Source organism: Mycobacterium sp. 050272 (assembly GCF_039023525.1).
Classification (GTDB): Bacteria; Actinomycetota; Actinomycetes; order Mycobacteriales; family Mycobacteriaceae; genus Mycobacterium.
On sequence record NZ_JBCHKV010000010.1, the window covers coordinates 169824 to 211844 of the forward strand.

Consider the following 42021-nt stretch of genomic DNA (forward strand, 5'->3'; position numbering starts at 1 on the left):
TGGCGGTGACGTCGTTCTCGACTATCTGTGCCACGACCTCGTAACCGCGGGCCTGGGCCAACGCACGCATGTCATGAAGCTGGCGGTTGACGCCGATCTCCTCGCCGGTCTTGTCCACGCTGATCCGCGCGTACAGCACAGCTCGTTCCGCCACTCGAACCCCTCGGCCGAAAAGTAGTTCCTCCTAAGATGTTATCAGCTGCCTGGGCTGCGCCGATCTGCACCGCAGCGACCGGGACGCCGCGTGGCCGGCGGTCGCGGCCCAGCTACGCGAGACCGTTGGTGTGGCCGATCGGCCCACTCTGCTGGCGACCGCCGCGCTGGCGCTGAGCCAGGTACACCGCGTGATCGCGGCGGTGCGCGGTGACCATGCCCGGCAACCGCAGGCGTTGAACGCCACCCTGGAATTCGATCTGCACGCGGGAGCCATCGTCGCGCGGCAATGGACCAAGCATCCGTTGTGTTCGTGCTGATCGGGCCGCCGTCCGAGTGGCCGGGTAAGTACGGCCCGACGTCACCGCCGGTCGGCCTGACACCCCACTGTTGCCTAGATCAAGCCCGGGGCGGCCGCGTCGTCATGGATGATGGGTATGTGTCTGAGATTAAACGGGGTCGGGCGGCGCGCAACGCGAAGCTGGCCAGTATTCCGGTCGGCTTTGCTGCGCGGTCCGCACTGGGCTTCGGGAAGCGGCTGACCGGCAAGTCGAAAGACGACGTCCAGGCCGAATTGCTAGAAAAGGCTGCCAACCAGCTTTTCCAGGTGCTGGGCGAACTCAAGGGCGGGGCGATGAAGGTCGGGCAGGCCCTCTCCGTGATGGAAGCAGCCATTCCCGAGGAGTTCGGTGAGCCGTACCGCGAAGCGCTGACGAAGTTGCAGAAGGACGCTCCGCCGCTGCCCGCCGAGAAGGTGCACCGGGTGCTCGACGCGCAGTTGGGCACCAAGTGGCGGGACCGCTTCACTTCGTTCGACGACACCCCGGTGGCTTCGGCCAGCATCGGCCAGGTGCACAAGGCGCTGTGGTCCGATGGCCGCGAGGTGGCCGTCAAGATCCAGTACCCGGGCGCCGACGAGGCCCTGCGGGCCGACCTGAAGACGATGCAGCGAATGGTCGGGGTGGCCAAACAGCTCGCGCCCGGCGCCGATGTTCAGGGCGTGGTTGACGAGCTGATCGAACGCACCGAGATGGAACTCGACTACCGGCTGGAGGCCGACAACCAGCGCGCGTTCGCCAAGGCGTATCGCGATCATCCGCACTTCGCGGTGCCGCGCGTGGTGGCCAGCGCACCCAAGGTCGTGGTCCAGGAATGGATCCAGGGGGTGCCGATGGCCGAGATCATCCGCCACGGCACCGTCGAGCAGCGCGATCTGATCGGCACCCGGCTCCTCGAGCTCACCTTCGACGCCCCGCGCCGGTTGCAGATGCTGCACGGCGACGCGCACCCGGGAAACTTCATGCTGTTGGCCGACGGCCGGATGGCCGTCATCGACTTCGGCGCCGTCGCGCCCATGCCCGGTGGCTTTCCGATCGAACTCGGGATGACCATCCGGTTGGCCCGCGACAAGAACTACGACCTGCTGCTGCCGACGATGGAAAAGGCCGGCTTCATCCAGAAAGGACAGCAGGTGTCGGTGCGCGACATCGACGACATGCTGCGCCAGTACGTCGAACCGGTCGAGGTGGACGTTTTCCACTACACCCGCAAGTGGTTGCAGAAGATGTCGGCCGTCGAGATCGACCGATCGGTGTCGCAGATCCGCACGGCCCGGCAGATGGATCTACCACCCAAACTGGTGATCCCGATGCGGGTGATCATGTCGGTGGCCGCGATCCTGTGCCAGCTGGACGCTCACGTGCCGATCAAGGCGCTGACCGAGGAGCTGGTCCCCGGTTTCGCCGACCCCGACGTCGCGGCCGTTTAGGCGGCGACCGCGTCCTTGCGCGGGCGTCCGCGCGGACGTTTGTAGCTCACGACCGAGCCCCGATCGAATATCTCGCCGCCCCACACTCCCCACGGTTCGGCACGGTCCAGCGCCGCGGCCAGGCACTCTCGCCGGACCGGGCAGTCCGTGCAGAGCGTCTTGGCGCGCTCCAGGTCGGCCGGGGCGTCGGCAAACCATAGATCGGGATCGCCGGCGTGACATGGCAACGCCGGCGCGGGCTGTCTGGGGACTGTCTGTGCCGACATGTCCTGCTCACCTGCTTCCTGGTCGGGTGTCCTTCTTCGGTGATCCGGACCAGGTTGCGGGCTTCGAAAGATTTCAGCCCCAAAAACTATGGCCACGGATCCGTGTGACTTCGGGTCCGTGGCCATTTGAAAACCGGGTGGTTACGTACTTCCCCGATCCACGAACGCGTCAGTCGCGGCGGCGGCGCGATGCTTGGCACCGGCCGCCTTTACGGCGGCGTGGGCGGCGTGGGAGGTCCACGCGGACAGCACCGCGCCGGCCACGCCTACCTCGAACGTGTCGTTGATCATCGTGGCCACCTCCTCTCGCCTGGGCGCATGCCAGCGTCGCACCGGCAGCAGATTGCGCTTCCGAGAGTAGATGTTAGCCCACGGCGCTGACAACCGATTTTCTGAGCTGCGCGTTTGGCGTCGGGAGACGATCAGGCGCGGCCACGCACCAACTCCAGCACGTCGGCTCCGTACTGCTCGAGTTTGCGCGCCCCGATACCCGGGATCGCGATCAGCGCCGCTTCGTCGTCGGGCAATAGTTCGGCGATCGCGATCAGCGTGTTGTCGGTGAAGACGACATACGCGGGCACCTTCTGTTCCTTGGCGACGTCCAGTCGCCACTGTCTGAGCCGCAGCAACAACGCCTCGTCGATGTCGGCCGAGCATGTCTCGCAGCGGCGCAGCATGACGGCCGCCGGGGTGGTCAGGTTGTTGTTGCAGATCCGGCACCGCGACGCGCCTTGCTTGCGCCTGGATTTGCCCGGCGCCGGGTCGACGCGCGCCTGCGGTGCGATGCCGTTGAGAAACCGCGACGGCTTGCGGGTCTGCCGGCCGCCCGGGCTGCGCGACAGCGCCCAGGACAGCGCCAAATGCACTCGGGCCCTGGTGATTCCGACATACAGCAGACGACGCTCTTCCTCGACCGGTTCGCTCTCGGCGCCATGGGCCAACGCGTGCGAGATGGGCAGAGTGCCGTCGGCCAACCCGACCAGGAACACCGCATCCCATTCCAGGCCCTTGGCGGCGTGCAACGACGCGAGCGTGACGCCCTGCACCACCGGCGGATGGCGCGCGTCGGCCCGGACCCGCAGCTCAGCCACCAAGCCCGGCAACTCCAGCTGCGGGCGCTGCGCGACCTCGTCGTCGACCAGCTCGGCCAACGCGGACAGCGCCTCCCAGCGCTCCCGGGCCCGGGTGCCGTCGGGTTCGCCGGCGGTCAGCCCCAGGGGTTCCAGCACCGCGCGGACCACGTCGGGCAGTGGCTTGTCCAGGGGCCCTTCAGCGCCGCGCTCGGCCGCCCGGCGCAGGGCCACCATCGCCTGCTTGATCTCCTGGCGGTTGAAGAAGCCCTCGCCGCCGCGAACCTGGTAGGCGATGCCCGCCTCGGTCAGCGCTTCCTCGTAGATCTCCGACTGCGCATTGACGCGGTAGAGCACCGCGATTTCCGATGGCGCCGTGCCCGATTCGATCAGCCCGCCGATCGCCTTCGCGACCGCGGCCGCCTCGGCGGTTTCGTCGGGATGCTCGCGAAACGTCGGAGCCGGGCCCGGCGCCCGCTGCCCGGACAGCTGCAGCTTGCTGCCGGCCACCCGGCCGCGGGCCGCCGCGATCACCTGGTTGGCCAGCGAGACCACCTGCGGGGTGGAACGGTAATCGCGCTCCAGCCGCACCACCGTGGCGTCCGGGAACTGCCGCGAGAAGTCGAGCAGGAAACGGGGCGAAGCACCGGTGAACGAGTAGATGGTCTGGTTGGCGTCGCCGACGACCGTGAGGTCGTCTCGATCGCCCAGCCACGCCGACAGCACCCGCTGTTGCAGCGGGGTGACGTCCTGGTACTCGTCGACCACGAAGCAGCGGTAACGGTCACGGAACTCCTCAGCGACCGCGGCGTCGTTCTCGATCGCGGCCGCGGTGTGCAGCAGCAGGTCGTCGAAGTCGAGCAGCGTCACCGCTTCGTCGCGGACCTTGAGCGCCTCGTAGGCGGTGTAGACGTCGGCGACCTTCTTGGCGTCCAGCGGGATGTCGCGGCCCGCGGCGGCGACCTCGCTCGGATACGCCTCCGGGCTGATCAGCGAGGCCTTGGCCCATTCGATCTCGCCGGCCAGGTCGCGCACATCGTCGGTGCTGACATTGAGCCGTAACCGGTTGGCCGCGCGGGCCACGACGGCGAACTTGGTGTCCAGCAGCTGCCACCCGGTGTCGCCGACCACTCGCGGCCAGAAGTACCGCAGCTGGCGGTGTGCGGCCGAGTGAAAGGTCAGGGCCTGCACGGCGCCGACCCCCGATCCGGTCTGGTTATTGGCGTCCAGCGTGCGTAATCGCGAGCGCATCTCCCCCGCCGCGCGCTGGGTGAACGTGACCGCAAGCACCTGCCCGGCGGCGACATGGCCGCTCGCGACGAGCTGGGCGATGCGATGCGTGATGGTGCGGGTCTTGCCTGTTCCGGCACCCGCGAGCACACAAACCGGTCCGCGCGGCGCCAGCACGGCCTCGCGCTGCTCGTCGTCCAGCCCGGCGGTCAGTGGATCGGCGACCATGGGCATGCCGTCCATCTTGGCAGCGGTTGCCGACAAACCTGGTGTTTCGCCACGCCGTAGGCCGGGCGCCCGCTACACGGAACGCATCGTCGGCGGGCCCAACCCCACCGCCCGCCTCCTCAACGCCCGCTACACGGAACGCATCGTCGGCGGGCTCGGCCAAATTGCCCGCCTCCTCAACGCCCGCTACACGGAACGCATCGTCGGCGGGCTCGGCCAAATTGCCCGCCTCCTCAGCGCCCGCTACACGGAACGCATCGTCGGCGGGCTAAGTTATCGGGTTATGAGCAACGCTCCGATTACCGTTTACACCACGTCATGGTGTGGCTATTGCCACCGGCTCATGACCGTGCTCAAGTCCAACGGAATCCCCTACGAGACGGTCGACATCGAACACGACTCGGCGGCCGCAGAATTCGTCGGTTCGGTCAACGGCGGCAACCAGACCGTGCCGACGGTCAAGTTCGCCGACGGATCGACCCTGACCAACCCGAGTGCTGCCGAGGTGAAAGCGAAGCTGGCTCAGGTCGCCGGCTGAACCGCGGCAACCTGTTCGCCGCTGCCGACCTACGATACGAACCATGGCGTGGACGTTGCGATCGCGACCGATCGGCTCGATTCGCAACGTGCGCTTAGCCGCGATCGCGGGCTGTGCAGTGCTGCTGATGTCGGGATGCTCGCATCCGAGCACTCCGGCCAAGTCCCAGCAGCCGCACGTCACGCATGTCGACGACATGATCGTCGGACTGTCCGATGTCCGTCGCATTGCCAAAGCCGACGATCTCGACCGCGCCGAGGCGGACCTGAAGAAACCGGCCCCATCGGACGCCAACGCTCCGGAACCGTGCCGCGTGGTCGGCCACAACGAGCTCACCTTCGGTAACAACTGGACGGAGTTTCGCAGCGCGGGTTATCACGGGGTCACCGACGACATCGAACCGATGGGCCGGGCGATGGTCAATGGAGTCACCCAGGCGGCGGGGCGCTATGCGAATCCCGATGCAGCGCAAGGCGCGTTCCGTCAGCTGGAATCGTCGCTGCACGCGTGTATGGATCTGCACGATCCGAACTACAGCTTCGCCCTCGACAAGCCGGATCCGTCGACATTGCGGCTCAGCGCCCACCAGTGGAGCCATCTGTACCGCATCGAGTCCGCGGTGCTGGTGTCGGTCGGCGTGGTGGGTCTTGAAGCCTCGGATCAGATCGCGAACTCCGTCCTGCAGATCATCACCGATCGCATCAACTAGCGCGTCAATCGAGCTTTGCCCAGGATTCGATGATCACCCGGGCGATCGAAATCGAGCCTGGCAGAAGCAGTTTCGAGTCGGACGAACTGCTCCAGTCGCCGACGGCAAGTGCCGCGCGCACCTCGTCGCGGGTGAACCAGGCCGCCTCGGCGATTTCACCGTCGTTGAACGAGAACTCCTCGTCGGGGTCGCCCAACGCGTGAAAGCCGACCATAAGCGAACGGGGAAAGGGCCACGGCTGGCTGCCCAGGTAGCGAACATCGGTGACGGTGAGGCCGATTTCCTCGCGGATCTCCCGGACCACGCAGACCTCGAAAGACTCTCCTGCTTCGACGAATCCGGCCAGCAGAGAGAACATTCGCTCGGGCCACACCGCCTGGCGGGCCAGGACCGCGCGGTCACCACCGTCGTGCACCAGACAGATGACCGCCGGGTCGATCCGCGGGAACTCCTCGTGCCCGGTGACCGGGTTGACTCGCGACCAGCCCGCCCGGGCCGGTTTCGTCGGGGAGCCGTCCACCGCGCTAAACCGCGCCCTGTCATGCCAATTCAGCAACGCAACGGCCGATGCCACCAGTTGACTGCTGGTGTCGTCGAAGATCGGGCCGAGGCTGCGCAGGTTCACCACCTCGGTTTGGGCGTCCGGGTCCTCGGGTGCCTGCAGCGCTCCCCTGATGGCCCAGACGTGCTGGCCGTTCTCGATGCGGCCGAGGAAAACAGCGTCGTGTGGCGGCTTTTCGCCCAGTTCGGCCGCCGCGCCGAGCACCACCCGGCCGCCCGCGACCAGCACCTGGTTGCGCGAATCCACCCGCAGCACCGCTGCGTCCGCCCATCCGACGGTGGCCGCGTCGACATCGGTACGCAGTTGATCGGCCCGGTCGGCGCCGACGCGCGAGAGCAACGGCACACTGCTGAGCTGAAAGTCCACTAGTGCCCCGCGCTTTTGATGTAGAGCAGCCGGTCGGTGGCCTCGATGGCATCGACTTCGGGTGCGTCGATGCGCAGCAGACGTCCGTCGCGCACGACTCCCAGCACGATGTCGCGCAGGTGACGCGGCGACCCGCCGACCTCACTGGCCTCCACTTCGCGTTCGGCGATGGCCAGCCCGGCGTCCGGCGTGAGCAGATCCTCGATCATCTCCACCACGCTGGGCGTGGTGGTGGCCAGACCGAGCAGCCGGCCGGCGGTCTCCGAGGAGACGACAACCGAGTCCGCGCCCGATTGCTGCAGCAGGTGCGAATTCTCGGCTTCCCGGATGGCGGCCACGATTCTGGCCTTGGGCGCGATTTCGCGTGCCGTCAGGGTCACCAGCACGGCGGTGTCGTCACGGTTGGTGGCCACGATGATCGACGACGCGTGCTGCGCTCCGGCCAGCCGCAGTACGTCGGACTTGGTGCCGTCGCCGCGCACCGTGACCAGCCCGGCGGTGGTGGCGTGCTCGAGAGCGCTGCGATCGGTGTCGACGACGACGATTTCGCCCTGAGCGGCCTCGTCGCTGACCCGGGCGGCGACGGCACGTTTACCCTTGGTGCCGTAGCCGATCACGATGGTGTGGTTACGCACTCTGTTCCTCCAACGCTGGATTTTCCACCCCTGCCGGGACCGCTCGGAAAGCACCTCGAGCGTGGTTCCGACCAACACGACCAGGAACGCGATGCGCAGCGGGGTGAAGACAACGGTGTTGACCAGGCGCGCGGTTTCGGTAATCGGCGTGATGTCGCCATAACCGGTCGTTGACAGCGAGACCGCCGAGAAATACAGACAGTCCAGGAACGTCAGCCGCCCGCCGCGCACGTCGCGGTAGCCGTTGCGGTCGAGGTACACGACAAGGGCGGCACCGAACAAGACCACCAGCGCGATGATCAGCCGGCGGGTGATGACGCGAGCGGGGCTGCCGTGGTCTTCCGGGATACGCAGCACGCCGACCAGCAGATGACCGGGCTGGGTGGTCAGTCTCTCGTCGAGACCTCTCAGCCGTCGCAACCTACCCTTGGGCACAGCGGTCCATCATTGGCTGGACAACACCGCACGCCACACGCACGACTCACATGTAACCACGATCGCCGGTCGACAGACACTTGATCGCCTCAGACGGCGACATCACGCTCCCCGCGGGGGGCCAGCCGTGCCAGCTCGGTGAGATCGGGCAATTCGTCGGGGACCACGGTGGCGTCGGTGCGTACGTAATGGAACGCGGTGCGCACCGAGGACTCCGGGCATCCGGACAGCGCCGCCCACGCCAGGCGATAGACGGCGAGCTGGATGGCGGCCTGTCGCATCGCCTCGGCACCCCGCGGCGGTTCGCCGGTCTTCCAGTCCACGACCGTGACGCCGCCGTCGGGTTCGGCGAAGACGGCGTCGATGCGCCCGCGCACGACGGTGTCGCCGATCGGCATCTCGAACGGGACCTCGACGGCGATGGGTGTGCGGGCCGCCCACCGCGATCGGGTGAATGCCTCCTGCAGCGCGGCCAAGTCTTCGGTGTGGCCGACATCGGAATCCGCCGCACCCGGCAGGTCGCCGAGGTCGAAGAGCCATTCGGTTCCATAGAACTGTTGCACCCAGGAGTGAAAGGCATTGCCCAGCAATGCATGCGGATCCGGGCGAGTCGGCAGGCGGTGCACCAACCGCTGCACCGCGCCCTCGGGGTCGCGGGCCAGGTCCACCAGGCCACTGACCGACAACTGGCTGGGCAGGGCGCGTTGCACTCGTCGTTCACAGCCAGCACGCTCGGCCAGTAACGCATCGACGTCGGCAGCCCAGCCGTCGACGTCCACGCACTCTTTCGCCGGGGCCGCCATGGCCGCTTCCACCAGCGCCGCCCCACGTTCGACGTCGGTACGACGAGAGGCAAGTGGATCAGCTGGCCATACCGCTTCGATTACCTTGTCGCGCAAGGGGTTCCGATCACCGTCAGCGGGCGCCGGTGCCCACTGCTCTACCACGCCGCAGGGTTCGCCGGCCGCGGCCGACCGGTCGATGACGTCCTTGAGTTCGCACAGGAAGTCCGACGGCCCGCGCGGTTTGATCCCGGTGGGCCCCCAGTGATGACCCGAGACCAGCAGGGTGTCCTCGGCCCGGGTGATCCCGACGTACAGCAGTCGGCGCTCTTCGTCGACGCGCCGCTGCTCCAGCTGCCGCCGATGCTCGGCAATCTTGTCCGACAGCTGCTTTCGATTGGTGACGTCGGAGAGGTCCAAAAGCGGGATGCCCAGCGAGCCCGCCGAGGCCCGATCGCCGCGCAACAACGGCGGCAGCTCCGCCGCGTCCGTCAGCCAGCTGCTGCGCGACGCGGTCGACGGGAACGTTCCACCAGACAGGTGGGCCACCGCGACCACTTGCCACTCCAAGCCCTTCGCGGAATGCACGGTGAGCACCTGGACCCGATCCCTCGCGACCGTCAACGGCGCAGGCGCCAAACCGTTTTCGACGACTTCGGCGGCGTCCAGATAGGCCAGCAGCCCCAGCACCGACGCCGCGGCCGAAACATCGGTCGCGCAAGTGCGTTCCGCGTACGCGGCGACCACGTCGGCGAAGGCATCGAGGTGTTCGGCACCAGCCCAGCTGCCGGGGCCCGCGGCGGCACGGACCTCGCAGTCGACACCCAGCACCCGCCGCACCTCGGCGACCAGGTCGGGTAGCGAGTGACCCAGGTGGCCACGCAGGGTGCTCAGCTCGGCGCCCAGCGCGGTGATGCGCTGATACCCAGCAACCGAATACGCGGCGGCCGGGCCGGGATCATCGATCGCGTCGGCCAGGCACACGGTGTCGGCGTCGAGACCCGCGGCCATCGCGATTGACTCGGCCGAGGACGCGTCGGCGGGTCGTCCCGCGCCAAGCGACGCGGCACGCTGCCAGAGTGCGGCGACATCCCGGCCGCCCAGGCGCCAGCGCGGCCCGGTCAGTACCCGCATTGCCGCCGCACCGGCCGTGGGGTCGGCGACCAGGCGCAGCATCGCCACCAGTTCGGCCACCTCCGGGATGGACAGCAGGCCGGCCAGCCCGACGACCTCGACCGGGATCCCGCGCGCGCGAAGGGCATCGGCGATGGGTGCGGCATCTGCGTTGCGGCGCACCAGAACCGCGGCGGTCGGCGGGTTGACGCCGTCGGCACACGCTCGCTGGTAGTGCTCGTGCAGGTGGTCGGCGATCCACTCTCGTTCGGCCTGCGCGTCAGCAAGCAGCGCTGCGCGGACGGTGCCGGGCGGGGCGTCGGGCCGGGATCGCAGGGCGTGCACCGCCACCGACCGGCGTCGCGCCTCCGCTGAAATGGCATTGGCGATGTGCAGGGTGCTGGGCGGGTTACGCCAGCTGGTCCGCAGCTCCAGCACCGGCGCGGGAGTGTCGTCGGATTGCGGGAAGTCGGTGGTGAACCGGGGCAGGTTGGTTGCCGAAGCGCCGCGCCAGCCGTAGATCGACTGCACCGGATCGCCGACGGCCGTCAGCGCCAGCCCGTCGTCTTGAACATTGGAGCCACCGCCGAACAGGGCCGACAACGCGACGCGCTGGGCGTGGCCGGTGTCCTGGTACTCATCGAGCAGCACCACCCGGTAGCGGGTGCGCAGGTCCTCGCCGACTTGCGGGAAATTCGCGGCGAGCCTTGCCGCCGAGGCCATCTGCACACCGAAGTCCATGACCTTCGCGGTGCGCATCCGCTCCTGCAACGCGTCGAGCAGCGGTACCAGCTCGGTGCGTTCGGTTTGAGCGGACAGCAGCCGCAGCAGCCATTGACTCGGTCCGCGGTCGCGCTGGTAGGGACCGGCGGGCAGGGCGTGCACCAGTCGCTCCAGCTCGAGGTGGGTGTCACGGAGTTGGTCGGTGTCGACCAGGTGCTCGCTGAGCTGCCCCCAGAGTCGTAGCACCATCGAGGTGATCGCGGCCGGTGTCTTGTCGGTATGCAGCCGCCCGCCATAGCCGTTGACCACGTCAAAGGCCAGCTGCCACAGTTCGGTCTCGCTGAGCAACCGGGTGTCGGGCTCGATCGGCAGCAGCAGCCCATAGTCGCGCAGCAGCGAGCCCGCGAACGCGTGATAGGTGCTGACAGCCGGGGTGCCCGCCGATTCCAGGATCCCCGGGCCGGGAGCGCCCAACCCGATACCGGCCAACCGGGCCAACCGGGAACGGACCCGGCGCAGCAGCTGTCCGGCGGCCTTGCGGGTGAACGTCAATCCCAGCACCTGGCCGGGGTCGGCGTACCCGTTGGCGATCAGCCATACCACCCGCGCGGCCATCGTCTCGGTTTTGCCCGCGCCTGCCCCCGCGATCACGACCAGCGGCCCGGGCGGCGCGGCGATGACCGCGGCCTGCTCAGCGGTCGGCGGGAAAAGCCCTAGGGCACAAGCTAATTCGTCCGGGCTGTAGCGTGGGATCATGATGCCGCCCCATCGACGTGGGCGGGGCACGACGGCCGGACCGGACAATGCGAGCAACCGTCGTTGCGCCGGGCGACGAACTGCGGCCCGGCGGTCGCGTCGGCCGCGCGAGTGACGAGGTCGCGCCATTCGTCGCGGCCGTCCGGTGTCAGTGGATCCTGCTCCCGGACGGTGGCACCGGCCGCACCGCTCTTGCCGACATAGATCAGCCGGGCGCCGCCTGGCTCGTCGCCGCCGGGGATCAGGCCTTGGGCCACCGCCAGCTGATACATGGCCAGCTGGGCGTGCTGCTGGGCGTCGTCCTTGCTGACCGGGGTTTTGCCGGTCTTGATGTCGACGATCACCAGCCGTCCGGCCGCGTCGCGTTCCAGCCGATCGACCCGGCCGCGCAGGCGGGTTTCGCCCCCGTCGGCTCGCGGCGTGTCCAGGACCCCGTCGACGTCGACTTCGACGCCGACCTCCGTCAGCTCGCCTCGGGTGCGGGCTCGCCACTCGACGAACGCCTCGATCATGGCGCGATGCCGGGTCAGCTCGTTGGCCGAATGCCACCGCGCCGCGAAAGGCAAGTGCTCCCAGGCTCTTTCCAGCTCGGCCAGCAATTGCGTTTCGGTCTTGCCCGATTCGGCGAGCAACGCGTGCAGCACCGAGCCGATCGTGGACCGCAGCTCGCGCGGGTTCGTCCCGCCGTGCCGCTCGACCAGCCAGCGCAGCGGGCAGTCAGTCAGTGTCTGCAGCGTCGACGGCGTCAGCGTGACGGTATCACCGCCGTCGCACAGCGGGTCGCTGGTGCTGACCGTGGTCAGACCGTGCCAGCCCGACGGGTCGGCGCCCGGCACACCGGCGGCGGCCAGCCGGGCCAATTGCGTTGCCGCACAATGACGGGCTTCATCTTCGACGGCGCCGTCCGGCGCGCAAACGACACCGCGCAACCGGCCGACCAGCGCGGTGGTCGACAATACGCGCGGCGCCGAAACAGGCAGCGCTACAACATGATCAGCGTCTTCATCGGCCCACTGCGCGAGCTCGAAGAAGAACGGCGAAGGTAGCGCGGCTCCCCCGTCCGCCCCACCGGTGTCGCTGTCGACCGCGGTCACCAGCAGCCGGCGCCGGGCCCGGCCCATCGCGGCCACCAGCAGTCTGCGTTCCTCGGCCAGCAGCGGTGCCCGTACCGAGGCGTCCGGACAGACACCGTCGACGACGTCGAGCAGCCGCTGGGTCGCCAGCACGCCGCCGCGCGGAACGGTGTTGGGCCACAACCCATCCTGCAGGCCGGCGATGACCACCACGTCCCATTCGTGCCCAAGCGCTGCGTGGGCGCTGAGCACCTGGACCTGCTCGGCCTTCGACGCCGGCTCGGTCTTGACGCTCGGCAGCTGCAGCGCCGCGACGTGGTCGAGGAGACCGCGCAACGACGCCGCGGGGGTGCGCGACACGTATTGATCGGTGACGTCGAACAATGCGGTCACCGCGTCCAGATCCCTGGTGGCCTGGGCACCGGCGGTGCCGCCGCGCTCGCTGGCCGCCAACCAGCGCCGTTGGAGACCGGACCGCTGCCAGGCCGCCCAGAGCGTGTAGCGCGGGTCTTGGCCGTCGCGGTGGCAGCGCGCGGCGGCCTCCAGGACCGCGCGCACCCGGCGCAGCGGGCGAGACGTCGGCGGCGCGGTGCCCCCCATCGCGGTGACCAGCAGCTCACCGAAAGCGCCTGCCGCATCGGCGGGTTTGCCGCGCATCAGGGTTCGGCGCAGCTGCCGTAACGAGACCGGATCGACGCGACCGATGGGGCCGGTCAGCAATGCCAGTGCGTGGTCGCCGTCGAGCCCGTCAGCGGTCGCGGCCAGCACCGTGAGCATCGCCCGCACCGCGGGCTCCTCGCCCAGCGACCCGCTCACGGCGGATGCGGCAACCGGCACCCCGGCGGCCGCCAGCGCGCGCGGCAACCGGGTTCCGGCTCGTGGCACCGACCGCACGATCACCGCCATCTGCGACCACGGCACGTTGTCGACCAGGTGCGCACGCCGCAACGCGTCGGCGATCAGCGCAGCCTCCGCGTGCGCCGACGCCGCCAGCCGCACCTGGACCGATCCCTCCTCGGCGCCGGTGCCGTCGATTCGCCGTCCCTCGCTGCTGCCGGGCAACCGGCGCGCGATGCCGCTGACGGCGCGCGCGACCGCCGGTGCGCACCGATGCGACTGCGTCAGCGTCACCGCGGGGGTATCGCCGTCGAGTAGCCCGGCCGGCTCGCCGCCGCGGAAGCCGAACACCGCCTGATTTTGGTCTCCGGCGAGCAGCGCCAGTTCGCTTCCCGCCGCCAGCACCCGGACCAGCCGCGCTGCCTGCGGGTCGAGTTGCTGGGCGTCGTCGACCAACAGGACCCGGATGCGGGTGCGCTCGGCGGCCAGCAGCTCGGCGTCGACCGCGAACGCCTCCAGGGCGGCGCCCACGAGTTCGGCGGCACCCAGCGCCGGCGTCGTGGCTTGCGGCGCCGCGGTGCCCACCGCCGCGCGCAGCAGCATCACCTGCTCATACTGTTGGGCGAACCGGCCCGCCGCGGTCCAGTCCGGTCGACGGCGCAGCCGGCCGATGCGCTGTAGCTCCTGCGGGTCCACGCCGCGTTCCGCGCACCGCGCCAACAGGTTTCGCAGTTCGGTGGCGAATCCCGCGGTGCTCAGCGCGGGCCACAGGTGCGCCGGCCATCCGGAGGTGCCCGCGCCCTCGAGGTCGCCGGCCAGCAGGTCGCGGATGATGGCATCCTGCTCGGCGCTGGTGACCAGCCGCGGCGGGGCATCCCCGGCGCGCTCGGCCGCCCGCCGCAGGACGGCGTAGGCGTAGCTGTGCACGCTGCGCACAACCGGCTCACGGATCGCGGACCGACCCGGGCCGGTGGCACGCAGCAACGACATCGTCAAAGCACTGCGCTGGCGCATCCCGATCCGCCCCGAACCGGTAAGCAGCAGAACCGATTCCGGATCGGCACCGGCGTCGACCGCAGCGACGGCAGCATCGACCAGCAGGCTGCTCTTCCCGGTGCCCGGACCGCCCAGGATCCGGATCGCGCCGCGAGCGCCCGGAGCCAGCACGGCGCTCGCCTCGGCACCCCATGTCAACGACATACCGGCATGACATCACGAGGGTCTGACAAGTCGGTCCGGCCAGACCGGCGGTGTCCCCCGAGCCTGGCATCATCAACGCGTGACCACCGACCTTCACGTACACCGCATCGGTCCGGCCGGCCCGGTGCAGATGCTCGCCCTGCACGGACTGACCGGGCACGGCCAGCGGTGGCAGCAGTTGGGCGATCATCTGCCCGAAATCACCATTGCCGCTCCCGATCTGATCGGCCACGGCAGGTCGTCGTGGGCTGCGCCGTGGACCATTGACGCCAATGTCGCGGCGCTGGCCGCGCTGCTCGACGAGGCGGCCGAGACCCCGGTGCTGGTCGTCGGCCACTCGTTCGGCGGCGGACTGGCAATGAACCTGGCCGCGAACCGGCCGGACCTGGTGTCGGGTCTGCTCCTGCTCGACCCCGCGGTGGGCTTGGACGGCGACTGGACGCGCCAGATCGCCGAGGCGATGTTCTCCTCGCCCGACTATCCGGACCCGGCCGAAGCTCGCCAGGAAAAGGCAACCGGCTCTTGGGCCGACGTCGATCCGGACGTGCTCGACGCCGAACTCGAAGAGCACCTGGTCCAGCTGCCCAGCGGGCGCTACGGCTGGCGGGTGAGCGTGCCGGCGATGATGTCCTACTGGAGCGAATTGGCCCGTCCCGCCGTGCTTCCGCCGGCGGGCACGCCGACGACGTTGGTGCGCGCGGCGTGGACGTCGCCGCCCTACGTCACCGAGCAGCTCGTCACGGGTCTGCGGGAACGGTTGGGCACCGATTTCGAATTGCTGACCTACGAGTGCAACCACATGGTGCCCGGCGCCAAACCGGCCGAGGTCGCCGCGCTGATCCGCAAACAGCTGCAGGCCGGCTGACCGTGGCGCCGGTGACCGAGGATCAAGTCGAGCGGGTGCGCGCACTGGTCGCCGCGATCCCCTCCGGCCGCGTCTGCACCTACGGCGACATCGCCGCTGTCGCAGGGCTTTCCAGCCCGCGGATCGTCGGCTGGATCATGCGCACCGACTCCTCCGACCTGCCCTGGCACCGGGTCATCACCGCATCCGGACGACCGGCCCGGCATCTGACTACGCGGCAACTGGAATTGTTACGCGCCGAGGGAGTGCTGGCGAAAGACGGCAGGGTCGCGCTCGGCGAAGTCCGCTACAAGTTTCCGCCGGACTAGAGCACCAGACGGATCAGGGCCGCCGTGCGGGCCAGACCCGGGAAGGCCTCGGCGGTGGACCGGGGATGCAGCGCATGCACCGCCAGACGAAACATCAACGCGCGCAACAACATCTGTGGCCACTCCGGCAGTGCGTTCCAGCGTTCGATCAGCCCGTCGTCGGCCTCACCCCAGGACAGCGCGTCGACCACGACCACACCGGCGGCCCACGACGCGGGCCGCCAATAGGGCGTGATGTCGGTGATCCCCGGCGCGGCGGTGCCGACGAAGAGGACCGTGCCGTAGAGGTCCCCGTGCACCAGCTGGTTGGGACTCTTGGTCGGCTTGCGCAGCGTGGCCAGCTGGCCGATCAGCTCGACCGACCGCTCGGCGTCCGCGCTGGGCGGAGCGGTGCGCGCGCCCGGTGGAATCGACTGCAGTGGCCGCTCTTCCCAGGCGGACCGGTCGGCTGCGATGAACACGTCGACATCCGACCACGGCGTGGTCGGTCCCTGGGTCAGGAATCGGGGGCGTTCGAGTTTGCCGGTGGCCTCGTGCAGCCGCACCGCCGCCGAGACGACTTCGTCGTGACGGGGCTCCGGTGTACCGGCGACGAACGTGTCCGCCCGCCATCCGGAGACCACGTAGCGCCCGTCGGTGGAGCGGACCGGACGGGCCAGCCGCACCCCGTCGACGAACAGCGTTTCCCGCACTCGCGCAGACCAGGCCGCCCGCGCGTGGTCCGCCACGACGGACAGGACGACCTCGCCGCATCGCCAGCCGCCCTCCCAGCTGGCGCCCAGCGCGATGGGCTTGACACCGGCCAAACCAAACGCCGAAAGCACGTGCTCCGGCGGTGGTTCGACGCTCACGGGGGTTAGCCTACAAGCGCGACGATGCGGGTCCGCGCGACGCGCTGGCGTGCGTCAGTACATCACCATGTCGGGCTGCATCTGCTGCGCCCACGCCACGATTCCACCCTGCAAGTGCACGGCATCGGCGAAACCGGCCTTCTTCACCGCCGCCAGCGCCTCGGCCGAGCGCACACCCGTCTTGCAATACAGCACCGCCTTGCGGTCGTGCGGCAGCTTGGTGAGACCCTCACCGGAGCTGATCAACGACTTCGGGATCAGCTGGGCGCCGTCGATGTGATTGATGGCCCACTCAACCGGTTCGCGAACGTCGATCAAAGCCAGCTTCTTGCCCGAGTCCAGCAACGCCCGCAGCTCGGCCGGTGTGATCGTCGAGCCGGTGGCCGCCTCGGCGGCATCGCCGGACACCGCACCACAAAACGCCTCGTAGTCGATCAGTTCGGTGATCCGCGGCGCGGCGGGGTCCTTGCGGATTCTGATCGTGCGGTAGCTCATCTCCAGCGCGTCGTAGATCATCAGCCGGCCCAGCAGCGGTTCGCCGAGGCCGGTGATCAGCTTGATCGCCTCGGTGCCCATCACCGACGCGATCGAGGCGCAGATGATGCCGAGCACGCCTCCTTCGGCGCACGACGGAACCATGCCGGGCGGCGGCGGCTCCGGGTAGAGGTCGCGGTAGTTCAGGCCGCGCTCGTTGCCGGCCTCATCGGCCGGGGCGTCCTCCCAGAACACCGAGACCTGACCTTCGAAGCGGTAGATCGAGCCCCAGATATAGGGCTTGCCGGCCAGCACCGCGGCGTCGTTGACCAGATACCGGGTGGCGAAGTTGTCGGTGCCGTCGACGATCAGGTCGTATTGGCTGAACAGCTCGACGGCGTTGCTCGCCTCCAGCCGGAACTCGTGCAGCTGCACCGCGACCAGCGGATTGATCGCGTGGATCGAGTCGCGCGCCGATTGCGCCTTGGCGCGTCCGACGTCGGCGGTGCCGTGGATGATCTGGCGCTGCAGGTTCGACTCGTCGACGACGTCGAAATCGACGATGCCGATCGTCCCGACGCCGGCCGCGGCCAGGTACAACAGCGTCGGCGCGCCGAGCCCGCCGGCACCGATCACCAGCACCCGCGCGTTCTTCAGCCGCTTCTGTCCGTCGACGCCCAGGTCCGGGATGATCAGATGGCGGCTATACCGCGCCACTTCGTCGCGACTCAGCTCGCCGGCGGGATCGACTAGTGGCGGCAATGTGGACACCGAACATCTCCTCAGTCAGCTTCGCGACTCAATGTCTCCAGTCAACGCTTGGATCGCCGGCGACGCTTCCCCGACGGAGTTTTAGGCGATCGGATACGGCCAGGGATTGAAGCGGCAGGTCTTGCCGTCGGCCTTGACGTACTCCGGGTCGAACTTCGCGGCGTCGTCGTTGGAGGTGGAGAACGTCTGCTGCATCATCACCGGCGCCAATCCGCCCTGCTTGTCGCACGGCTCGTGGCGCACATAGCCGATGGCGTGGCCGACCTCGTGGTCGATGACGTACTGCCGGTACGACCCGACGTCGCCCTCGAACGGCACGGCGCCGCGCACCCAGCGCGCCTCGTTGACGAACACCCGGGCTTGGCGCTCCGGGCCGTACGCCGGGTTGTAGCAGGAGGTCTCCAGCCGGAACTCGTAGCCGCACCCCTCGCGCACCGTCACCGGCGACACCAGCGAAATCCGGAAGTCGGGTTTGCCGTTGTCGATCCTGACGAACGCGAACTGCGGATTGTGCGTCCAGCCCTTGGGGTTGGCCAGCGTTTGATCGACCATCGTGGCGAACGCGTCGTCACCGCCGAACATCGCGGGGTCCAGGCCGTTTTCGACCTCTACGGTGTACCGGAACACCTTGGCGGTGCCCTGGCCGATCTGCGGCGTGGTGCCGGGCACGACATGCCAGGTCTTGTCGCCGGCTTCGGTGAACGGACCGCCGTCCGGCAGTGTCCCGGCCGGCAGATTGGCGTCGAAGGTGGCCAGGCCGCGCGGCGGAGCGTCGAGGATGGCGGTGCCTACCGCCCCGATGGCCGGCGGCCCTTGAATTGTCGGCTTGGTAGCCGTCGGTTGCGGCGCGCCGACGCCGGTCACCGTCTGGTAGATGACCACCGCGGTCAATGCCACCAGAACGGGCAGCGCATAGGCGCGCCAGCCGTAGGTGGAGACGAATCGGCCCAGCCACGATTGCTTGCGCCACTGGCGGGGACGGTCGCGATCGGCGCGGGCGCGTCCGCTGCCAACCGCGACGGGGTCCCGCAGGGCGCGAAGCGGCTCTCGCCACTCGTCGCGCAGCATCGGCACTCGACCGCTGCCGTGCACGGGCGGCTCGGACGTCATTGCCCCAGGATGGCACAGCCACGACGCGGGGTGCCCCTGGCGCGCCCTACGACACCGGTTCTCCCCTGCGCAGACAGTGCCGATGCCGGTCGCCGGTACACCATGGGTAGTAATGTCTGTGCGACGAGCGGCGCGCGGCGGGCCTGTCAATATCCGATGGTCGGTCGCCACAATTCAAATGAGGACCAAGTGAGCGATCTCGCCAAGTCGGCGGCACGACGTGCCGTCAGATCGGGTGACCGCGGTCGGCCGAGTGACGGCATAGCGACCTCGAACCGGCGGGGGAACCGGTTGCCGCGCGACGAGCGTCGCGGCCAACTGCTGATCGTGGCCAGCGATGTCTTCGTCGACCATGGCTACCACGCGGCCGGCATGGATGAGATCGCCGATCGGGCGGGAGTCAGTAAACCCGTTCTCTACCAACACTTTTCCAGCAAGCTGGAGCTGTATCTGGCAGTGCTCAATCGCCACGTCGACAACCTGGTCTCGGGTGTGCAGAACGCATTGAGCACCACCACCGATAACCGGCGGCGGTTGCATGCGGCCGTTCAGGCGTTCTTCGACTTCATCGAGCACGACAGCCAGGGGTACCGGCTGATCTTCGAGAACGATTACGTCACCGAGCCCGAGGTCGCCGCGCAGGTGCGGGCGGCCACCGAATCGTGCATCGACGCGGTATTCGCGCTGATCAGCGCCGACTCCGGCCTCGATCCGCACCGCGCCCGGATGATCGCGGTGGGCCTGGTCGGCATCAGCGTCGACTGCGCCAGGTACTGGCTGGACTCCGACCGCCCCATCTCGAAGTCGGATGCGGTCGACGGCACTGTCGCATTCGCCTGGGGCGGGCTGTCACACGTGCCGCTTACTCGCTCTTAGCGCGCTTACCGCTGGAGTGCGCGCCGGAATCCGACCCGATTCCGAAGCCGACCCGACGGCCGTCGGCGGCACCGATCTCGACGTAGGCGATCTTGGCGGAGTGGATCAGATAGCGGCGGCCCTTCTCGTCGGTGAGGCCCAGCAGACTCGAGCCTTCCCGCAGCGCGGCACTCACGGCCTCCTCGACCTCAGCAGGCGTCTGCGCGCTGGAGAAGACCAGCTCGCGCGGACTGTCCGTGATACCGACCTTGACCTCCACGATGGCCCCTTCCGTTGCTATTCCGTCGCAGGCGTGTCAAGCAGCAGGTTAGTGGACGCGGCCGGGGCGCTCCGAGCAGAGGGTGACGGCGAGGAGTTCGCGGTAAGCGAAACGCTGTTGAACGGTAGATAACGATTGGCTCCCAGCCTGATCAAGGTGGCTCGCGGCGCCCGTTTTCGTCTTTTCACGTCAGTAACATCGGCATCATCAGACACACACTCGATGATCGCGCCGGCCTAGCTCGTGGCTTCGCCCACGACTACCCCGATGACGACGACTACGACGGAGCCGACTACGACGGCTACGACGATGACGAGTACCCCGAGGACGAGCACGCAGGCGACGAATACGAGTACGACGAGCTCAAGGAGCTGCTCTGGCCGATCGGCTCCTGGCGCCCGGCGGTCGCGCTGCTCGGCGCGGTGGTGGCGATCGGCGCGATCGCGACCGCGGTGATCATCAACAGCGGCGACAGCGCGTCGACGAAGGCCACCATCGCGCCGCCGGCCCCCACCACGTCCGCACCGCGGACCACCAGCCCGCCGAGCGCCACGCAACGCCCGGTGCCGAGCACGTCGCAAGCACCCCAGCTACCGCCGGAGACCGTCACCACGCTGACCCCGCCGAGCGCGGCGCTGACGACTCCGCCGCTGGCCGTGCCGCCGCCGGCGGTCGTAGCCCCAAGGGCCACAGTGAATCCCAGCACCATTTACTACAGCGTGACCGGGACGAAGACGCTGCTGGACCTGGTGAACGTCGTCTACACCGACGCCCGGGGCTACCCCCAGACCGAGTTCAACGTGTCGCTGCCCTGGACCAAGGTTGTCGTGCTGAATCCGGGGGTGACGACCCAATCGGTCGTCGCGACCAGCATCGTGGGCAAGCTGAACTGCGCGATCGTCAATGCCCAGGGCCAGGTCGAGGTGGCGTCGGCCAACAACTCGAACCTGGCGACCTGCACCAAGTAGGGCTCAGCCCAATCCGAGCTCGCGCATCCGCCGCTCGTGTGTTTGCTGCAGACGCTCGAAGAACGCGCTGAGCTGGCCCAGGCCGCCGGTACCCGACACCACCAGGTCAACCAGCTCGTCGTGATCTGCCAACAGGTACTGGGCCTGGGTGAACGCTTCGCCGTACAACCGGCGGGCCCAGAGCGCCAGCCGGCTGCGCTGTTTGCCGCTCGCGGTCACCGCGGCGCGTACCTCGGCGACGACGAACTGCGAGTGCCCGGTTTCCGACAGCGCCGCGCGCACCACGTCGGCGACCTCGTCGGGCAGTTTGTCGGCGATCTCGAGGTAGAGGTCGGCGGCCAGTGCGTCGCCGATGTAGGTCTTGACCAGCGCTTCCAGCCAGGTGCTGGGCATTGTCAGCCGGTGGTAGTTCTCCAGCGCCGACACGTACTTCGACATGGCCGAAACGACGTCGACGCCGCGGCTCTCCAGCGCGTCGTGCAGCAGCTCGTAGTGCTGCATCTCGGCGGCCGCCATGCTCGCCATGGATATGCGTCCCCGCAGGTCAGGAGCCATCCTGGCCTCGTCAGTCAGCCGGTAAAACGCGGCCACCTCGCCATAGGCGAGCACTGCGAACAGCTCGTTGACGCCCGGATGGTCCGCGGTCAGTCCTACGGAAGGTGATTCGTCTACTTGGTCGGCAGAGGAGGCCGAAGTCATGGGCATCACTGTAGTCGGCAGACCTGGAAGAAGATGGGGATGAGCTGTCGACCAGCTATCATGCAGATTGATAGTGGCTGTATTTCTTTCCCACCGCCGCTATCGGCGAAATGTGCGTGCACAGCTGGCAGGCCCAATCTCAGCATGGCCCGGTGACTCAGCGACTTGGAGTCGGAACTCGTGCGCGCGTGACCCGCAAGAGAAACCGACCCAATCGAATAAGTCACCGAAAGGTACATCACTCACGCATGACTGCATTGACGAGCAAAACTGAACCCACCTTCGCCGAACTCGGCGTACGCGACGAAATCGTCCGGGCGCTCGCCGAGAAGGGCATCGAGCACGCTTTTGCCATCCAGGAACTCACCCTGCCGATGGCGCTGTCCGGGGACGACGTCATCGGACAGGCCCGTACGGGTATGGGCAAGACGCTGGCCTTCGGCGTGCCGCTGCTGCAACGCATCACCAACGGCGGCGACGCGCGCCCGCTCAACGGCACCCCCCGCGCCCTGGTCGTGGTGCCCACCCGCGAGCTGTGCCTGCAGGTCACCGAGGACCTGGCCGCCGCCGCCAAGCACCTGACCGCCGACGAGGGCCGCCGCCTGTCGGTGGTGTCGATCTACGGCGGCCGGGCCTACGAACCGCAGATCGACGCGCTGCGCACCGGCGCCGACGTCGTGGTGGGCACCCCGGGCCGGTTGCTCGACCTCGCCCAGCAGGGCCACCTGCAGCTGGGCGGGTTGTCGGTGCTGGTGCTCGACGAGGCCGACGAGATGCTGGACCTGGGCTTCCTGCCGGACATCGAGCGGATCCTGCGCCAGATCCCGGCCGACCGGCAGTCGATGCTGTTCTCGGCGACGATGCCCGACCCGATCATCACGCTGGCCCGCACCTTCATGGTGCAGCCCACCCATATTCGTGCCGAGGCACCACACTCGGCGGCCACCCACGACACCACCGAGCAGTTCGTCTACCGCGCCCACGCGCTGGACAAGGTGGAGATGGTCAGCCGGATACTGCAGGCCGAGGGCCGCGGCGCGACGATGATCTTCACCCGCACCAAGCGCACCGCCCAGAAGGTCGCCGACGAGCTGGCCGAGCGCGGCTTCAAGGTCGGCGCCGTGCATGGCGATCTCGGGCAGATCGCCCGCGAGAAGGCGCTCAAAGCGTTTCGGGCCGGCGACGTCGACGTGCTGGTGGCCACCGACGTGGCCGCGCGCGGCATCGACATCGACGACATCACTCACGTCATCAACTACCAGATCCCCGAGGACGAGCAGGCCTACGTGCACCGGATCGGTCGTACCGGACGCGCCGGCAAGACCGGTATCGCCGTGACCCTGGTGGACTGGGACGAACTGCCGCGCTGGACGGCCATCGACAAGGCGCTGAACCTGGGCTCCCCGGATCCGGCCGAGACCTACTCCAGTTCGCCGCACCTGTACACCGAGCTGGGCATTCCCGGCGAGGCCGCCGGCACCATCGGCGCGCCGAAGAAGTCGCCGGTCAAGCGCCGCGAGACCGAGCGCACCGAACGCACCACGAGTTCGGACAGGCCGGCGCGGACACGCTCGGCCAATCGGCGGCGGCGGACCCGTGCCGGCGAGCCGGTGAGCGGCCACCCGTCCGACAGCGACGGCGAAACCGCCGCGCAGACAGCGTCGGACGCGTCCGGCACTGGCAGCAGTGGCAGTGGCGGCAGTGGCAGTGGCGGCAGCAACAACCGTCGTCGCCGTCGTCGCCGCAAGCCGGCGGAAGCCGCCACGCCCGCCAACTGAGCCGACGCCAGGCATGGTCAAACCCGAACGCCGCACCAAGGGCGATCTGCTGGCCGCCGCGGCGATCGCGGTCGTCGTCGCCGCCATTGCGTCGCTGATCTGGTGGACCAGCGACGCCCGGGCCACGATCAGCCGGCCCGCCGCGACGCCGGCGCCCAACCCGACCCCGGCCAAGCAGGTGCCGGCCAGCCTGAAGCAGCTGTGGACCGCGCCCAGCTCCGCCACCACGGCACCGGTGATCCTGGGCGGGACGGTCACCACCGGCGACGGCCGTGAAGTGGACGGCCGCGACGCCGGCACCGGCCAGACACGCTGGACCTACTCCCGCGACAGCGACCTGTGCGGCCTGTCCTGGGTTTACCACTACGCGGTCGCCGTCTACCGCGATGACCGCGGTTGCGGCCAGGTCAGCACCATCGACGGGTCCACCGGCCGCCGGGGGGCCGCCCGCAGCAGCTACGCCGACCCGCGGGTGCGGCTGTCCTCGGACGGCACGACGGTGTTGTCGGTCGGCGATACCCGCCTGGAGCTGTGGCGCTCCGACATGGTCCGCATGCTGGCTTACGGCGAGACCGACGCCCGGGTGAAACCGTCGTCGCGGGGACTGCGCTCCGGATGCAAGCTCTACTCGGGGGCGGCCAGCTCGTTGGAGGTTTCGGTGCTGGAGAGCTGCGGGAACCAGAGCGACCTGCGCTTGGCCCTGCTGCGCCCGGGCAAGGAAGACGACGAACCCCAGCAGCATCTCGTGTCCGAGCCCGGGATCAAGGCGAACTCGGGCGCTCGCGTGCTCACCGTCTGGCAAAGCAACACGGCCGTCTACCTGCCGGCGCCGCAGCCGAGGGTCGACGTGATCGACGAGATGGGTACCACGGTGGCGAGCACGCTGCTGCCCAAGGCGCCGACCGACTCGGAGGTGTCGCAAGCGGGCAACCTGGTGACCTGGTGGACCGGCGATTCCGTGTTGGTGTTCGAGGCAAGCACCCTGAATTTGCGCTACACCATCGCCGCGGGCGACAAGACGGTCCCGTTGGGACCCGGCACCATGATGGCGGGCAAGCTGCTGATTCCGGTCACCGGCGGGATCGGCGTCTATGACGCCATGACCGGAGCCAATGAGCGCAACATCCCGGTGCAGCGGGCACCGAGCACCCGCGCGGTGGTCCCGGCGGTGTTGGGCTCCCGGGTGTTCGAGCAGCGCGGCGACACCGTCGTCGCGCTGGGCTGACGCTTAAGCCTCGAGGCGCTTGGTGTTTTCCGGTGTGCGCTCAGGGCGACGACACGCCGACCAACGCCACCATCACCGCACACTCAACGCCGCTACAGCACAGCCGAGGCCGCCTAAGCCTCGACGGAGAACGTCGGCAGCGGTTTGCCCGACTTCCAATGTTTGAGCAACGCCTGCGCCAGCGCAGAGTAGGCCAGGGCGCCCTTGTTCTTGCGTCCGGCCAGCACCGACGAGCCCGACGCGCTGGCCTCGGCGAAACGCACAGTGCGCGGGATCGGCGGTGCGAGCACCGGCAGGTCGTAGCGGTCCGCGACGTCGAGCAGCACATCGCGGGTGTGGGTGGTGCGCGAGTCGTACAACGTCGGCAACGCACCCAGCAGTCGCAGGTTCGGGTTGGTGATCTGCTGGACATCGGCGACGGTGCGCAGGAATTGACCGACGCCGCGGTGGGCCAGCGTCTCGCACTGCAGCGGCACGATCACCTCGTCGGCGGCCGTCAGGCCGTTGAGGGTCAGCACCCCCAGCGACGGCGGGCAGTCGATGATGACGACGTCGAATTGGTCGGCGACTTTCGCCAGTGCACGCTTGAGCGCGTACTCGCGCCCGGCCCGCATAAGCAGCATCGCCTCGGCGCCGGCCAGGTCAATGTTGGCCGGCAGCAGCGTCATTCCCTCCATCGTGGTGACCAGCGCGGCGCTCGGTTCGATCTCACCCAGCAGCACCTCGTGCACCGACACCGGCAACTTGTCGGGATCTTGACCGAGCGAGAACGTCAGACAACCCTGCGGATCCAGATCGACGAGCAGGACTCGCTTGCCCTTTTCCACCATCGCCGCACCCAGCGAGGCAACCGTCGTCGTCTTGGCGACCCCACCCTTCTGGTTGGCGACCGCCAATACCCGCGTCTCACTCACACCTGCCATCCTGGCACGTTCGGAGCCGGGTGCCGGGGCGACGGGCCCATGAGTCTCGGGCAGAATCAGTCCACATGGGCTTGCACAACCATCGACTTGTACTGCTCCGCCATGGCGAGACCGATTGGTCAAAATCCGGCCAGCACACCGGCCGCACCGACATAGAGCTCACCGATACCGGCCGGCTGCAGGCCGAGCTTGCCGGCCATGTCCTGCGTGAACTGAAACTCGCTGACCCGCTGGTGATCAGCAGTCCGCGGATACGGGCGCTGACCACAGCCAAACTGGCTGGTCTCGCTGTCGACGAGGTATCTGAACTGCTTGCCGAATGGGATTACGGTTCCTACGAGGGGTTGACGACTCCACAGATCCGGGAATCGGACCCCGATTGGCTGGTGTGGACCCACGGTTGCCCTGGCGGCGAGAGTGTGGCGCAAGTCAGCGCCCGCGCCGACCGGGCCGTCGCACTGGCGTTGGAGCACATGGCTTCGCGCGACGTGGTGTTCGTGGGCCACAGCCATTTCTCTCGCTCGGTCATCACCCGCTGGGTCGAACTGCCGCTCGTCGAGGGCAGCCGGTTCTGGATGCTCGCCGGCTCGATCGCCGTATGCGGGTTCGAGCATGGCCTGCGCCAGCTCGCCGCGCTCGGACTGACCGGCCTCCCGCAGGCAATCGCACCCGGTTGAGCACCACGGAACCGCCGTTCGCACTGTGCGGCCCGCGCGGCACCCTGATTGGCGAAGGGGTGCAGGCGCGCTACGACGACTTGGGCGCCGCCCAAGCCGCGCTCAGATCGGAGTCGGCCCCAATTGTATTGGGCGCATTGCCTTTTGACGTGAGCCGCCCCGCAGCGCTACTGGTGCCCGACGGGGTGCGGCACAGCGACGGACCACCCGACTGGCCGACGGGACCGCTGCCAAACGTGCGCATCGCCGCGGCCATCCCGCCGCCGGCCGAATACCGCGTCCGGATCAGCCGCGCCCGCGATGAGCTGACCGCGCCGAACACCGCGCTGAGCAAGGTGGTGCTGGCCCGGGCGTTGCGGCTGGCCGCCGATGGCCCGCTGGATGCCCGTGTCGTGCTGCGCCGCCTGGCCACCAACGATCCGGCGGCCTACTGCTATCTGGCCGACCTGACCGCCGCCGGCGCGGACTACGCCGGCGCGGCCCTGGTGGGTGCGAGCCCGGAGCTTCTGGTCGCACGCTCCGGTGACCGGGTGAGCTGCCAGCCGTTCGCCGGTTCGGCCCCACGCGCCGCGGACCCCGAACGCGACGCCGCCAGCGGCGCCGCGCTGGCCGCATCCGCCAAGGACCGCCACGAGCATCAGCTGGTCATCGACACGATGCGGGCCGCGCTGGAACCGCTGTGCGACGAGCTGGCCATCGCACCCGAGCCGCAGCTGAGCCGCACCGCCGCGGTCTGGCATCTGTGCACGCCGATCAGCGGCCGGCTGCGCGATAAGTCAACCACTGCAATCGATTTGGCGCTGGCTTTACACCCCACCCCGGCAGTCGGGGGGGTGCCGGCCAAGGCCGCGTCCGAGCTGATTGCCGAAATCGAAGGTGACCGCGGCTTCTATGCGGGCGCGGTGGGTTGGTGCGACTCCCACGGGGACGGTTATTGGGTGGTGTCAATCCGCTGCGCGCAGCTGTCGGCGGATCGCCGCACCGCCCTGGCCCACGCCGGCGGCGGCATTGTCGCGGAATCGGATCCCGATGCCGAAGTTGACGAAACCACAACGAAATTCGCCACGATTCTCAACGCGCTAGGAGTTGAGCAATGAGCGAAAACATCCGTCGCGCCAAACCCGAAGACGCCGCCGACATAGCCGACATGATTCACGCGCTGGCCGAATTCGAACACGCCGCCGAGGAATGCACCGTCACCGAAAAGCTAATTTCCGCAGCACTTTTCGGCCATTCGCCGATCGTGTACGGACATGTCGCCGAAGTCGACGGGGAGATCGCCGCGATGGCGCTGTGGTTCCTCAACTTCTCCACGTGGGACGGCGTCGGGGGCATCTACCTCGAAGATCTGTTCGTACGACCCAAATTCCGCCGCCGGGGCCTGGCCCGCACACTGCTGGCGACCCTGGCGGCCGAGTGTGTCGACAACGGCTACACCCGGTTGTCGTGGGCGGTGCTGAACTGGAACGCCGACGCGATCAAGCTGTACGACGAGATCGGCGGGCAACCGCAACGAGAGTGGACCACCTACCGGCTGTCCGGGGCGTCCTTGTCGGGGCTGGCCGGACCGCGCTGATCGTCGCCGGCAACCCAGCGCAGCGCGGCGGGGCTGAAGAGCAAGAGCAACGCCGTCAGCGCCACCACGGCCAGCGGTATGCCGAACGCCGCACGATGCGAACCGACCGCGAGGTACCAGGACACCGGCAACAGCAGCAGCTGGGTGAACACCGCGAGCCCACGCCCCCAGCGCCGCCCGACGACCAACGCGCGACCGGCGGCCAGCACCACTGCGCCGATCACCAGGAACCAGAGCGCGGTGCCCAAACCGTTGACCACCCGCTGGTCGGCTCCGGCGATCGCACGCACCACCAGGACCGCGGCCATCGCCAGTGCGGCCAGCCCCTGCGCCGCGACGATGAATCCGGCGCCGCGAACGGCCGACGGGGGCGGTGGTATCTCCTGGTTGCGGCGGCCGCGGTTCACAGCGTCAGCGTAGCCACGCGGAAACCCCCTCCGGCGAGCCGTCGCTTCCCCCACAGCGAGGCCTTAACCGACCCGCATAAGCTCGTGCGTCATGCGAGCCGTTCTGATCGTGAACCCCGCAGCCACTTCCACCACGCCCGCCGGCCGAGATCTGCTGGCGCATGCGCTCAAGAGCCGCCTCGAGCTCACCGTCGAGCACACCAACCACCGCGGTCACGGGACCGAGCTGGGCCACGCGGCCGCCGAGAGCGGGGTCGACCTGGTCGTCGTGCATGGTGGAGACGGCTCGGTGAGTGGGGTCGTGAACGGCATTCTGGGCAGTCCCGGCGCGCCGCGGCCGGCACACGTCCCCGCGGTCGCGGTGGTACCCGGCGGTTCGGCGAACGTGCTGGCCAGGTCGCTGGGGATCTCCCGGGACCCGGTCGCCGCCACCAACCAGCTGATTCAGCTGATCGACGACTACCGCCGCCACCAAACGTGGCGGCGCATCAGCCTCATCGACTGCGGTGAGCAGTACGCGGTGATCAACGCCGGAATGGGCGTCGACGCCGAGGTGGTCGCCGCGGTGGAGGCCCAGCGCAACAAGGGCGTCAAGGTCACGCCGTTGCGGTATTGGCGGGTCGCGGTGCCCGCAACGATTCGCTATAGCCGCCGCGCGCCGGATATGACGCTGGAGTTGCCCGGCCGCGATCCCGTCTCGGGCGTGCAATTCGCCTGGGTGTCCAACACGACGCCGTGGACCTACAGCAACAGCCGGCCGATGGTGACCAACCCGGGTTGCAGCTTCGAGTCGGGCCTTGGCGTGTTCGCGGTCACCAGTTTGAAGGTGATTCCCACACTTCGATTACTGCGCCAGATTCTCGCGAAGAACCCGGACCCACACGCCACCCAACTTGTCCGAGACGACGACACCGCTTGCGTGCGAATCAGTTGCAGCGCCGGGCCGGTGGCCAGTCAGTACGACGGGGAGTACCTCGGACTGCGCGAATCCATGACGTTCCGATCGGTGCCCGATGCACTTCCGGTGGCGGCACCGCCGCAAAGTAAAACGTCCTGAGCTGCGAAAACGTTGGCCCGAACCGTGACAGCGACCAAATATTCTCGGCAGGGTAATCGGCGAGTGTAGTACAACGGAGTGAGGGCTTGACTAAGCCTTAATCAAAGTGAGATAGCCCACGGCCTAACTCACGCTATTGACTTCTGTTGTGCCTGTGAAACGATCGAAAGGTTGCATGCACAGATTGTGGGGGTACCGCACGGACCCTTACTCATGCAAGCGTTAAGAGCCGAAGAATAACGCCAGTGCGCGATGCTGCGCACATAGTGAGGAGTAACTACTTATGGATTGGCGCCACAAGGCGGTGTGTCGCGACGAGGACCCGGAGCTGTTCTTCCCGGTAGGGAACAGTGGCCCGGCGCTCGCGCAGATCGCTGACGCGAAACTGGTCTGCAATCGGTGTTCGGTGACCACGGAGTGCCTCGGATGGGCGCTGAACACTGGTCAGGACTCCGGTGTGTGGGGCGGCATGAGCGAAGACGAGCGGCGTGCGCTCAAGCGCCGCAACGCCCGGACGAAGGCCCGCAGCGGAGTCTGATCCCAGTCTCCAGACAGCGCGGCCCCGACAACTTGTCGGGGCCGCGCTGTTGCGTGGGTACCTAGAGCAGCAACCTGGACCGACGGCCGATCGGCACCCGCAGCACCACATCGGTGCCGCCGCGGGGAGCTTGGCGCATCCCCAAGGTGCCGTCCAGCTCGGCGGCCACCAGGGTGCGCACGATCTGCAGTCCCAGGCTGTCGGATTTTTCCAGGCTGAAGCCGTCGGGCAGGCCGCGCCCGTCGTCGTGCACCACCACATCGAGCCAGCGCGCAGAGCGCTCGGCACGAATCGACACCGACCCCTCCGGGGCAGCCGGGTCAAACGCGTGCTCGATCGCGTTTTGCACCAGCTCGGTGATCACCATGATCAGCGCCGTGGCGCGGTCGGAGTCCAGCACGCCCAGATCACCGACGCGGTTGATCCGGATCGGGCGGTCCACCGACGCGACGTCGTTCATGATCGGCAGGATCCGGTCGATGACCTCGTCGAGATTGACCTGCTCGTCGACCGACATCGACAGCGCGTCGTGGACCAAGGCGATCGATGACACCCGGCGCACCGATTCGATCAGTGCTTCGCGGCCTTCGGCGTTGACGGTCCGGCGGGCCTGCAGCCGCAGCAGCGCCGCGACCGTCTGCAGGTTGTTCTTCACCCGATGGTGGATCTCGCGGATCGTCGCGTCCTTGGAGATCAGGGCCCGGTCCCGGCGCTTCACCTCGGTCACGTCGCGAATCAGCACCGCGGCCCCCGCGCCGGCGCCGTGCACCACCAGCGGCAGCGTGCGCAGCAGCACCGTGGCCCCACCGGCGTCGACCTCCATGCGCATGCTCTTACCGCCGGCCAGCAAGTCCTGCACGTGCTCGGCCATCTCCTGGGCTTCGAACGAATCCGAGATCAGCGGCCTCGTGATCCGGATGAGGTTGTGGCCCTCCAGCTCGCTCGTCAGTCCCATGCGGTGGTACGCCGACAGGGCGTTGGGGCTGGCGTAGGCGACGACGCCATCGACGTCGAGGCGGATGAACCCGTCGCCCACCCGTGGCGTGGAGCGTGACATGGCGACGTCGCGCACATCCGGGAAGGTGCCCTCCGCCAGCATGTGGACCAGATCGGCGGCACATTCGCGGTAGGCGGTCTCCAGGTGCCCGGAGTTCTGATTGGCGGTCGGCGCGGTTTGATGCTGCGTGAGCACCGCGACCACCTGATCGGCGTAGCGCACCGGCGACGCCGCGACGTGTGGTCCGGGAAGCTGCCACGAATCCTGTTGGCTTCCTTCGTTCCCCAGCTGCGCGGTGCCCGACGCGAAGGTCTCGGCGACCAGCCGTAGGCGATCGGCGGCCACGACGCTGCCCACCGAATCGGTCTGCAGAACCGTCGGCGCGGTGTTGGGCCGGCATTGCGCCACGCACACCAACACCCCGTCGTCACGGCGGACCCACATCAGATAATCGGCGAACGACAGGTCGGCCAGCAGCTGCCACTCCCCGACCACGGCATGCAGGTGGTCCACGGCGTTGCCGGGCAGCATCGTGTGTTCGGCCAGAAGATCACCGAGCGTGGACATCAAATACTCCCGCGTCGCCCCAAGGCGGTAGGTGCCAAACGCCGGACGGCTAGCTGATGACGGCGATCAGATCGCCCGCCTGGATGACATCGCCGACGGCCACACTCACCTTGCTGATCGTGCCGTCGACCTCGGCCAAGACCGGAATTTCCATCTTCATGGACTCCAGCAGCACCACGATGTCGCCCTTGCCGATTTGGTCGCCCTCGTTGACAACGACTTCCAGCACGCTGGCCACGATCTCGGCTCGAACATCCTCGGCCATCTTCACCCCACTCGTTTCGGCCACTGCGCATGCTGGCTGGTCTGGGCTTCCATCTCAAGCTCATGTATATCGAACCACAACATCATCAGGCATACCGGCGCGCGGGCCGGTCTCCGGTGGGGTGAAAAAGCACACGCTGCGCCGTGAGAGAATTGACGGCAACCTGACGGGTGCCCAGCGCCTGAGATCATGAACGAACGACGGAGGTTCTCCCCATGGCCAAGCGTGGCCGCAAGAAGCGTGACCGCAAGCACAGCAAGGCCAACCACGGCAGGCGTCCCAACGCCTAACGGCTGACAGTCGCGCTGCAGCGCCCTCTTACGACGATTCCCGGATGATCGTGGTGCGGCGGATCTCCAGCCGCAGCCGCTCGCGCAGGCCCTCGGGGGCTTTGTCGCCGCTGCATTTGGTCGCGATCAGCGCCTTGAATTGCTCTTCAATCCCGAACAGCCGCAGGCATGGCGGGCACTCGTCGAGATGCTGCTTGAGCTTTTTGCGCGTCTCCGCTGTGCATTCGCCGTCGAGCAGCGTCCATACCTCGGCGATCAACTCAGCGCATTCAGCCTTCGTGCGCGGATCCGAGCCCGCCGAGGCGCCATCGGGCGAAAACTCGCTCATGACGACACCTCCTCGTGCGTCTGCTGACTCCGGATGAACCCGCGGTCCTTGGCCACGTCTTCCAACAACGAGCGCAGCTGGCGTCTGCCCCGATGCAGCCGAGACATTACCGTTCCGATGGGGGTATCCATGATTTCGGCGATCTCCTTGTACGGGAAACCCTCGACATCGGCGTAATAGACGGCCATCCGGAACTCTTCCGGCAGCGCCTGCAACGCGGCTTTGATCTCGGTGTCCGGCAGCGCCTCCAGGGCCTCGACCTCGGCCGAGCGCAACCCGGTTGAGGAGTGTTCGGCGTTGGACGCCAGCTGCCAGTCGGTGATCTCCTCGGTCGGATACTCCGCGGGCTGGCGCTGCTTCTTGCGATAGCTGTTGATGTAGGTGTTGGTCAGAATCCGGTACAGCCACGCCTTGAGGTTGGTGCCGGCCCGGAACGACCGAAATCCGGCGTAGGCCTTGATCATCGTTTCCTGCAGCAGGTCCTCGGCGTCTGCGGGGTTGCGCGTCATGCGCAGCGCGCCGCCGTAGAGCTGGTCCAACAGGGGAATCGCGTCGCGCTCGAAGCGAGCGGTCAGCTCCTCATCGGTTTCTTCAACAGGCTCGACAATGTCGGAACCGGTCACTCCGTCTGGGCCATCGTCTAAGTCGGCCATCTCGATTAACACGGTCCCTTCCGTTGCAGCGTCGCCACCCAGCACTGCCAGCGACACCGGACTCGCAAACAAGCGAGCCAACTGCTCTTCGCCTATCGAACTGCCTAACAGGCTTGTCGCCGTTGACACCAGATCCTCCTCCCAATCTAGAGGCTGCGACCGACAATGTTTGCCCGGGTCGCTCACATGCGTTTGTCGGGACCGACAGGATCAACAGCACCACCCGACGTGCTATTTCCGGCGCCAGGTCCCCCCAACCCTCCGGTTGGGACCGGGCGTTACTGTGACGCCATGTCCCACGCCACGTCATTGCAAGGCAAGACCATGTTCATCTCCGGCGCCAGCCGCGGTATCGGCCTGGCCATCGCCAAACGCGCCGCACAGGACGGCGCCAACATCGCACTGATCGCCAAGACCGCCGAGCCGCACCCGAAACTGCCGGGAACGGTGTACACCGCCGCCAAGGAACTGGAAGAGGCCGGCGGCCAGGCCCTGCCGATCGTCGGGGACGTCCGTGACCCGGAATCCGTCGAATCCGCGGTGGCCAAGACCGTCGAGCAGTTCGGCGGCATCGACATCTGCGTGAACAATGCGTCGGCGATCAACCTGGGGTCCATCGCCGAGGTCCCGATGAAGCGGTTCGACCTGATGAACGGCATCCAGGTGCGCGGCACCTACGCCGTGTCGCGAGCGTGTCTGCCCCACATGAAGGGCCGGGAGAACCCGCACGTCCTGACGCTGTCCCCGCCGGTGCTGCTCGGCCAGGAGTGGCTGAAGCCGACGGCGTACATGATGGCCAAGTTCGGCATGACGCTGTGCGCGCTGGGCATCGCGCAGGAGATGCGCGCCGACGGCATCGCGTCGAACACGCTGTGGCCGCGCACGCTGGTGGCCACCGCCGCGGTGCAGAACCTGCTCGGCGGCGACGAGGCGATGGGCCGGGCCCGCAAGCCCGAGGTCTACTCGGACGCGGCTTACATCGTCCTCACCAAGCCGTCCAAGGAATTCACCGGCAACATGCTGCTGTGCGAGGACGTGCTGCTGGAAAACGGCGTCACCGACCTGTCGGTCTACAACTGCGTGCCGGGCGGCACACTCGGCGTCGACTTCTGGGTAGACGGCGTCAATCCGCCGGGGTACAGCGGGCCTTAACAGGGCACTAAGGTGGCCGCGACGCCGGCATTGGCGGCGCTGACCGAGGCCGGTGTGCCGCACGAGGTGGTGAAGTTCGGCCACGATCCACGCGAACACTCGTTTGGTTCCGAGGCCGTCAAAGCGTTGGCCAAGCTCGGTATCGCGCCCGGGCAGATCTACAAGACGCTGGTGATCGCGGTGCCCGACGGGCTGGCCGTGGCCGTCGTGCCGGCCTCCGCCCGGCTCTCGCTGAAAGCGGCCGCCGCGGTGCTGGGCGTGACCAAAGCCACGCTGGCCGAACCCGCGGTCGCCGAGCGGAGCACCGGGTACATCGTCGGCGCGGTCTCGCCGTTCGGTCAGCGCAAGCCGCTGCCGACGGTCGTCGATTCCAGTGCGCTGGCCTGGGAGCGGGTGTTCTGCAGCGCCGGCCGCCGCGGCTGGGACGTCGCGGTGGCCCCGCAGGATCTGATCGGCGTCACCGGCGCGGTCACCGCCGACATTCAGGCCTAGTCCTTGGTGAGGGTGAACTGCGCGACGTCGGTGTAGCCCTCGCGGAACAGGTCCGCGCAACCGGTCAGGTACTTCATGTACCGGTCGTAGACCTCTTGCGACTGAATCTCGATGGCCTCGTCGCGCCTGGCCTCCAGCGCGGCCGACCAGTTGTCCAGGGTGCGCGCGTAGTGCAGCCGCAACGGCTGGTAGCGGTTGAGCGTGAACCCGGCACGCTTGGCGTGCTCTTCGACATTCTTGGCTTGTGGCAGGTCCCCACCCGGGAAGATCTCGTCCATGATGAACTTCATGAAGCGGATCTTGGTCATGGTGATGGGCAGTCCGCGGTCGGCGAATTCCTCATCGCTGGGCTTGATGATGGTGTGCAGCATCATCACCCCGTCGTCCGGCAGCGCCTCATAGGCCATCTTGAAAAAGTCCGGGTAGCGATCGCGGCCGAAGTGCTCGAAGGCGCCGATTGACACGATGCGGTCGACCTTCTCGTCGAACTGCTCCCAGCCCTGCAGCAGCACCCGCTTGGATCGCGACGACGGGTGGTTGTCCAGCCGCTGTTGCACGTGCGCCTGCTGATTGCGGCTCAGTGTCAGGCCGACGACGTTGACGTCGTACTTCTCCAGTGCGCGCACAACCGTGGTGCCCCAGCCACAGCCGATATCGAGCAGCGTCATGCCGGGTTGCAGCCCGAGCTTGCCCAACGACAGGTCGACCTTGGCGTACTGCGCCTCTTCGAGCGACATGTCGTCACGCTCGAAATAGGCGCAGCTGTAGGTGCGGGTCGGGTCCAGGAACAACGCGAAGAACTCATCAGACAGGTCGTAGTGCGCCTGCACGTCCTCGAAATGCGGCTTCAAGCCCGGAGTTTCGTTTTCTTTTAAGGACAAGGCACAACTTTCTCGATCGCGTGTGAATGGGCTTTACGGTGTGCGATCGAACTGGATCGACTCCCCCAGGTGTCACAGTGTATATAGCGCCCGGAGCACACCCCACGCAGCTCGCCTTCAGCAAACAAATTGAGCACGCTAATTGACTGCGTGCAGCTTCTCTGCCAGCTATTGCCTGCCGTCGCAGCCCTCGTCTAGCAAACCTCGAAACGTGTCACTCAGGCACTGTCATGCACACAACGCCGACCGCATGCGATCGGCGTTGTGCTGCAATGGGTTTCGTTGTCAGGCAGCCTTCGCGCGGCCGCGAACCTGAATCGCACTGATCACGTCGACGATGCCGATGGCGATCAGCCAGCAGCCGGCGACCAGGGTGAGCACGGCGATCGAGTGCAGCGGCGAAACGATCAGGACGGCGCCGCCGACGACGATCACCAGCCCGGACAGCGCCTGCCAGCCGCGGCCGGGCAGGTGGTCGAAGGACAATGCCGCGGCCAGCAGCGTCATCCCGCGGAACAGCCAGCTGATGCCGATCCAGATGGCCAATAGGGTGACCGCCTCGAATTCTTCGCGGAAGCAAAAGAATCCCAGAATCAGCGACACGATTCCGGTGATAAACGTCAGCACACGCATCGCGGCGCCGGCATGCGACCCGAAAGCGGCGAACACGTAGCCGATCCCGGAAACCACCAGGTAGATGCCGAACAAGACGCCGGCAACAAACAGTGTCTGACCTGGCCAGGCCAGCACGATGACACCCAGCGCGATCGCCAGGATGCCGGTGAGGAGGAGCACTTGCCACGCGCTGCGGGCAAGTTGCCGAAGAGGACCTTCGAAAACGGTATCGTCGCGAATAGTCATCTCAATATCATTAGCCACAATTGGTGAAAAGAAAATGTCCGCGGCAACACAATTCCGTATCGCGCACGGGTATTGACAACAATGCCGGATGCGAGGTGCTGAGGTACCGTGCGCTCGCGGTAACGTGCAACGATGAGTACCGCAGTGGTGGTGGGCAGTGGGCCCAACGGGCTCGCCGCCGCAATCCGCCTGGCCGCCAAGGGCGTGCAGGTCACCGTGCTGGAAGCCGCCGAAGAAGTCGGCGGGGGCACCCGCAGCACCGAAGCAATCGTTCCCGGCCTGCTGCACGACCATTGCTCGGCGATTCACCCGATGGCAGTCGGTTCGCAATTCCTCAACGGCTTCAACCTGCAGCGGTACGGATTGTCGTGGCGCTGGCCGGAGATCGACTGCGTCCATCCGCTCGACGACGGCAGCGCCGGCGTGCTGTATCGCTCGGTGGAGCAGACCGCGGCCGGGCTGGGTCGTGACGGGTCGCGCTGGCGCCTCGCGTTCGGCTACCCGGCCTCACGATTCGACGCGTTGAGCGACGACATCATGGGGCCGCTGCTGCGGGTACCGCACCATCCGCTGATGCTGGCCCGGTTCGGTGCGCCGACGGTGCTTCCCGCGTCGACATTCGCACGGGCGGCGTTCCGTACCGAGAAAGCCCGGGCATTGTTCGGTGGTGTTGCGGCCCATGCCTTCCGGCCGCTGCACTACCCGATGACCTCGGCCATCGGGATGGGCATCATCACGGCCGGGCACCGGCACGGCTGGGCGGTGGCCGCGGGCGGGTCGCAATCGATTGCCAACGCGATGGTTGCTCTGCTGAGCGACCTGGGCGGCAAGATCGAAACCGGTGTCCGGGTGCAGAACACGTCGCAGCTGCCGCCGGCCGACGTCACGATGTTCGACCTGGCGCCCAGCGCGGTCGCCGGCATCCTCGGCGACCGTCTCCCCCGCCGAATTGCGGCTGCCTTCACCAGGTTTCGGCGTGGACCCGGCGCGTTCAAGGTCGACTTCGCCGTCGAGGGCGGCGTGCCCTGGACTAACCCGGACGCACATCGGGCCGGCACGGTGCATCTGACCGGCAGCTACGCGGAGCTGGCCGCGGCCGAGCGCGACATCCACGCCGGGCGCATGCCCGAGCGGCCGTTCGTGCTGATAGGTCAGCAGTACCTGGCCGATCCGCAACGGTCGGTGGGCAATACGCATCCGGTCTGGACCTACGCGCACGTCCCCAACGGCTACGCCGGCGACGCCACCGAGGCGATCATCGCCCAGATTGAGCGATTCGCGCCAGGATTCTCCGAACGCATCGTCGGGCACACCGTTCGCACCACGACGCAGATGGCGACGTTCAACGCCAACTATGCCGGTGGCGACATCATGACCGGCTCGAAGGACATTCGCCAGCTCACCTTCGGGCCTCGAATCACACTGTCGCCCTACAGCATTGGAATTCCGGGCATGTATATCTGTTCGGCGGCCACCCCGCCCGGTCCCGGCGCGCACGGCATGTGTGGCGCCAACGCCGCCAACCTCGCGCTGGACTACCTGGCCGCCAAGTAGCGCGCGTTCAGAAGGTGACCACCACCTTGTCGGCGGCAACTGATGTCTAGACCGTCAGGTATCCGCCGTCGACGGCGATGGTGCTGCCGGTGATGTAGGAGGCGGCGTCGGTACACAAGAACAGCGCCGCACCGGCGCAGTCCTGGGGTGTCCCGGGCCTGCCCAACGGGGTGTGGAAGCCGATCTCGACGTCCATCACCTCGGGAATTCCCATGGCCGGTTGTGTCATTCGGGTGTCGATCAGCCCCGGCGCGATTGCGTTGACCCGGATGCCGTCGTGGGCCCACCGACGGGAGAGGTTCATCGTCAACGCGACGAGGCCCATCTTCGAGGAGGCATACCCCGGGACGAACACCGCCGAACGGAACGCGGACATCGAGACCACGCTGACGACACTGGCCCCGCCGGCCGCCTTGCTCGCCTTCAGCCGCTCGTAGCATCGCATCGTTAACCGCATGGGGCCCAGCATGTTCTGCGTCACCGATGCGACGTAGCCGTCCGGGTCGTACTCGTCGCCGGCGGGATACGGCCCACCGGCGTTGTTGATCAAGACATCGAGTTCACCCAGCGAGTCCGCCAGCGCGTCGACGGCGTCGGGATCCTGAATCTGGCACTGGCGGTAGGTAAATGCGCTCAGATCCGTATCGGGATAGTCGGCGGTCGACGCGCGAGTCCCGGTCACCGCGACGGCGGCGCCCGCCGTGGCGAACGCGGCGGCGATCGCGTTGCCGATGCCGCTGGTGCCGCCGGTCACCAGCACATTGGCGCCGGTGAAGTCGAACTGGATGGAGTTCATCTGTCGTCCCTCAATTCGTTGATGGATTCGGCGAGCCAGGCCCCATCAGAAGGGCATTGCCGGTGAATTCCGGCCATGACTTGCGATCCTCTACAGGTCTAGAGGTAAAGTCAATATCCATGGGACTACGCGGCCTGGCCGAACGGGTAGCGGTCGTGGTCGGCGGGGCCACCGGCATCGGCGCCGCGGCGGCCGGTCGGCTCGGGGCGGAAGGCTGCCGGGTCGTCATCGGCGACGTTGCCGCCGACGCCGCGGCGCAGACCGCCGCCCGTATCTGCGCCGCCGGCGGCACAGCAACCCACGTCGGGTTCGATCTCGCCGATCCGGCGTCGGTGTCCAACCTGATCGATTCGGCCGCAACGACTTACGGCGGCGTCGACCTGCTGTTCAACGTCGGTGCGGACATGAGCACGATCCGGGCCGACTCCGATGTGGTCGACATCGACTTCGACGTGTGGGATCGGGTGATGGCCGTCAACCTGCGCGGCTATGTCGCCGCGATGAAATACGCCATTCCGCGCATGCTCGCCAGCGGCGGCGGCGCGATCGTCAACATGTCCTCGGCGGCGGCGTTCCAGGGCGAGCCGGCCCGGCCCGCCTATGCCACCGCGAAGGCCGGCATCGGCGCGCTGACCCGCCATGTCGCATCGCGGTGGGGCAAGCAAGGCATCCGCTGCAACGCGGTGGCGCCGGGCTTCACCGCGACCGAGGCCATCCGCTCGGTTCCGCAGTGGCCGGACCTGCAGGCCGGTGCGCTCAAGCGCATTCGCGGCACCCGCGTCGGGGCTCCGGAGGACATCGCCGCATTGGTCGCGTTCCTGCTGTCCGAGGAAGGCGAGTGGATCAACGGTCAGGTCATCAACATCGACGGCGGCACCGTCCTTCGGTGAGCCATGGCAGCCAGCAGCCGGTCCCGGAAGCGCAACGGCGACGAGCGCCGTCGCGAACTGTGTGACGCCGCGATCCAGGTGCTGGCCGAGCAGGGATCGCGCGGGCTGACGCACGGGCAGGTCGATCGCTGCGCGGGAGTGCCGGAGGGCACCACGTCGTACTACTACCGCACCCGGGCCGCGCTATTGCGCGGTGTCGGCAAGCGGGTCGCCGAGATCGATGTCACTAACCTGCAGTCGGTGATCGACGAGCCGCTCGATCCCCTCTCGCCGTTCGCACACCTGGCCGAGCTGACCATGATGCAGGCCGACGGGCCCGGGCTGATGCTCAACCGGGCGCGGCATGAATTGTTGATGGGGGCGGTGCGCGATCCCGATCTCGCCGAGACGTCCCAGGCGTTCGCCGCCCGGATGACTGCGATGACCCGCGAGGCGATCGCCCATCTACAGCCCGGTACTGACGACCCCGAACTGCTCGACGCGCAGACGACGGCCGTCACGACATTCATAGCGGGTGTGTTCACGCGGCTCGCCGGCGGCGACCGCACGATCAGCAACGCTGAGCAACTCACCCGGCTGCTGGAAGCCGTCGCCACCGCGGTCTCGCTGCAACGGGCCTGAGCATCGCGGCGAAAACCCCTATGCGGCCGCCTGACAAGGCTTAACGTGTTGCCCATGAACATGAAGCGACTGTTTGCCGGCGGTGTGCTGGCAGTTGCGGGGTTGATGACGGCCGGACTGGGCGTCAGCAACGCCGACACGATTCAGACCGAAGGCAACTACCCGACGCGGCAGGCCTGTCAGGATGCCGGCCCGGGCGTGAAGGCGTCGACGCCGGGCAACTGGAACAACTTCTGGTGCGTGCCGGACCGCAACGTCAACGGCAACTGGAAGCTGGTTCTCAGCAATTAGTACCGGTAGAAGCCCTCGCCGGTCTTGATACCGAGCTTGCCGGCGTCGATGTAGGACTGCAGCAGATCGCGCACGCTCTTCGGCAGGTGCGGAAGCTCGGCGGCGTAATGGTTCTCGATGTCGAGCACGACGTCCAGACCGACCAGATCCATCATCTGAAACGGGCCGACCGATACGCCCAGGGCGAGCTTGAATATGCCGTCGATATCCTCCGGGCGGGCCACGCCCTCGGCGACCACCGCCAGCGACTCGCGCTTGATGGCCGCCCAGATGCGATTGAAGATAAAACCCGTGCTCTCCTTGCGCGCTTCGAAGGGATGCACGCCGAATTCGGGTAGCACCGTCAGCAGCGTGTCGAGCAGACCCCGGTCGGTCTGGCCATTCGACATCAACTCGATCGCGTTGATGTCCGGTGGCATATAGAAGTGCATGTTGCACAAACGTGTTTTGTCGCTGATGTTTTCGACCATCAGCCGCGACGGGATGGACGACGAGTTGGTTCCGAAGATGGTGTCCGCCGGCGCCGCCCGGTCGATCTCGCCCCACAACGGAATCTTGATCTCGAGCTTTTCGGGAACCGACTCGACGGCCAGCCACGCGTCGTCCAACGCCTCGTCGAGCGACCCGGTGGCGGTCACGACGCCGGCTTCGCCAAATCCCCTGTCGGTCAATACCTTTGGTAGCGCCTGTGCCACGTATTGGGTGGCTTCGTCACGTTGTTCCTTACGCCGCGCGTAGATTCGCACCGCTCCGCCGCGGGTGGCGAACATCAAGGCGATGCGGCGGCCCAGGGTGCCCGCGCCGATCACCGCGACGGGGCGGTCTTTGATGTCTTCGAAGGTGTAGGTGTACGAACCAGTCACATGTGCATGGTAGAACTCCGGGCCCTCCACCTCAGCGAAGGGCCCGGAGCAGGGACCAGGGGCCAGTTCCTTAGAAGTCGTCGCGGTGGCGGGTGCCGGACTTCGCCAGTCCCCGGCTCACCATGTCGCCGACACTGAGAATCACGACGTACAGCCACGCCTTGTCGGCGTGGAAGTAGTCGCCATGCCCGTCGTTCGTCTTGACAAGGTAAGACGCAAGCAAGACTGCGACGGTCGCCACGATGAAGACGATGAATTCCGTTGTCCGGTAGAAAGGTTTCGTCTCGGCACCACGCCGGCCGAGGGGCCGAACAGGCGGCGCATCCGCATGCTTCGCATCGGACGAATGCACTGTGACGGGATTGCTGGTCGTCATGAATTTCTCCTTTCGGATACCGCCGAACAGATTCGGCCGCAATGCTTTTGGGTGAGCAAATCCGGGTGAGCGTCGACGCCCGCGGTTCGATGACCGCCCGGGCAGGCAATTGATGCCAGCGTCTTGAGCAGCAACTCCACGCCCTTTTCAGGGCTACCCCACGAGTTCCGTTCGACACTACGCAACCCGGCATGTCTTGGCCCGTGTGACTTTTTGCCCGCCTCGTAGCGACAATCGCCGTGTGTGCACACGGGTGAATTCTCTTGTGTCACTTTCGTTTCAGTAGTCCCTGGGCGGGGTTTTTTGTCGGTGGGTGCCGATAAGTTTCGGGGCATGAG

44 protein-coding genes and 1 pseudogene (1 of these 45 cut by a window edge) are annotated in these 42021 nt (G+C 67.5%); 21 read left to right on the plus strand and 24 right to left on the minus strand.

The genetic code is table 11. The features are described from left to right. Nucleotides 1-154: the start of a recombinase family protein gene (locus AAHS21_RS19935; protein ID WP_342929293.1), read on the minus strand. The gene continues 1379 nt to the left of window position 1, outside the view; only the first 154 of its 1533 coding nucleotides appear in the window; it begins with the start codon at nt 152-154; the stop codon falls past the left edge of the window. Nucleotides 155-197: 43 nt separating this feature from the next. On the opposite strand from AAHS21_RS19935, the pseudogene AAHS21_RS19940 reads away from it, so the two are divergent. Both AAHS21_RS19940 and AAHS21_RS19945 read left to right on the plus strand, forming a co-directional pair. After that, nucleotides 198-473, plus strand: a pseudogene (locus tag AAHS21_RS19940) (cyclodehydratase); the annotation flags it as partial. Between the two features lie 104 nt (nt 474-577). Then, a complete protein-coding gene (locus AAHS21_RS19945) occupies nt 578-1921 on the plus strand; it encodes an AarF/UbiB family protein (RefSeq protein WP_342929342.1) in 1344 nt (447 codons plus the stop codon). Here AAHS21_RS19945 and AAHS21_RS19950 read toward each other — a convergent pair. The 3 genes from AAHS21_RS19950 to AAHS21_RS19960 form a co-directional block, all read right to left on the minus strand. Beyond that, nucleotides 1918-2187 (minus strand): WhiB family transcriptional regulator, encoded by a 270-nt coding sequence (locus tag AAHS21_RS19950; RefSeq protein WP_342929294.1) that lies wholly within the window; start codon nt 2185-2187, stop codon nt 1918-1920. The genes AAHS21_RS19945 and AAHS21_RS19950 overlap by 4 nt on opposite strands. Before the next feature lie 141 nt (nt 2188-2328). After that, on the minus strand, nt 2329-2478 hold the full coding sequence (locus AAHS21_RS19955; protein ID WP_342929295.1) for a hypothetical protein: 150 nt from the start codon (nt 2476-2478) through the stop codon (nt 2329-2331). Between the two features lie 131 nt (nt 2479-2609). Further along, a complete protein-coding gene (locus AAHS21_RS19960) occupies nt 2610-4721 on the minus strand; it encodes an ATP-dependent DNA helicase UvrD2 (protein ID WP_342929296.1) in 2112 nt (703 codons plus the stop codon). 277 nt (nt 4722-4998) lie between these two features. Here AAHS21_RS19960 and mrx1 point away from each other — a divergent pair, with 277 nt between their 5' ends. Together mrx1 and AAHS21_RS19970 are read left to right on the plus strand one after the other, a co-directional pair. Then, nucleotides 4999-5253: a mycoredoxin Mrx1 gene (gene mrx1, locus AAHS21_RS19965; RefSeq protein ID WP_342929343.1), complete on the plus strand. Its 255-nt coding sequence runs from the start codon at nt 4999-5001 to the stop codon at nt 5251-5253. A 43-nt stretch (nt 5254-5296) separates the two neighbouring features. Then, nucleotides 5297-5962 carry a sensor domain-containing protein gene (locus AAHS21_RS19970; RefSeq protein WP_342929297.1) on the plus strand — a complete coding sequence of 222 codons (666 nt, stop codon included), beginning with the start codon at nt 5297-5299 and terminating at the stop codon, nt 5960-5962. A 4-nt stretch (nt 5963-5966) separates the two neighbouring features. Here AAHS21_RS19970 and nudC read toward each other — a convergent pair whose 3' ends face one another. The 4 genes from nudC to AAHS21_RS19990 form a co-directional block, all read right to left on the minus strand. Continuing rightward, nucleotides 5967-6890, minus strand: coding sequence for an NAD(+) diphosphatase (gene nudC / locus AAHS21_RS19975; RefSeq protein WP_342929298.1), 924 nt, complete (start codon nt 6888-6890; stop codon nt 5967-5969). Further along, nucleotides 6890-7960 (minus strand): potassium channel family protein, encoded by a 1071-nt coding sequence (locus tag AAHS21_RS19980; protein ID WP_342929299.1) that lies wholly within the window; start codon nt 7958-7960, stop codon nt 6890-6892. The genes nudC and AAHS21_RS19980 overlap by 1 nt, the downstream gene beginning before the upstream one ends. 89 nt (nt 7961-8049) lie before the next feature. Continuing rightward, nucleotides 8050-11334: an ATP-dependent DNA helicase gene (locus AAHS21_RS19985; protein ID WP_342929300.1), complete on the minus strand. Its 3285-nt coding sequence runs from the start codon at nt 11332-11334 to the stop codon at nt 8050-8052. Beyond that, nucleotides 11331-14444, minus strand: a complete 3114-nt coding sequence (locus AAHS21_RS19990) for an ATP-dependent DNA helicase (RefSeq protein ID WP_342929301.1) — start codon at nt 14442-14444, stop codon at nt 11331-11333. The genes AAHS21_RS19985 and AAHS21_RS19990 overlap by 4 nt, the downstream gene beginning before the upstream one ends. Before the next feature lie 79 nt (nt 14445-14523). Between AAHS21_RS19990 and AAHS21_RS19995 the strand changes: the two genes are divergently transcribed. Both AAHS21_RS19995 and AAHS21_RS20000 read left to right on the plus strand, forming a co-directional pair. Continuing rightward, a complete protein-coding gene (locus tag AAHS21_RS19995) occupies nt 14524-15309 on the plus strand; it encodes an alpha/beta hydrolase (protein ID WP_342929302.1) in 786 nt (261 codons plus the stop codon). A 2-nt stretch (nt 15310-15311) separates the two neighbouring features. Then, nucleotides 15312-15617: an MGMT family protein gene (locus AAHS21_RS20000; protein ID WP_342929303.1), complete on the plus strand. Its 306-nt coding sequence runs from the start codon at nt 15312-15314 to the stop codon at nt 15615-15617. On the opposite strand, the gene AAHS21_RS20005 is transcribed toward AAHS21_RS20000, so the two are convergent. The 3 genes from AAHS21_RS20005 to AAHS21_RS20015 form a co-directional block, all read right to left on the minus strand. Further along, nucleotides 15614-16468 carry a TIGR02569 family protein gene (locus tag AAHS21_RS20005; protein ID WP_090600798.1) on the minus strand — a complete coding sequence of 285 codons (855 nt, stop codon included), beginning with the start codon at nt 16466-16468 and terminating at the stop codon, nt 15614-15616. The two genes, AAHS21_RS20000 and AAHS21_RS20005, sit on opposite strands and share 4 nt — an antisense overlap. Before the next feature lie 54 nt (nt 16469-16522). Beyond that, a complete protein-coding gene (moeZ, locus tag AAHS21_RS20010; RefSeq protein ID WP_342929304.1) occupies nt 16523-17713 on the minus strand; it encodes an adenylyltransferase/sulfurtransferase MoeZ in 1191 nt (396 codons plus the stop codon). Between the two features lie 81 nt (nt 17714-17794). Next, complete coding sequence (locus AAHS21_RS20015) at nt 17795-18823, minus strand: DUF3152 domain-containing protein (protein ID WP_342929305.1); 1029 nt, start codon at nt 18821-18823, stop codon at nt 17795-17797. 189 nt (nt 18824-19012) lie between these two features. Here AAHS21_RS20015 and AAHS21_RS20020 point away from each other — a divergent pair, with 189 nt between their 5' ends. After that, complete coding sequence (locus AAHS21_RS20020) at nt 19013-19699, plus strand: TetR/AcrR family transcriptional regulator (protein ID WP_096285382.1); 687 nt, start codon at nt 19013-19015, stop codon at nt 19697-19699. Here AAHS21_RS20020 and AAHS21_RS20025 read toward each other — a convergent pair. Beyond that, complete coding sequence (locus tag AAHS21_RS20025; protein WP_342929306.1) at nt 19686-19958, minus strand: DUF3107 domain-containing protein; 273 nt, start codon at nt 19956-19958, stop codon at nt 19686-19688. The two genes, AAHS21_RS20020 and AAHS21_RS20025, sit on opposite strands and share 14 nt — an antisense overlap. Before the next feature lie 206 nt (nt 19959-20164). Between AAHS21_RS20025 and AAHS21_RS20030 the strand changes: the two genes are divergently transcribed. Then, nucleotides 20165-20926, plus strand: coding sequence for an MmpS family transport accessory protein (locus AAHS21_RS20030; protein WP_342929344.1), 762 nt, complete (start codon nt 20165-20167; stop codon nt 20924-20926). Between the two features lie 3 nt (nt 20927-20929). Here AAHS21_RS20030 and AAHS21_RS20035 read toward each other — a convergent pair whose 3' ends face one another. Next, complete coding sequence (locus tag AAHS21_RS20035; RefSeq protein ID WP_096285376.1) at nt 20930-21625, minus strand: ferritin-like fold-containing protein; 696 nt, start codon at nt 21623-21625, stop codon at nt 20930-20932. Nucleotides 21626-21873: 248 nt separating this feature from the next. On the opposite strand from AAHS21_RS20035, the gene AAHS21_RS20040 reads away from it, so the two are divergent. Continuing rightward, complete coding sequence (locus tag AAHS21_RS20040) at nt 21874-23403, plus strand: DEAD/DEAH box helicase (protein ID WP_342929307.1); 1530 nt, start codon at nt 21874-21876, stop codon at nt 23401-23403. 13 nt (nt 23404-23416) lie between these two features. Next, a complete protein-coding gene (locus AAHS21_RS20045) occupies nt 23417-24628 on the plus strand; it encodes a hypothetical protein (RefSeq protein WP_342929308.1) in 1212 nt (403 codons plus the stop codon). Between the two features lie 113 nt (nt 24629-24741). On the opposite strand, the gene AAHS21_RS20050 is transcribed toward AAHS21_RS20045, so the two are convergent. After that, nucleotides 24742-25542: an AAA family ATPase gene (locus AAHS21_RS20050; RefSeq protein WP_342929309.1), complete on the minus strand. Its 801-nt coding sequence runs from the start codon at nt 25540-25542 to the stop codon at nt 24742-24744. Between the two features lie 74 nt (nt 25543-25616). Between AAHS21_RS20050 and AAHS21_RS20055 the strand changes: the two genes are divergently transcribed. Genes AAHS21_RS20055 through AAHS21_RS20065 form a run of 3 tightly spaced genes read left to right on the plus strand, consistent with a single transcriptional unit; the run spans nt 25617 to nt 27804 of the window. Beyond that, a complete protein-coding gene (locus tag AAHS21_RS20055; RefSeq protein ID WP_342929310.1) occupies nt 25617-26228 on the plus strand; it encodes an acid phosphatase in 612 nt (203 codons plus the stop codon). Then, entirely contained in the window at nt 26225-27325 is a 1101-nt protein-coding gene (locus tag AAHS21_RS20060; RefSeq protein ID WP_342929311.1) for an isochorismate synthase, read from the plus strand. Before AAHS21_RS20055 ends, AAHS21_RS20060 begins: the two co-directional genes overlap by 4 nt. After that, nucleotides 27322-27804, plus strand: a complete 483-nt coding sequence (locus tag AAHS21_RS20065; protein WP_342929312.1) for a GNAT family N-acetyltransferase — start codon at nt 27322-27324, stop codon at nt 27802-27804. Before AAHS21_RS20060 ends, AAHS21_RS20065 begins: the two co-directional genes overlap by 4 nt. Here AAHS21_RS20065 and AAHS21_RS20070 read toward each other — a convergent pair. Further along, nucleotides 27756-28184, minus strand: coding sequence for a hypothetical protein (locus tag AAHS21_RS20070; protein WP_342929345.1), 429 nt, complete (start codon nt 28182-28184; stop codon nt 27756-27758). The two genes, AAHS21_RS20065 and AAHS21_RS20070, sit on opposite strands and share 49 nt — an antisense overlap. 118 nt (nt 28185-28302) lie before the next feature. Between AAHS21_RS20070 and AAHS21_RS20075 the strand changes: the two genes are divergently transcribed. Together AAHS21_RS20075 and whiB1 are read left to right on the plus strand one after the other, a co-directional pair. After that, entirely contained in the window at nt 28303-29268 is a 966-nt protein-coding gene (locus tag AAHS21_RS20075; protein ID WP_342929313.1) for a diacylglycerol kinase family protein, read from the plus strand. Nucleotides 29269-29551: 283 nt separating this feature from the next. Next, on the plus strand, nt 29552-29806 hold the full coding sequence (gene whiB1 / locus AAHS21_RS20080; RefSeq protein ID WP_036467351.1) for a transcriptional regulator WhiB1: 255 nt from the start codon (nt 29552-29554) through the stop codon (nt 29804-29806). Between the two features lie 61 nt (nt 29807-29867). Here whiB1 and AAHS21_RS20085 read toward each other — a convergent pair whose 3' ends face one another. The 4 genes from AAHS21_RS20085 to AAHS21_RS20100 all read right to left on the minus strand — a co-directional run bounded on the left by AAHS21_RS20085 (nt 29868) and on the right by AAHS21_RS20100 (nt 32906). Then, nucleotides 29868-31370, minus strand: a complete 1503-nt coding sequence (locus AAHS21_RS20085) for a sensor histidine kinase (RefSeq protein WP_342929314.1) — start codon at nt 31368-31370, stop codon at nt 29868-29870. 49 nt (nt 31371-31419) lie between these two features. After that, nucleotides 31420-31635, minus strand: a complete 216-nt coding sequence (locus AAHS21_RS20090) for a biotin/lipoyl-binding carrier protein (RefSeq protein WP_066956294.1) — start codon at nt 31633-31635, stop codon at nt 31420-31422. Nucleotides 31636-31953: 318 nt separating this feature from the next. Next, nucleotides 31954-32253, minus strand: coding sequence for a mycothiol system anti-sigma-R factor (rsrA, locus tag AAHS21_RS20095; protein ID WP_342929315.1), 300 nt, complete (start codon nt 32251-32253; stop codon nt 31954-31956). Beyond that, the gene (locus AAHS21_RS20100) at nt 32250-32906 is read right to left on the minus strand and encodes a sigma-70 family RNA polymerase sigma factor (RefSeq protein ID WP_342929316.1); all 657 of its coding nucleotides are present in this window, start codon (nt 32904-32906) and stop codon (nt 32250-32252) included. The genes rsrA and AAHS21_RS20100 overlap by 4 nt, the downstream gene beginning before the upstream one ends. Before the next feature lie 291 nt (nt 32907-33197). Between AAHS21_RS20100 and AAHS21_RS20105 the strand changes: the two genes are divergently transcribed. Both AAHS21_RS20105 and AAHS21_RS20110 read left to right on the plus strand, forming a co-directional pair. Beyond that, complete coding sequence (locus AAHS21_RS20105) at nt 33198-34058, plus strand: NAD(P)-dependent oxidoreductase (RefSeq protein WP_342929317.1); 861 nt, start codon at nt 33198-33200, stop codon at nt 34056-34058. 12 nt (nt 34059-34070) lie between these two features. Beyond that, nucleotides 34071-34550 (plus strand): aminoacyl-tRNA deacylase, encoded by a 480-nt coding sequence (locus AAHS21_RS20110; RefSeq protein ID WP_342929318.1) that lies wholly within the window; start codon nt 34071-34073, stop codon nt 34548-34550. On the opposite strand, the gene AAHS21_RS20115 is transcribed toward AAHS21_RS20110, so the two are convergent. Next, nucleotides 34547-35431, minus strand: a complete 885-nt coding sequence (locus AAHS21_RS20115; RefSeq protein ID WP_342929319.1) for a cyclopropane mycolic acid synthase family methyltransferase — start codon at nt 35429-35431, stop codon at nt 34547-34549. The two genes, AAHS21_RS20110 and AAHS21_RS20115, sit on opposite strands and share 4 nt — an antisense overlap. 285 nt (nt 35432-35716) lie before the next feature. Continuing rightward, on the minus strand, nt 35717-36292 hold the full coding sequence (locus AAHS21_RS20120) for a DUF308 domain-containing protein (RefSeq protein WP_342929320.1): 576 nt from the start codon (nt 36290-36292) through the stop codon (nt 35717-35719). A gap of 132 nt (nt 36293-36424) precedes the next feature. Between AAHS21_RS20120 and AAHS21_RS20125 the strand changes: the two genes are divergently transcribed. Next, nucleotides 36425-37846 carry an NAD(P)/FAD-dependent oxidoreductase gene (locus AAHS21_RS20125; protein ID WP_342929321.1) on the plus strand — a complete coding sequence of 474 codons (1422 nt, stop codon included), beginning with the start codon at nt 36425-36427 and terminating at the stop codon, nt 37844-37846. Between the two features lie 46 nt (nt 37847-37892). On the opposite strand, the gene AAHS21_RS20130 is transcribed toward AAHS21_RS20125, so the two are convergent. Then, nucleotides 37893-38642, minus strand: coding sequence for an SDR family oxidoreductase (locus AAHS21_RS20130; protein WP_342929322.1), 750 nt, complete (start codon nt 38640-38642; stop codon nt 37893-37895). 119 nt (nt 38643-38761) lie between these two features. Here AAHS21_RS20130 and AAHS21_RS20135 point away from each other — a divergent pair, with 119 nt between their 5' ends. From AAHS21_RS20135 to AAHS21_RS20145, 3 genes are read left to right on the plus strand one after another with little or no spacing between them, the layout of a single operon-like run. Next, on the plus strand, nt 38762-39532 hold the full coding sequence (locus AAHS21_RS20135) for an SDR family oxidoreductase (protein ID WP_342929323.1): 771 nt from the start codon (nt 38762-38764) through the stop codon (nt 39530-39532). A 3-nt stretch (nt 39533-39535) separates the two neighbouring features. Further along, complete coding sequence (locus AAHS21_RS20140; protein WP_342929324.1) at nt 39536-40153, plus strand: TetR family transcriptional regulator C-terminal domain-containing protein; 618 nt, start codon at nt 39536-39538, stop codon at nt 40151-40153. Nucleotides 40154-40207: 54 nt separating this feature from the next. Beyond that, nucleotides 40208-40444: a hypothetical protein gene (locus tag AAHS21_RS20145; protein ID WP_342929325.1), complete on the plus strand. Its 237-nt coding sequence runs from the start codon at nt 40208-40210 to the stop codon at nt 40442-40444. Here the strand turns inward: AAHS21_RS20145 and AAHS21_RS20150 are convergent. Together AAHS21_RS20150 and AAHS21_RS20155 are read right to left on the minus strand one after the other, a co-directional pair. Continuing rightward, a complete protein-coding gene (locus tag AAHS21_RS20150) occupies nt 40441-41307 on the minus strand; it encodes a 3-hydroxyacyl-CoA dehydrogenase family protein (RefSeq protein ID WP_342929326.1) in 867 nt (288 codons plus the stop codon). The two genes, AAHS21_RS20145 and AAHS21_RS20150, sit on opposite strands and share 4 nt — an antisense overlap. A gap of 70 nt (nt 41308-41377) precedes the next feature. Further along, nucleotides 41378-41683, minus strand: a complete 306-nt coding sequence (locus AAHS21_RS20155) for a hypothetical protein (protein ID WP_342929327.1) — start codon at nt 41681-41683, stop codon at nt 41378-41380. Nucleotides 41684-42021 lie beyond the last annotated feature (338 nt).

What these genes read in the sequence shown, in the direction of transcription:
- AAHS21_RS20065 (WP_342929312.1), top strand. Translation starts at nt 27,322, where the DNA reads ATGAGCGAAAACATCCGTCGCGCCAAACCCGAAGACGCCGCCGACATA.
- AAHS21_RS19985 (WP_342929300.1), bottom strand. Translation starts at nt 11,334, where the DNA reads ATGATCCCACGCTACAGCCCGGACGAATTAGCTTGTGCCCTAGGGCTT.
- AAHS21_RS20015 (WP_342929305.1), bottom strand. Translation starts at nt 18,823, where the DNA reads ATGACGTCCGAGCCGCCCGTGCACGGCAGCGGTCGAGTGCCGATGCTG.
- AAHS21_RS20035 (WP_096285376.1), bottom strand. Translation starts at nt 21,625, where the DNA reads ATGACTTCGGCCTCCTCTGCCGACCAAGTAGACGAATCACCTTCCGTA.
- AAHS21_RS20120 (WP_342929320.1), bottom strand. Translation starts at nt 36,292, where the DNA reads ATGACTATTCGCGACGATACCGTTTTCGAAGGTCCTCTTCGGCAACTT.
- rsrA (WP_342929315.1), bottom strand. Translation starts at nt 32,253, where the DNA reads ATGAGCGAGTTTTCGCCCGATGGCGCCTCGGCGGGCTCGGATCCGCGC.
- AAHS21_RS19960 (WP_342929296.1), bottom strand. Translation starts at nt 4,721, where the DNA reads ATGCCCATGGTCGCCGATCCACTGACCGCCGGGCTGGACGACGAGCAG.
- AAHS21_RS19945 (WP_342929342.1), top strand. Translation starts at nt 578, where the DNA reads ATGGATGATGGGTATGTGTCTGAGATTAAACGGGGTCGGGCGGCGCGC.
- AAHS21_RS20125 (WP_342929321.1), top strand. Translation starts at nt 36,425, where the DNA reads ATGAGTACCGCAGTGGTGGTGGGCAGTGGGCCCAACGGGCTCGCCGCC.
- AAHS21_RS20155 (WP_342929327.1), bottom strand. Translation starts at nt 41,683, where the DNA reads ATGACGACCAGCAATCCCGTCACAGTGCATTCGTCCGATGCGAAGCAT.
- AAHS21_RS20105 (WP_342929317.1), top strand. Translation starts at nt 33,198, where the DNA reads ATGTCCCACGCCACGTCATTGCAAGGCAAGACCATGTTCATCTCCGGC.
- AAHS21_RS20090 (WP_066956294.1), bottom strand. Translation starts at nt 31,635, where the DNA reads ATGGCCGAGGATGTTCGAGCCGAGATCGTGGCCAGCGTGCTGGAAGTC.
- AAHS21_RS20055 (WP_342929310.1), top strand. Translation starts at nt 25,617, where the DNA reads ATGGGCTTGCACAACCATCGACTTGTACTGCTCCGCCATGGCGAGACC.
- mrx1 (WP_342929343.1), top strand. Translation starts at nt 4,999, where the DNA reads ATGAGCAACGCTCCGATTACCGTTTACACCACGTCATGGTGTGGCTAT.
- AAHS21_RS20100 (WP_342929316.1), bottom strand. Translation starts at nt 32,906, where the DNA reads ATGGCCGACTTAGACGATGGCCCAGACGGAGTGACCGGTTCCGACATT.
- AAHS21_RS20040 (WP_342929307.1), top strand. Translation starts at nt 21,874, where the DNA reads ATGACTGCATTGACGAGCAAAACTGAACCCACCTTCGCCGAACTCGGC.
- AAHS21_RS19990 (WP_342929301.1), bottom strand. Translation starts at nt 14,444, where the DNA reads ATGTCGTTGACATGGGGTGCCGAGGCGAGCGCCGTGCTGGCTCCGGGC.
- whiB1 (WP_036467351.1), top strand. Translation starts at nt 29,552, where the DNA reads ATGGATTGGCGCCACAAGGCGGTGTGTCGCGACGAGGACCCGGAGCTG.
- AAHS21_RS20085 (WP_342929314.1), bottom strand. Translation starts at nt 31,370, where the DNA reads ATGTCCACGCTCGGTGATCTTCTGGCCGAACACACGATGCTGCCCGGC.
- AAHS21_RS19970 (WP_342929297.1), top strand. Translation starts at nt 5,297, where the DNA reads ATGGCGTGGACGTTGCGATCGCGACCGATCGGCTCGATTCGCAACGTG.
- AAHS21_RS20145 (WP_342929325.1), top strand. Translation starts at nt 40,208, where the DNA reads ATGAACATGAAGCGACTGTTTGCCGGCGGTGTGCTGGCAGTTGCGGGG.
- AAHS21_RS19950 (WP_342929294.1), bottom strand. Translation starts at nt 2,187, where the DNA reads ATGTCGGCACAGACAGTCCCCAGACAGCCCGCGCCGGCGTTGCCATGT.
- AAHS21_RS20045 (WP_342929308.1), top strand. Translation starts at nt 23,417, where the DNA reads ATGGTCAAACCCGAACGCCGCACCAAGGGCGATCTGCTGGCCGCCGCG.
- AAHS21_RS20140 (WP_342929324.1), top strand. Translation starts at nt 39,536, where the DNA reads ATGGCAGCCAGCAGCCGGTCCCGGAAGCGCAACGGCGACGAGCGCCGT.
- AAHS21_RS20130 (WP_342929322.1), bottom strand. Translation starts at nt 38,642, where the DNA reads ATGAACTCCATCCAGTTCGACTTCACCGGCGCCAATGTGCTGGTGACC.
- AAHS21_RS20075 (WP_342929313.1), top strand. Translation starts at nt 28,303, where the DNA reads ATGCGAGCCGTTCTGATCGTGAACCCCGCAGCCACTTCCACCACGCCC.
- AAHS21_RS20135 (WP_342929323.1), top strand. Translation starts at nt 38,762, where the DNA reads ATGGGACTACGCGGCCTGGCCGAACGGGTAGCGGTCGTGGTCGGCGGG.
- AAHS21_RS19955 (WP_342929295.1), bottom strand. Translation starts at nt 2,478, where the DNA reads ATGATCAACGACACGTTCGAGGTAGGCGTGGCCGGCGCGGTGCTGTCC.